72 protein-coding genes, 1 rRNA gene and 2 other annotated features (1 of these 75 running past the window's edge) are annotated in these 56,069 nt (G+C 38.0%); of the genes, 71 read left to right on the top strand and 2 right to left on the bottom strand.

Annotated elements, in window-relative coordinates; all coding sequences use genetic code 11:
• The 68 genes from radA to PY093_RS12665 all read left to right on the top strand — a co-directional run.
• Window positions 1-944, top strand: partial view of a DNA repair protein RadA gene (gene radA / locus PY093_RS13000; protein WP_275646301.1) — the 3' portion only. Its footprint begins 427 nt before the window's first position; only the last 944 of its 1,371 coding nucleotides appear in the window; the start codon falls outside the window, past its left edge; the stop codon is at window positions 942-944.
• A gap of 3 nt (window positions 945-947) precedes the next feature.
• Window positions 948-2,024 (top strand): DNA integrity scanning diadenylate cyclase DisA, encoded by a 1,077-nt coding sequence (gene disA / locus PY093_RS12995; protein ID WP_275646300.1) that lies wholly within the window; start codon window positions 948-950, stop codon window positions 2,022-2,024.
• Between the two features lie 204 nt (window positions 2,025-2,228).
• Window positions 2,229-3,323 (top strand): PIN/TRAM domain-containing protein, encoded by a 1,095-nt coding sequence (locus tag PY093_RS12990; RefSeq protein WP_275646299.1) that lies wholly within the window; start codon window positions 2,229-2,231, stop codon window positions 3,321-3,323.
• Between the two features lie 57 nt (window positions 3,324-3,380).
• Window positions 3,381-4,070, top strand: a complete 690-nt coding sequence (gene ispD, locus PY093_RS12985) for a 2-C-methyl-D-erythritol 4-phosphate cytidylyltransferase (protein WP_275646298.1) — start codon at window positions 3,381-3,383, stop codon at window positions 4,068-4,070.
• A gap of 26 nt (window positions 4,071-4,096) precedes the next feature.
• Window positions 4,097-4,573 (top strand): 2-C-methyl-D-erythritol 2,4-cyclodiphosphate synthase, encoded by a 477-nt coding sequence (gene ispF / locus PY093_RS12980; protein WP_275646297.1) that lies wholly within the window; start codon window positions 4,097-4,099, stop codon window positions 4,571-4,573.
• Between the two features lie 90 nt (window positions 4,574-4,663).
• Window positions 4,664-6,121 (top strand): glutamate--tRNA ligase, encoded by a 1,458-nt coding sequence (gene gltX / locus PY093_RS12975; RefSeq protein ID WP_275646296.1) that lies wholly within the window; start codon window positions 4,664-4,666, stop codon window positions 6,119-6,121.
• Between the two features lie 49 nt (window positions 6,122-6,170).
• Window positions 6,171-6,399 (top strand) — a binding site (T-box leader).
• Between the two features lie 328 nt (window positions 6,400-6,727).
• Window positions 6,728-7,375, top strand: a complete 648-nt coding sequence (gene epsC / locus PY093_RS12970) for a serine O-acetyltransferase EpsC (protein ID WP_275646295.1) — start codon at window positions 6,728-6,730, stop codon at window positions 7,373-7,375.
• A 2-nt stretch (window positions 7,376-7,377) separates the two neighbouring features.
• Window positions 7,378-8,775, top strand: coding sequence for a cysteine--tRNA ligase (gene cysS, locus PY093_RS12965; protein WP_275646294.1), 1,398 nt, complete (start codon window positions 7,378-7,380; stop codon window positions 8,773-8,775).
• A gap of 6 nt (window positions 8,776-8,781) precedes the next feature.
• Window positions 8,782-9,183 carry a Mini-ribonuclease 3 gene (locus PY093_RS12960; protein WP_275646293.1) on the top strand — a complete coding sequence of 134 codons (402 nt, stop codon included), beginning with the start codon at window positions 8,782-8,784 and terminating at the stop codon, window positions 9,181-9,183.
• 17 nt (window positions 9,184-9,200) lie between these two features.
• Window positions 9,201-9,944, top strand: coding sequence for a 23S rRNA (guanosine(2251)-2'-O)-methyltransferase RlmB (rlmB, locus tag PY093_RS12955; RefSeq protein WP_275646292.1), 744 nt, complete (start codon window positions 9,201-9,203; stop codon window positions 9,942-9,944).
• 5 nt (window positions 9,945-9,949) lie between these two features.
• Complete coding sequence (locus tag PY093_RS12950; RefSeq protein WP_275646291.1) at window positions 9,950-10,459, top strand: NYN domain-containing protein; 510 nt, start codon at window positions 9,950-9,952, stop codon at window positions 10,457-10,459.
• A 163-nt stretch (window positions 10,460-10,622) separates the two neighbouring features.
• The gene (gene sigH / locus PY093_RS12945) at window positions 10,623-11,273 is read left to right on the top strand and encodes an RNA polymerase sporulation sigma factor SigH (protein ID WP_275646290.1); all 651 of its coding nucleotides are present in this window, start codon (window positions 10,623-10,625) and stop codon (window positions 11,271-11,273) included.
• 245 nt (window positions 11,274-11,518) lie between these two features.
• A complete protein-coding gene (rpmG, locus tag PY093_RS12940) occupies window positions 11,519-11,668 on the top strand; it encodes a 50S ribosomal protein L33 (protein WP_275646289.1) in 150 nt (49 codons plus the stop codon).
• Between the two features lie 43 nt (window positions 11,669-11,711).
• Entirely contained in the window at window positions 11,712-11,894 is a 183-nt protein-coding gene (gene secE, locus PY093_RS12935) for a preprotein translocase subunit SecE (protein WP_275646288.1), read from the top strand.
• Window positions 11,895-12,009: 115 nt separating this feature from the next.
• A complete protein-coding gene (gene nusG / locus PY093_RS12930) occupies window positions 12,010-12,543 on the top strand; it encodes a transcription termination/antitermination protein NusG (RefSeq protein WP_275646287.1) in 534 nt (177 codons plus the stop codon).
• A 171-nt stretch (window positions 12,544-12,714) separates the two neighbouring features.
• Window positions 12,715-13,140, top strand: a complete 426-nt coding sequence (rplK, locus tag PY093_RS12925) for a 50S ribosomal protein L11 (protein ID WP_275646286.1) — start codon at window positions 12,715-12,717, stop codon at window positions 13,138-13,140.
• Between the two features lie 190 nt (window positions 13,141-13,330).
• Complete coding sequence (gene rplA / locus PY093_RS12920) at window positions 13,331-14,032, top strand: 50S ribosomal protein L1 (RefSeq protein WP_275646285.1); 702 nt, start codon at window positions 13,331-13,333, stop codon at window positions 14,030-14,032.
• 49 nt (window positions 14,033-14,081) lie between these two features.
• Window positions 14,082-14,236, top strand: a sequence feature (ribosomal protein L10 leader region).
• Between the two features lie 50 nt (window positions 14,237-14,286).
• Window positions 14,287-14,787, top strand: coding sequence for a 50S ribosomal protein L10 (gene rplJ / locus PY093_RS12915; protein WP_275646284.1), 501 nt, complete (start codon window positions 14,287-14,289; stop codon window positions 14,785-14,787).
• A gap of 63 nt (window positions 14,788-14,850) precedes the next feature.
• A complete protein-coding gene (rplL, locus tag PY093_RS12910) occupies window positions 14,851-15,213 on the top strand; it encodes a 50S ribosomal protein L7/L12 (protein ID WP_275646283.1) in 363 nt (120 codons plus the stop codon).
• 148 nt (window positions 15,214-15,361) lie between these two features.
• Window positions 15,362-15,967: a class I SAM-dependent methyltransferase gene (locus PY093_RS12905; protein WP_275646282.1), complete on the top strand. Its 606-nt coding sequence runs from the start codon at window positions 15,362-15,364 to the stop codon at window positions 15,965-15,967.
• 430 nt (window positions 15,968-16,397) lie between these two features.
• Window positions 16,398-19,970, top strand: coding sequence for a DNA-directed RNA polymerase subunit beta (gene rpoB / locus PY093_RS12900; RefSeq protein ID WP_275646281.1), 3,573 nt, complete (start codon window positions 16,398-16,400; stop codon window positions 19,968-19,970).
• A gap of 62 nt (window positions 19,971-20,032) precedes the next feature.
• A complete protein-coding gene (gene rpoC / locus PY093_RS12895) occupies window positions 20,033-23,632 on the top strand; it encodes a DNA-directed RNA polymerase subunit beta' (protein WP_275646280.1) in 3,600 nt (1,199 codons plus the stop codon).
• 160 nt (window positions 23,633-23,792) lie between these two features.
• The gene (locus PY093_RS12890; RefSeq protein WP_275646279.1) at window positions 23,793-24,041 is read left to right on the top strand and encodes a 50S ribosomal protein L7ae-like protein; all 249 of its coding nucleotides are present in this window, start codon (window positions 23,793-23,795) and stop codon (window positions 24,039-24,041) included.
• Window positions 24,042-24,151: 110 nt separating this feature from the next.
• Window positions 24,152-24,574, top strand: a complete 423-nt coding sequence (gene rpsL, locus PY093_RS12885) for a 30S ribosomal protein S12 (RefSeq protein WP_275646278.1) — start codon at window positions 24,152-24,154, stop codon at window positions 24,572-24,574.
• A 38-nt stretch (window positions 24,575-24,612) separates the two neighbouring features.
• The gene (gene rpsG / locus PY093_RS12880; protein WP_275646277.1) at window positions 24,613-25,083 is read left to right on the top strand and encodes a 30S ribosomal protein S7; all 471 of its coding nucleotides are present in this window, start codon (window positions 24,613-24,615) and stop codon (window positions 25,081-25,083) included.
• 90 nt (window positions 25,084-25,173) lie between these two features.
• Window positions 25,174-27,252: an elongation factor G gene (fusA, locus tag PY093_RS12875; protein WP_275646276.1), complete on the top strand. Its 2,079-nt coding sequence runs from the start codon at window positions 25,174-25,176 to the stop codon at window positions 27,250-27,252.
• Between the two features lie 129 nt (window positions 27,253-27,381).
• On the top strand, window positions 27,382-28,572 hold the full coding sequence (gene tuf, locus PY093_RS12870) for an elongation factor Tu (protein WP_275646275.1): 1,191 nt from the start codon (window positions 27,382-27,384) through the stop codon (window positions 28,570-28,572).
• Window positions 28,573-28,952: 380 nt separating this feature from the next.
• A complete protein-coding gene (locus PY093_RS12865; RefSeq protein WP_275646274.1) occupies window positions 28,953-29,399 on the top strand; it encodes a hypothetical protein in 447 nt (148 codons plus the stop codon).
• A 375-nt stretch (window positions 29,400-29,774) separates the two neighbouring features.
• Window positions 29,775-30,083 (top strand): 30S ribosomal protein S10, encoded by a 309-nt coding sequence (rpsJ, locus tag PY093_RS12860; RefSeq protein ID WP_275646273.1) that lies wholly within the window; start codon window positions 29,775-29,777, stop codon window positions 30,081-30,083.
• 31 nt (window positions 30,084-30,114) lie between these two features.
• The gene (gene rplC / locus PY093_RS12855; RefSeq protein WP_275646272.1) at window positions 30,115-30,744 is read left to right on the top strand and encodes a 50S ribosomal protein L3; all 630 of its coding nucleotides are present in this window, start codon (window positions 30,115-30,117) and stop codon (window positions 30,742-30,744) included.
• Window positions 30,745-30,770: 26 nt separating this feature from the next.
• A complete protein-coding gene (rplD, locus tag PY093_RS12850) occupies window positions 30,771-31,394 on the top strand; it encodes a 50S ribosomal protein L4 (RefSeq protein ID WP_275646271.1) in 624 nt (207 codons plus the stop codon).
• Window positions 31,394-31,681, top strand: a complete 288-nt coding sequence (rplW, locus tag PY093_RS12845; RefSeq protein ID WP_275646270.1) for a 50S ribosomal protein L23 — start codon at window positions 31,394-31,396, stop codon at window positions 31,679-31,681. Before rplD ends, rplW begins: the two co-directional genes overlap by 1 nt.
• 27 nt (window positions 31,682-31,708) lie before the next feature.
• Entirely contained in the window at window positions 31,709-32,539 is an 831-nt protein-coding gene (rplB, locus tag PY093_RS12840; protein ID WP_275646269.1) for a 50S ribosomal protein L2, read from the top strand.
• Window positions 32,540-32,596: 57 nt separating this feature from the next.
• Window positions 32,597-32,875, top strand: coding sequence for a 30S ribosomal protein S19 (gene rpsS, locus PY093_RS12835; protein ID WP_275646268.1), 279 nt, complete (start codon window positions 32,597-32,599; stop codon window positions 32,873-32,875).
• Window positions 32,876-32,892: 17 nt separating this feature from the next.
• On the top strand, window positions 32,893-33,234 hold the full coding sequence (gene rplV / locus PY093_RS12830; RefSeq protein ID WP_275646267.1) for a 50S ribosomal protein L22: 342 nt from the start codon (window positions 32,893-32,895) through the stop codon (window positions 33,232-33,234).
• 3 nt (window positions 33,235-33,237) lie between these two features.
• On the top strand, window positions 33,238-33,894 hold the full coding sequence (gene rpsC, locus PY093_RS12825) for a 30S ribosomal protein S3 (protein WP_275646266.1): 657 nt from the start codon (window positions 33,238-33,240) through the stop codon (window positions 33,892-33,894).
• Between the two features lie 2 nt (window positions 33,895-33,896).
• Window positions 33,897-34,328, top strand: a complete 432-nt coding sequence (gene rplP, locus PY093_RS12820; protein ID WP_275646265.1) for a 50S ribosomal protein L16 — start codon at window positions 33,897-33,899, stop codon at window positions 34,326-34,328.
• Window positions 34,321-34,527 carry a 50S ribosomal protein L29 gene (rpmC, locus tag PY093_RS12815; RefSeq protein ID WP_275646264.1) on the top strand — a complete coding sequence of 69 codons (207 nt, stop codon included), beginning with the start codon at window positions 34,321-34,323 and terminating at the stop codon, window positions 34,525-34,527. Before rplP ends, rpmC begins: the two co-directional genes overlap by 8 nt.
• A gap of 22 nt (window positions 34,528-34,549) precedes the next feature.
• Window positions 34,550-34,813, top strand: a complete 264-nt coding sequence (gene rpsQ, locus PY093_RS12810) for a 30S ribosomal protein S17 (protein WP_275646263.1) — start codon at window positions 34,550-34,552, stop codon at window positions 34,811-34,813.
• A gap of 42 nt (window positions 34,814-34,855) precedes the next feature.
• On the top strand, window positions 34,856-35,224 hold the full coding sequence (gene rplN / locus PY093_RS12805) for a 50S ribosomal protein L14 (protein ID WP_058000134.1): 369 nt from the start codon (window positions 34,856-34,858) through the stop codon (window positions 35,222-35,224).
• A 39-nt stretch (window positions 35,225-35,263) separates the two neighbouring features.
• Window positions 35,264-35,575, top strand: coding sequence for a 50S ribosomal protein L24 (gene rplX, locus PY093_RS12800; RefSeq protein ID WP_275646262.1), 312 nt, complete (start codon window positions 35,264-35,266; stop codon window positions 35,573-35,575).
• A 21-nt stretch (window positions 35,576-35,596) separates the two neighbouring features.
• Window positions 35,597-36,136: a 50S ribosomal protein L5 gene (gene rplE / locus PY093_RS12795; protein ID WP_275646261.1), complete on the top strand. Its 540-nt coding sequence runs from the start codon at window positions 35,597-35,599 to the stop codon at window positions 36,134-36,136.
• A 13-nt stretch (window positions 36,137-36,149) separates the two neighbouring features.
• The gene (gene rpsN, locus PY093_RS12790; RefSeq protein ID WP_026673509.1) at window positions 36,150-36,335 is read left to right on the top strand and encodes a 30S ribosomal protein S14; all 186 of its coding nucleotides are present in this window, start codon (window positions 36,150-36,152) and stop codon (window positions 36,333-36,335) included.
• Between the two features lie 31 nt (window positions 36,336-36,366).
• Entirely contained in the window at window positions 36,367-36,765 is a 399-nt protein-coding gene (gene rpsH / locus PY093_RS12785) for a 30S ribosomal protein S8 (protein ID WP_275646260.1), read from the top strand.
• 30 nt (window positions 36,766-36,795) lie between these two features.
• Entirely contained in the window at window positions 36,796-37,332 is a 537-nt protein-coding gene (gene rplF, locus PY093_RS12780) for a 50S ribosomal protein L6 (RefSeq protein WP_275646259.1), read from the top strand.
• A 32-nt stretch (window positions 37,333-37,364) separates the two neighbouring features.
• Complete coding sequence (gene rplR / locus PY093_RS12775) at window positions 37,365-37,727, top strand: 50S ribosomal protein L18 (protein WP_275646258.1); 363 nt, start codon at window positions 37,365-37,367, stop codon at window positions 37,725-37,727.
• Between the two features lie 21 nt (window positions 37,728-37,748).
• Window positions 37,749-38,249 carry a 30S ribosomal protein S5 gene (gene rpsE, locus PY093_RS12770; RefSeq protein WP_275646257.1) on the top strand — a complete coding sequence of 167 codons (501 nt, stop codon included), beginning with the start codon at window positions 37,749-37,751 and terminating at the stop codon, window positions 38,247-38,249.
• 14 nt (window positions 38,250-38,263) lie between these two features.
• Complete coding sequence (gene rpmD, locus PY093_RS12765) at window positions 38,264-38,446, top strand: 50S ribosomal protein L30 (protein WP_275646256.1); 183 nt, start codon at window positions 38,264-38,266, stop codon at window positions 38,444-38,446.
• A gap of 30 nt (window positions 38,447-38,476) precedes the next feature.
• Window positions 38,477-38,917, top strand: a complete 441-nt coding sequence (rplO, locus tag PY093_RS12760; RefSeq protein WP_275646255.1) for a 50S ribosomal protein L15 — start codon at window positions 38,477-38,479, stop codon at window positions 38,915-38,917.
• Window positions 38,917-40,209, top strand: coding sequence for a preprotein translocase subunit SecY (gene secY / locus PY093_RS12755; RefSeq protein WP_275646254.1), 1,293 nt, complete (start codon window positions 38,917-38,919; stop codon window positions 40,207-40,209). The genes rplO and secY overlap by 1 nt, the downstream gene beginning before the upstream one ends.
• A gap of 59 nt (window positions 40,210-40,268) precedes the next feature.
• Entirely contained in the window at window positions 40,269-40,922 is a 654-nt protein-coding gene (locus tag PY093_RS12750; RefSeq protein ID WP_275646253.1) for an adenylate kinase, read from the top strand.
• Window positions 40,919-41,665 carry a type I methionyl aminopeptidase gene (map, locus tag PY093_RS12745; RefSeq protein WP_275646252.1) on the top strand — a complete coding sequence of 249 codons (747 nt, stop codon included), beginning with the start codon at window positions 40,919-40,921 and terminating at the stop codon, window positions 41,663-41,665. Before PY093_RS12750 ends, map begins: the two co-directional genes overlap by 4 nt.
• A 16-nt stretch (window positions 41,666-41,681) precedes the next feature.
• The gene (locus tag PY093_RS12740) at window positions 41,682-42,002 is read left to right on the top strand and encodes a KOW domain-containing RNA-binding protein (RefSeq protein WP_275646251.1); all 321 of its coding nucleotides are present in this window, start codon (window positions 41,682-41,684) and stop codon (window positions 42,000-42,002) included.
• Window positions 41,995-42,213, top strand: coding sequence for a translation initiation factor IF-1 (gene infA, locus PY093_RS12735; RefSeq protein WP_010285101.1), 219 nt, complete (start codon window positions 41,995-41,997; stop codon window positions 42,211-42,213). Before PY093_RS12740 ends, infA begins: the two co-directional genes overlap by 8 nt.
• 32 nt (window positions 42,214-42,245) lie before the next feature.
• Window positions 42,246-42,359 (top strand): 50S ribosomal protein L36, encoded by a 114-nt coding sequence (gene rpmJ, locus PY093_RS12730; protein ID WP_003156543.1) that lies wholly within the window; start codon window positions 42,246-42,248, stop codon window positions 42,357-42,359.
• A gap of 23 nt (window positions 42,360-42,382) precedes the next feature.
• Complete coding sequence (gene rpsM / locus PY093_RS12725) at window positions 42,383-42,748, top strand: 30S ribosomal protein S13 (protein ID WP_275646250.1); 366 nt, start codon at window positions 42,383-42,385, stop codon at window positions 42,746-42,748.
• A gap of 19 nt (window positions 42,749-42,767) precedes the next feature.
• Window positions 42,768-43,157: a 30S ribosomal protein S11 gene (gene rpsK / locus PY093_RS12720; protein WP_275646249.1), complete on the top strand. Its 390-nt coding sequence runs from the start codon at window positions 42,768-42,770 to the stop codon at window positions 43,155-43,157.
• A 184-nt stretch (window positions 43,158-43,341) separates the two neighbouring features.
• Window positions 43,342-44,286: a DNA-directed RNA polymerase subunit alpha gene (locus PY093_RS12715; RefSeq protein ID WP_275646248.1), complete on the top strand. Its 945-nt coding sequence runs from the start codon at window positions 43,342-43,344 to the stop codon at window positions 44,284-44,286.
• Between the two features lie 75 nt (window positions 44,287-44,361).
• The gene (rplQ, locus tag PY093_RS12710) at window positions 44,362-44,724 is read left to right on the top strand and encodes a 50S ribosomal protein L17 (RefSeq protein ID WP_275646247.1); all 363 of its coding nucleotides are present in this window, start codon (window positions 44,362-44,364) and stop codon (window positions 44,722-44,724) included.
• Between the two features lie 261 nt (window positions 44,725-44,985).
• Complete coding sequence (locus PY093_RS12705; RefSeq protein ID WP_275646307.1) at window positions 44,986-45,822, top strand: energy-coupling factor ABC transporter ATP-binding protein; 837 nt, start codon at window positions 44,986-44,988, stop codon at window positions 45,820-45,822.
• A complete protein-coding gene (locus tag PY093_RS12700) occupies window positions 45,798-46,661 on the top strand; it encodes an energy-coupling factor ABC transporter ATP-binding protein (protein WP_275646246.1) in 864 nt (287 codons plus the stop codon). The genes PY093_RS12705 and PY093_RS12700 overlap by 25 nt, the downstream gene beginning before the upstream one ends.
• Window positions 46,662-46,663: 2 nt before the next feature.
• Entirely contained in the window at window positions 46,664-47,458 is a 795-nt protein-coding gene (locus tag PY093_RS12695) for an energy-coupling factor transporter transmembrane component T family protein (protein ID WP_275646245.1), read from the top strand.
• Window positions 47,459-47,470: 12 nt separating this feature from the next.
• Window positions 47,471-48,214: a tRNA pseudouridine(38-40) synthase TruA gene (truA, locus tag PY093_RS12690; RefSeq protein WP_275646244.1), complete on the top strand. Its 744-nt coding sequence runs from the start codon at window positions 47,471-47,473 to the stop codon at window positions 48,212-48,214.
• A gap of 137 nt (window positions 48,215-48,351) precedes the next feature.
• Window positions 48,352-48,789, top strand: coding sequence for a 50S ribosomal protein L13 (gene rplM, locus PY093_RS12685; RefSeq protein WP_275646243.1), 438 nt, complete (start codon window positions 48,352-48,354; stop codon window positions 48,787-48,789).
• Between the two features lie 20 nt (window positions 48,790-48,809).
• Complete coding sequence (gene rpsI, locus PY093_RS12680) at window positions 48,810-49,202, top strand: 30S ribosomal protein S9 (protein WP_275646242.1); 393 nt, start codon at window positions 48,810-48,812, stop codon at window positions 49,200-49,202.
• Window positions 49,203-49,627: 425 nt separating this feature from the next.
• A complete protein-coding gene (locus PY093_RS12675; protein WP_275646241.1) occupies window positions 49,628-50,068 on the top strand; it encodes a YbaK family protein in 441 nt (146 codons plus the stop codon).
• A 65-nt stretch (window positions 50,069-50,133) separates the two neighbouring features.
• Complete coding sequence (cwlD, locus tag PY093_RS12670; protein ID WP_275646240.1) at window positions 50,134-50,847, top strand: N-acetylmuramoyl-L-alanine amidase CwlD; 714 nt, start codon at window positions 50,134-50,136, stop codon at window positions 50,845-50,847.
• Window positions 50,848-51,216: 369 nt separating this feature from the next.
• The gene (locus PY093_RS12665; protein WP_275646239.1) at window positions 51,217-52,266 is read left to right on the top strand and encodes an Mrp/NBP35 family ATP-binding protein; all 1,050 of its coding nucleotides are present in this window, start codon (window positions 51,217-51,219) and stop codon (window positions 52,264-52,266) included.
• A 347-nt stretch (window positions 52,267-52,613) separates the two neighbouring features.
• Here the strand turns inward: PY093_RS12665 and gerD are convergent, their stop codons facing one another.
• Window positions 52,614-53,204: a spore germination lipoprotein GerD gene (gerD, locus tag PY093_RS12660; RefSeq protein WP_275646238.1), complete on the bottom strand. Its 591-nt coding sequence runs from the start codon at window positions 53,202-53,204 to the stop codon at window positions 52,614-52,616.
• A 150-nt stretch (window positions 53,205-53,354) separates the two neighbouring features.
• Between gerD and PY093_RS12655 the strand changes: the two genes are divergently transcribed.
• A complete protein-coding gene (locus tag PY093_RS12655; RefSeq protein WP_275646237.1) occupies window positions 53,355-53,963 on the top strand; it encodes a KinB-signaling pathway activation protein in 609 nt (202 codons plus the stop codon).
• A 168-nt stretch (window positions 53,964-54,131) separates the two neighbouring features.
• Here the strand turns inward: PY093_RS12655 and pdaB are convergent, their stop codons facing one another.
• Entirely contained in the window at window positions 54,132-54,896 is a 765-nt protein-coding gene (pdaB, locus tag PY093_RS12650; protein WP_275646236.1) for a polysaccharide deacetylase family sporulation protein PdaB, read from the bottom strand.
• A gap of 150 nt (window positions 54,897-55,046) precedes the next feature.
• Here pdaB and PY093_RS12645 point away from each other — a divergent pair, with 150 nt between their 5' ends.
• Together PY093_RS12645 and PY093_RS12640 are read left to right on the top strand one after the other, a co-directional pair.
• A complete protein-coding gene (locus tag PY093_RS12645) occupies window positions 55,047-55,277 on the top strand; it encodes a hypothetical protein (protein ID WP_275646235.1) in 231 nt (76 codons plus the stop codon).
• Between the two features lie 394 nt (window positions 55,278-55,671).
• A 16S ribosomal RNA gene (locus PY093_RS12640) occupies window positions 55,672-56,069 on the top strand; the annotation flags it as partial.

Here is a 56,069-nt window from a genome sequence, read left to right as displayed (position 1 = left end):
CAGACCAATTATATGTTCTGGCAGAAACTGATCTAGAGTATATCTCACAATCCATTCATGAAATGAACCCAAGCTTTGTAGTGATTGATTCCATTCAGACAATTTATAATTCTGAGATAACTTCTGCGCCAGGAAGTGTGTCACAGGTTAGAGAATGTACAGCTGAATTAATGAGAATAGCAAAAACAAATGGTATTGCAATATTTATTGTTGGTCATGTAACAAAAGAAGGAAATATTGCAGGGCCAAGGCTTTTAGAACATATGGTAGATACCGTCTTATATTTTGAAGGTGAGCGACATCATTCTTACCGTATCTTAAGGGCAGTCAAAAACCGCTTTGGTTCAACAAATGAAATGGGGATTTTTGAGATGAAGGAATCCGGGTTAGAAGAAGTTGCAAATCCTTCAGAGATCTTCTTGGAAGAGAGATCAAAAGGGGCTGCTGGGTCTACTGTAGTTGCCTCCATGGAAGGAACACGCCCTGTCCTTGTTGAAATTCAAGCATTAATTTCACCAACTAGTTTTGGTAACCCTAGACGTATGGCGACAGGTGTCGATCATAATCGTGTATCGTTACTAATGGCAGTATTGGAAAAACGTGTTGGTCTTTTACTTCAAAATCAAGATGCATATCTCAAGGTAGCGGGTGGGATAAAACTCGATGAGCCTGCCATTGATTTAGCTGTTGCTATTAGTATTGCATCAAGTTTTAGAGATCAGGCACCAAAACCAACAGATGTAGTAATCGGTGAAGTAGGATTAACAGGAGAAGTAAGACGGGTTTCAAGGATTGAACAACGTGTTCAAGAAGCTGCTAAACTAGGTTTTGAACGCGTTATTATCCCAGAGCGAAACATAGGAGGCTGGACGTTCCCTAAAGGGGTAGAGGTCATTGGTGTAGCAAATGTAAGGCAAGCCCTACAATATACATTAGGGGGATAATGAATGAATGGACAACAACACAAACGAGAGAATACTTTGAATCAAATCCTTAAGTTTATTGCACCGGGAACACCTATTCGGGAAGGTATTGAGAATGTACTCCGTGCAAAGACAGGTGGACTAATTGTTGTTGGCTTTAATGAATATGTAAAAGAGTTGGTTGATGGTGGTTTTCAAATAAATAGCCATTTCACCCCTGCTTATTTATATGAATTAGCAAAAATGGATGGAGCTATTATCTTAAATGATTCTGGTAGTAAAATTTTATTTGCCAATGCGCAGCTAATTCCAAGCTCTAAAACCCTTTCTTCAGAGACTGGAATGAGACATCGAACGGCAGAGAGAGTTGCAAGGCAAACTAGTTGTCTAGTAATTGCTATTTCTCAAAGACGAAACGTCATTACGTTATACCAAGGTGAATTTCGTTATGCTTTAAAGGATATAGGAGTAATTTTAACCAAGGCTAATCAAGCAATTCAAACATTGGAGAAGTACAAGTCGGTTTTAGATCAAGCCCTTACAAACTTAGGAGCGCTAGAGTTTGAAGAGCTTGTTACTCACTCAGAAGTACTACAAGTACTACATCGCATCGAGATGGTGCTACGCATAAAAAGTGAAATACTTTGCTATATCAATGAATTAGGAACAGAAGGACGACTCCTCCGGTTACAAATGACAGAGCTCCTTGTCAATGTTGAAAAAGAAGCAGCGTTAGTTATAAAAGATTATATGAAAATTAAAGGCAGTGAACCATATGAATTATTAGAGCAGTTACAAGCGTTATCAAATCGTGAGTTATTAGATGATACAGTACTATTAAAGCTCCTTGGTTTCCATATATCAACAAACACTGATGAAGTAATACCGACTAGAGGTTATCGAATATTAAGTAAAATACCGAGATTACCACCACTTGTTATTGAAAATTTAATATCTACCTTTGAAAATATGAAACAAATCATGAACTCATCCGTAGAACAGTTAGTCGAGGTTGAGGGAATTGGAGAAGTACGAGCCAGAAAAATAAAAGAAGGCTTAAAGCGAATTCAGGATCAACTACTAATTGATAGGCAAATTTAAATTTGATTAATCAGTACATCTATGATAAAATGAAATTTTTTTCTAGAAAATTGACACTTATTTATTAAGATGATACGATTTTATTGATATGGGTTGAGGGACTATTTTACACTACCGTATCATTCTTTTTACATTTTAAAAAATCTATTTATTGAGGGTTTCAATTATTATAAAGTGTTAATAATGATAAGAGGAGGTGAAGGAATGTTAAAACGTATTGTACAGCTATTTTTTCTTATTATCGGTGGAATGCTAGGTATTTTCTTTATTCCCGAGCTATTTAAGCTGTTAAATGTCGGTAATGTTCCATATTTAGATAAACCATATACGCTCGCCATTTTAGGTGCTATTATCTTATTTATTACTACTTTTTGGTTAGTCGATTACATTGTGGGACTAATTCGCTGGCTTGAAGAAGCACTGGTAAAAGCACCTGTAACAGATGTATTATTCGGTAGTCTTGGTTTAATTTTTGGTTTGATCGTTGCTTTTCTTATTGTTATTCCATTGAAGTCGATCCAGTTTACAGTCGTAAATACAGTCGTTCCAATCTTTGTTACATTATTGCTAGGGTATCTTGGGTTTCAGGTGGGATTTAAAAAGAGAGATGAGCTCGTTAGTGTTTTTTCAATCTCGAATCGAATGGGTAAGAAAAAGGGCGCAGAAGAGGAAGAAAATGAAAATATCGCCAAAAAGTTAAAAATTCTAGATACTAGCGTAATTATAGATGGCAGGGTAGCGGACATTTGTCAAACTGGTTTCTTAGAAGGGATTATCGTTATTCCACGATTTGTATTAGAGGAGTTACAGCATATTGCTGATTCTTCGGATGTACTGAAGCGAAATCGTGGGAGAAGAGGTCTTGACATATTAAATCGTATTCAAAAGGAACTTTCTATTAAGGTAGAAATATATGAAGGGGACTTTGACGATATTTCGGAAGTTGATAGCAAGCTAGTAAAACTTGCCAAGTTAACGGCAGGTGTCGTAGTGACAAATGATTTTAACTTAAACAAGGTTTGTGAGTTGCAAAGTGTTGCCGTCTTAAATATAAATGATTTAGCTAATGCTGTGAAGCCTGTTGTTCTTCCAGGTGAAGAGCTAAATGTGCAGGTGATAAAGGATGGAAAAGAATATAATCAAGGTGTTGCCTATCTTGATGACGGAACAATGATTGTTGTTGAAGAAGGTAGAGATTACATCGGGAAAAAGATTGATGTTCTCGTAACAAGTGTACTGCAGACATCAGCGGGAAGAATGATTTTTGCCAAACCAAAGTTGCTTGAAAAAGCATTATAAAGGTATCATGCTTTCCTTTTTCCAAGTGTATTTGAAGAAGATAGGGGAACCAAAGTGATGAAGTATCAAGTGGTAGTGCTTGCCGCAGGACAAGGTAAAAGAATGCAGGCGGGAAAAAACAAACAATTTATAGAGTTAGAAGACATACCTGTTATTATTCGTACGTTAATGGTTTTTGAACATGATGAGTTCTGTGCTGGAATTACATTAGTTATTAATCAAAAAGAACTAGCAATAGTTGAACAACTGCTTTTTAAATATGCTATTAAAAAGGTCACCTCCATTGTTTTTGGTGGTCAAGAACGTCAACAAAGTGTATACAATGGTATACAGGTGTTGAAGGATGCAGAAATCGTATTAGTTCATGATGGTGCAAGGCCATTTGTTAAAAATAAGTTAATAAAAAATTTAGTTGCTGCAGCTAGCAAATCAGGAGCTGCCATTGCTGCAGTTCCTGTAAAAGATACCATAAAAAAAGCCACTAGTTCCTTAACAGTTGTAGAAACGGTTGAACGATCTAGCTTGTGGTCTGTACAAACCCCACAAGCTTTTCGTGTTTCATTGTTGCTAAAAGCACATGATAAGGCTATTGTAGAAAATTATTTAGGTACGGATGATGCTAGTTTAGTTGAAAGGCTAGGGCTTTGCGTGGTTATTGTAGAGGGAGATTATCAGAATATAAAGCTGACAACACCAGAAGATTTACTTTTTGCACAAGCAATATTAAAAAGTTGGACTAACTACTAAGCGTGTTGGTAGAAAGAGGTAATATTATGATTCGGATTGGACAGGGTTTTGACGTTCATCAGTTGGTCGAGGGAAGACCATTAATAATAGGCGGAATTGAGATACCGTACGAACGGGGGCTTTTAGGTCACTCTGATGCTGATGTATTATTACATACTGTTGCTGATGCCTGTTTAGGTGCAATTGCAGCTGGGGATATCGGTAAACATTTTCCTGATACAGATCCTACTTTCAAAGATGCTAATTCGGCTGCTCTACTCGGGCATGTATGGGATTTGGTGAAAAAGGAAGGCTATGTATTAGGAAATATCGATTGTACAATTATTGCACAAATGCCCAAAATGGCACCTTATATTACTCAAATAAGAAAACGAATTGCTGGCCTGCTTGAAGCTGACGTTTCACAGGTAAATGTTAAGGCGACTACAACAGAAAAGCTTGGCTTTACCGGAAGAGGTGAAGGTATAGCAGCACAAGTTGTTGTGCTAATACAAAAAAGCTAATTACTATTTCGAATATCTAGTGTAAAATAATAATGATTTTCCGAATGATATTATCTTAATAAAAGATGGAACCGTAACGGAGGAATACATATGTCTAATGAAGTGAGGGTGCGTTATGCACCAAGTCCGACTGGGCACTTACATATAGGGAATGCCAGAACAGCTCTATTTAACTATTTATTTGCACGCAATCAAAATGGTAAATTTATTATCCGTATAGAGGATACTGATAAAAAAAGAAACATTGAAGGTGGAGAAGAAAGTCAATTAAAATACTTACGATGGTTAGGAATTGACTGGGATGAAAGTACAGATGTCGGTGGAGATTATGGACCATATCGTCAATCAGAACGTATTGATATTTATGCAAAGTACTACCAAGAGCTTTTAGAACAAGGCTTAGCCTATAAATGCTATTGTTCAGAAGAAGAGATTGAGCGAGAGCGCGAAGAGCAAATTGCTAGAGGAGAAATGCCGCGTTATTCTGGAAAACATCGGAATTTAACGAAAGAGGAACAAGTTGCTTATGAAAAAGAGGGTAGACTACCGAGTATACGTTTTCGTGTCCCAGAAAGTAAGATATATGCTTTTAACGATATGGTTAAAGGTGAAATTTCTTTTGAATCAGATGGAATTGGAGATTTTGTAATCGTCAAAAAAGATGGAACTCCAACATACAACTTTGCTGTAGCAGTTGATGATTACTTAATGAAAATTTCACATGTTCTTCGCGGGGAAGACCATATTTCGAATACACCTAAACAAATGATGATTTTTGAGGCGTTAGGTTGGGAATATCCAATTTTCGGCCATATGACATTAATTGTAAATGAAAATCGCAAAAAGCTTAGTAAACGCGATGAATCAATTATTCAATTTATTGAACAATATGAAGAACTTGGCTTTTTACCAGAAGCTTTATTTAACTTCATCGGCTTATTAGGATGGTCACCTGGTGGAGAAGAAGAAATATTTTCAAAGGAACAGTTCATTGAGATTTTTGATGCAACTCGCCTCTCAAAGTCACAAGCCTTATTCGATACACAAAAGTTAACTTGGATGAATAATCAATACTTGAAAACAATAGAGGTGGATAAGCTTACCCAATTGTCTTTGCCACACTTAATTAAAGCGGGTCGTTTACGTTCTGATATGAATCCAGATCAATTACAATGGGCTAAAGAGCTTATCGCTTTATTCCAGGAGAAAATGAGTTATGGAGAACAAATTGTTGAACTTACAGAGATCTTTTTTACTCCTGACGTTGAATTTGAAGAGGATGCAAAAGCTATATTGCAGGAAGAACAAGTTCCTAGTGTGTTAGCTGCATTTTTGGAAGAGATCAAAACATTAGATGCATTTGGTGCACAAGAGATAAAAGTTGCGATGAAAACAGTACAAAAATCAACAGGGTTCAAAGGAAAACAACTCTTCATGCCAATCCGTGTAGCTACAACGGGACAGACACACGGCCCGGATCTACCAACAGCGATCCATTTATTAGGGAAAGATAAAATAATATCTCGACTAGAGAAACTAATTAGTTAACAATTTAATTGATATGTAATATAGTAAGATTAATTGTAAATTTTAATATGAAAAAGTGTTGATGAGGAGAGTAGGAAAACATTTTCATTTTAGAGAGAACCATCATTGGCTGTAAATGGTTCATGAAATGTCTTCTGAAATGCACCTTAGAATCTCTTATAGAAACAAATAATTGATTATTTGAAGTAGATAAGAGCGGCTCCACCGTTATATGGCAAAGTTGAGGCATTTTATTTGGCCTAAACAGAGTGGAACCGCGCCAAAAAAGCGTCTCTGTGTATTAGTACACAGGGACGCTTTTTTATTGTTTAGGAAATTATAAAATTGTAAGGTTGTGTATAACTTCGAGTCTTTGTCTATCTACGTCCTGCTCCAGGCGCCATCGGCTCTATGGTATAAGCCAATCCCTTCCCAAAGGCAAAAAACGCCTTTTAGTCAGGGCTCGTCTTATGCTTGTCGCCGATAAGCGGGCGCGCCTTGCGCTTTTCTTGTGTCTTTAATAATTCCTAAGGCAAGTTAAAATAAAACTAAGGTTACACTATTGTTATTATTTTAAATCAAATATGGCTTATATGTTCAATATATTAAGAAAACGGAGGGGAGAAGATGTTTAAAACTTTAAAAGAAGATATTGGTATCGTCTTTGAACAAGACCCTGCAGCGAGAACCTATCTTGAGGTAATCTTAACCTATTCTGGTTTACATGCCATTTGGGCTCATAGGTTAGCGCATGCATTATACAAGAGAAAACTTTTTTTTCTAGCACGTCTAACTTCACAAATAAGTAGATTTTTTACTGGAATAGAGATACACCCGGGAGCGAAGATTGGCAAACGCTTTTTTATAGATCATGGTATGGGTGTGGTGATCGGAGAAACCTGTGAAATCGGTGATAATGTTACGGTGTTTCAAGGTGTAACCCTTGGTGGAACAGGGAAAGAAAAGGGAAAAAGACATCCGACAATTATGGATAATGCTCTTATTGCAACAGGAGCAAAAGTACTTGGGTCAATTACGATTGGAGAGAATTCAAAAATAGGAGCGGGTTCAGTTGTATTACATGATGTTCCACCGAATTCAACGGTAGTGGGTATTCCAGGTAAGGTCGTTATCAAAAACGGAATGAAGATAAAGCAAGACTTCAATCATAGAGATTTGCCTGACCCTATCGCAGACCGATTTAAGGTACTTGAAGACAGAATAGTCGAGTTACAAACAGAACTAGAGGAATATTACAAAAGAAAGGATTCGTGAATATGACAATACAAATTTATAATACTCTAACTAGACAAAAAGAAGTTTTTAAACCTCTTGAAGAAAACAAGGTGAAAATGTACGTATGTGGGCCGACTGTTTATAACTATATTCATATCGGCAATGCAAGACCGGCAATAGTATTTGATACCGTTCGAAATTATTTCGAGTTTCGTGGTTTTGAAGTAAACTTTGTATCTAATTTTACAGATGTAGATGATAAGTTGATTAAAGCTGCTAATGAACTTGGTGTGAATGTACCAACAGTTGCCCAGCGTTTTATAGATGCATATTTTGAAGATGTCACAGAATTGGGCTGCAAAAGAGCAGATGTGCATCCAAGAGTGACTGAAAGTATTGAGATCATTATAGAATTTATCGAGGCTTTAATTGAAAAGGGATATGCATACGAGTCTCAAGGTGATGTGTATTATAAAACTAGATCATTTAAAGAGTATGGTAAACTGTCCCATCAGTCCATAGATGATCTCCGTTCAGGAGCCCGAATTGAAGTGGGTGACAAAAAACAAGATGCACTTGACTTCGTGCTTTGGAAAGCGGCAAAAGAGGGGGAAATCTATTGGGAGAGCCCATGGGGTAAAGGTAGACCTGGATGGCATATAGAGTGCTCTGCCATGGCAAGAAAATATTTGGGCGATACAATTGATATTCATGCTGGTGGTCAAGACTTAGCATTTCCACACCATGAAAATGAAATCGCTCAATCTGAGGCATTTACTGGTCAAACATTCGCGAACTACTGGATGCACAATGGTTACATTAATATTGATAACGAAAAGATGTCTAAATCACTTGGAAATTATGTATTAGTGCATGATATTATCAAGAAACATGATCCGCAACTAATCAGGTTCTTCATGTTATCGGTTCATTATCGTCATCCTATTAATTACAGTGATGAACTTCTGAATAATACAAAGAACGGTCTAGAAAGACTACGTACTACCTATACTAATCTAAAGCATCGCTTAGAAAGTAGCAGTAATTTAACGAACAACAATGAAGAATGGTTAGAAAGAATATCAGGTTATAGAGAGGATTTTACCCGCGCAATGGATGATGACTTTAATACGGCAAATGCTATATCAGTATTATTTGAATTATCTAAGCAAGCTAATTATTATTTGCAAGAGAAAAATACGGCTGTGCAAGTAATCAAGGAATTTTTAAATGAATTTGACAAACTTTTTGGAGTGTTGGGTATATCTACCAAGGATAATCAACTCCTTGACGAAGAAATTGAGAAGCTAATAGAAAAGCGAATTCAAGCACGTAAAGATCGTAATTTTGCCTTAGCTGATGAAATCCGTGATGCTTTAAAAGCAAAAAATATTATTCTTGAAGATACTCCTCAAGGTATTAGATGGAAAAGAGGATAAACCGAAATGTTTTCAGAGCATAATGTCGATGTGATTCAAATCAATAGTTTAGCATTAGCATATATGGGTGATGCTGTGTACGAAACATATGTCAGGCATCACCTCCTAACACTTGGGTCGGTAAAACCTAACCAACTTCATAATAAAGCAAAAAATTATGTGTCTGCTAAAGCACAGGCTAAGGTTTTACATAGGCTCAAAGAGCAACATTTTTTTTCGGAGGAAGAGAGGGCTGTCATTCGTCGGGGAAGGAATGCTAAATCAGGTACTATTCCAAAGAATACGGACGTCCAGACTTATAGATATAGCACAGCATTTGAAGCTTTGATTGGTTTTCATTATTTAAAAAATAATCAACAACGTTTAGCTGAAATTATTTCAACATCATTTTCAATAGTTGGGCAATAAGAAAGGAGGAATAAGTAGTGTCGAGTGAATTTATTATTGGTAAAAATCCAGTATTAGAGGCATTGAAAAGCGAGAGAGACATTAATAAAATTTGGATAGCTGAAGGGTCTCAGAAAGGACAAATGAGTCAAGTTATCGGACTGGCCAGAGAAAAGGGGATCTTAGTACAATTCGTTCCGAAGAAAAAAATTGATCAAATGGTTGAAGGAATTCACCAAGGTGTCATTGCTTCAATTGCAGCATACAAATATGCTCAATTAGATGATTTATTTGCTAGTGCTAAAGCAAGAGGAGAAGAGCCATTCTTTCTTCTGCTTGATGAATTAGAAGACCCGCACAACTTAGGATCAATTATGAGAACAGCAGATGCGGTAGGTGCACATGGTATCATCATTCCTAAAAGAAGAGCCGTTGGCTTAACGGCCACCGTAGCAAAAGCATCCACGGGGGCAATTGAACATATTCCAGTCGTTCGTATTACGAATATGGCACAGACGATTGATGTATTAAAAGAACGTGGAGTCTGGATTGTAGGTACGGACGCAAAAGGAAAAGATGATTATCGCGATATGGATGGTAGTATGCCAATTGGTTTAGTAATTGGCAGTGAAGGAAAAGGTATTGGTAGGTTAATTAGAGATAAGTGTGATTTTTTAATAAGACTGCCTATGAGCGGAAACGTAACATCCTTGAATGCTTCAGTGGCTGCTAGTCTTCTAATGTATGAGGTTTATCGCAAGCGAAATCCTCTAAGAGGATAATTAGGATGGATATCCTTCTAGTTGATGGATATAACATTATCGGTGCATGGCCCGAGTTGAGGGATTTAAAAGCAAAGGAGTTATCTTTAGCTCGTGCTGCATTAATCGAAAAAATGGCAGAGTATCAAGCATATACAGGATATAGGGTTATAGTTATATTTGATGCACATCTCGTACAAGGTATTGAGAAAAAAAAGAAAAAACACAAGGTAGAAGTAATATTTACCAAGGGCAACGAAACTGCAGATGAACGGATTGAAAAAATGGCAAAGCAGCTAAACGATATAAAAACTCAAATACATGTAGCAACCTCAGATTTTACTGAACAATGGGCTATATTTGGACAAGGTGCCCTCAGAAAATCAGCTCGTGAGCTATTAAATGAGATGGTAGCGATAGAAAAAGGAATCGAACAAAGTGTAAAAAAAACAATGGAAAAAAAGCCGTCATCAAAGATCCCGCTTTCAAATGAAGTTGCAGAAATGTTTGAAAAATGGAGAAGAGGACAACAATGACCGGTTGACGCTTTTGAAAAACGTCCTGTATAATATTTCTATCTAGCGATTATTTAAAAATTCACAAATTAATTTAAACTGCAATCTAATTTAGTATATTCAATTTGGGCTTTTTAAAAAAACGTAAGAATAGGACACTATTAGTTCGTTCGGGGGGATCGGTGTGAGTTCAAGCTTCAATGTCAAAGACAACAGTAAATTCGAACTACTCGATGATGAAGAGGTCGTAGAATTAGTCCATATAGGACAAAGTGAAGCACTTGACTACTTAATTAATAAGTATCGAAATTTTGTGCGTGCAAAGGCAAGATCCTACTTTTTAATTGGTGCCGATCGGGAAGATATTGTACAAGAAGGTATGATAGGCTTATACAAGGCTATTCGCGACTTTAAAGAGGACAAGCTATCATCTTTTAAAGCATTTGCAGAACTATGCATTACAAGGCAAATTATTACCGCTATTAAAACAGCCACTAGACAAAAGCATATCCCACTTAACTCCTATGTTTCACTGGATAAGCCAATCTATGATGATGAATCCGATCGTACGTTAATGGATGTTATTTCTGGTGCGAAGGTATTAGATCCGGAACAACTGATAATAAACCAGGAAAAGTTAGACGACATTGAAGTAAAAATGGCTGAACTTTTAAGTGACCTAGAACGAAAGGTGTTAGCGCTCTATCTAGACGGAAGGTCATATCAAGAAATATCCGAAGACCTTAACAGACATGTTAAGTCAATAGATAATGCCTTGCAGCGTGTAAAGCGTAAGCTTGAGAGGTATCTTGAGTTAAGAGAGCTAACGTTTTAGTTTGTAATTAAAAATATATCACTTGCTCCGAGAACCCTTCGCTTTTCTAGCTATTGACACAGAAAACAAGCCTATGATAAAGTTTTAAAGACATGTTTATAATTACTTATAAGAAAGTTGAATTTAGTTTTGGTGTCGGGCTCCAGGCGCTGTGCTTTTCTTATAAAATCAGTTACTACTAGCGAGTCTTAATGATTTTTCATGAAATAGAACAACTGCATGGTCTTCGAACTGGAGGTGCTGCTATGCGGAAAAAAGTAATATTAGCATGTGTTGTGTGTGGTAGTCGCAATTATTCAACGATGAAGAATAGTAAGGACGTAGCGGAACGCCTTGAAATAAATAAATTCTGTAAAACTTGCAACGCTCATAAAACACACCGCGAAACGAAATAAAAGTGTCGTGAGGGTTGTCTCAAAATTGTTGGAGGTTACATGAATGAAACGATTAACAAAGTTTTTTCGTGATGTAGTCCGCGAAATGAAAAAAGTTAGCTGGCCAAAACAAAAAGAGTTAATACGCTATACGGTTATCGTGTTATCAACAGTATTTTTTGTTTCGGTGTTTTTTGCAGTAATTGATTTGGGAATTTCAGAAATTATTCGCTTTGTGATTGAATAAGGTTTATAATCTCATGGTATAATGATGGATAATACAGGAAGTCCTTAAAGCCCGTTTTCGGGTTTTTTTAATTGAATCTTTTTTTAGGGGAGGGAAGGACAATACGTCCTATCAAATGGAAAAAAGCTGGTATGTTGTACATACGTATTCTGGTTATGAGAACAAAGTAAAGGCAAACCTAGAAAAACGTGTAGAAACAATGGGAATGCAAGATAAGATTTTTCGTGTAGTAGTTCCTGAAGAGGAAGAGACGGAAATTAAGAATGGTAAGAAAAAGGTTACGAAAAGAAAGGTTTTCCCAGGGTATGTGGTAGTTGAAATTATTATGACAGACGATTCATGGTATGTTGTTCGTAATACTCCTGGTGTAACTGGATTTGTAGGTTCGGCTGGGTCAGGTTCGAAACCAACCCCTCTTTTACCTGATGAAGTAACAAGTATCCTTAAACATATGGGAATGGATCAGAAGGTAGTGGAAGTTGACTTCGAACTTAAAGAGACAGTTAAAGTGAAAGAAGGTCCATTTGCAAACTTTACAGGTGCAGTTGAGGATATTGATATGGATAAGCAAAAAGTTAAAGTTCATGTTAATATGTTTGGTCGTGAAACTCCGGTAGAACTGGATTTCTCTCAAGTTGAAAAATTATAAGCATAAAAAACTTGATATTGTTATAGGAAAGTGGTATCATTTCATAGGTCAGTATGTCTCAACTTATGAGACTAACTATAACTAATTCTTTATATTCACATAAAGAATAACAGATGAGTGGGAGGGTTATTACCCTATTACCACATCACGGACTTTAAGGAGGTGTGTCTCGTGGCTAAAAAAGTAATTAAGATCGTTAAATTACAAATTCCCGCGGCAAAAGCTAACCCAGCACCACCAGTTGGACCGGCACTAGGTCAAGCAGGTGTTAATATCATGGGATTCTGTAAAGAGTTTAACGCTCGTACAGCTGAACAAGCTGGTTTGATCATTCCTGTTGAAATTACGGTATTTGAAGACCGTTCATTTACATTTATTACGAAAACTCCACCTGCAGCAGTTCTACTTAAGAAAGCAGCTGGTATCGAGTCTGGTTCTGGTGAACCAAACCGTAATAAAGTGGCAACAGTTAAGCGTGACAAAGTACGCGAGATTGCAGAAACTAAGATGCCAGATTTAAATGCGGCAAACGTAGAATCTGCAATGCGTATGGTTGAAGGTACTGCACGTAGCATGGGTATCGTTATCGAAGATTAATTAAGTCTGCGTGTTTTGTTTGTTAGGGGGCTACCCTCTGACTGTAAAACCAGCAACTAGGCTTACCAACCTAAAATGGTTGGTTATAGCTGATCTTTATTTAGGGGTTGCGGATATGGTTTATCCAGTTCGCAACCTTTATTCGTGGGAGGTTCCATTCCGCTAAAACCACATTCGAGGAGGATTTATAATGGCAAAAAGAGGTAAAAAGTACGTAGAAGCTGCTAAATTAGTAGATCGTACACAAGCTTATTCAGTTGCAGAAGCAATTGAATTAATTAAGAAAACAAACACAACTAAATTTGATGCATCTGTTGAAGTTGCATTCCGTTTAGGTGTTGATCCTAAAAAAGCTGACCAACAAATTCGTGGTGCAGTAGTACTTCCAAATGGTACTGGTAAAACACAACGTGTATTAGTTTTTGCAAAAGGTGAAAAAGCGAAAGAAGCAGAAGCTGCTGGTGCAGACTATGTTGGCGATGCAGACTTCATCACTAAAATCACACAAGGTTGGTTTGACTTTGATGTTATCGTTGCAACTCCTGACATGATGGGTGAAGTAGGTAAATTAGGTCGCGTATTAGGACCAAAAGGATTAATGCCAAACCCTAAAACAGGTACTGTTACATTTGACGTAGACAGAGCAGTTAAAGAAATCAAAGCTGGTAAAGTTGAATACCGTGTAGACAAATCTTCTAACATTCATGTTCCGATTGGTAAAGTTTCTTTCGACAACGAAAAACTTGTTGAAAACTTTACAACAATCTATGAAACAATGTTAAAGGTTAAACCAGCTGCTGCAAAAGGTACGTACATGAAAAATGTAGCTGTTTCTTCTACAATGGGACCTGGAATCAAGGTTGATCCATCAACTTTTGTCGCTACTAAATAATGGATATTGACTTTTAATAAGTCATTTACTATAATAGATTTTGTTCGAAAAAAGAATTTCATTTGAACCGTAGACAGTAGGTGCTTAACATAAAGTAAGCTTAATTTCCTACCGAGGTGTAGTGATTTAATAACGAGGGATCGTTTGCGAATTTTGCTATGTCAACCTCCATGTCTCTCGGCGTGGAGGTTTTATAATACTATTACACCCGAGCGGTATCATTTGTGAGATAAAAATCTACAGGAGGTGTAAGGATGAGTAATGCAGTTGAACAAAAGAAACAAATCGTAACTGAAATTGCTGACAAATTCCGCGCAAGTAAATCAACTATCGTTGTTGACTACCGTGGACTTAGTGTTGGTGAAGTAACTGAACTTCGTAAACAACTTCGTGACGCTGGGATCGATTTTAAAGTATACAAAAACACTTTAACTCGCCGTGCTGCAGAGGCTGCTGAATTAGCTGGTCTTAATGATGCGTTAACTGGACCAAATGCTATCGCATTTAGTAATGAAGATGTTGTTGCTCCTGCTAAAATACTTAATGACTTTGCTAAAAAGCATGAAGCATTAGAGATCAAAGCTGGTGTAATTGAGGGTAACCTTGCTACTCTTGAAGAAGTTAAAGCTCTTGCGGAACTTCCATCACGTGAAGGATTACTTTCTATGTTGCTTAGTGTGCTACAAGCGCCTATACGCAATTTCGCACTTGTTACAAAAGCTGTTGCAGAACAAAAAGAAGAACAAGGTGCGTAAGTTTAACACACAATTATCTATTCGACTTTCCATAATAGGATAAAAAACAAGGAGGATTTTAAAATGACTACAGAACAAATCATTGAAGCGGTTAAAAATATGACTGTTTTAGAACTTAACGACTTAGTAAAAGCAATTGAAGAAGAATTCGGTGTTACTGCTGCTGCACCAGTTGCAATGGGAGCTGTTGCTGGTGGCGAAGCTGCTGCTGAGCAAACTGAATTTGATGTTGTACTAGCTAGCGCTGGTGACCAAAAAATTAAGGTTATCAAAGTTGTTCGTGAAATCACTGGTCTTGGCTTAAAAGAAGCTAAGGAAGTAGTTGACAACGCTCCAAAGGCTGTTAAAGAAGGCGTTTCTAAAGAAGATGCTGAAGAAATCAAAGCTAAGCTTGAAGAAGTTGGAGCTAACGTAGAAGTTAAGTAATCATTTACATTCATCAATAGAAAAGCTCGCTTGATATCAGGCGAGTTTTTTTTGCCTAATCAAGTATATGAAAAATGCTTGCACCTGCCTATATTGTGAACAATATATTGTAACTAAATGTTCCTATATTTCGAGGAGGTACATATTATTGAGTGACCACTACTATTCAAGTAATCCATCAGCAACTAGTAAACCTCAAAATATTAGCTTTACATTAAAGGGTAATGAACTTCGGTTCAAAAGTGATAGTGGAGTTTTCTCTAAAAATGAGGTTGATTTTGGATCACGTTTGTTAATTGAAACATTCCAGTTTCCTGCTATTGAAGGTGATTTGTTAGATATAGGCTGTGGTTATGGACCAATTGGACTTGCTTTGGCTAAATGTGCCCAAACAAGAAATGTGGATATGATTGATGTGAACGAACGAGCTCTTGAGCTAGCAAAAGAAAATGCTATAGTTAACAGCATCGATAATGTGTCGATATTTAAGAGTGATCTGTTTGAGTCGGTTCGTGAAAAACGGTATGCAGCAATTCTATCTAATCCACCAATTAGAGCAGGTAAAAAGGTAGTTCACCACATTTTAGAGGAAAGCTGCCGTTTTCTAGAGGCAAAAGGTGAGCTTTGGATTGTTATTCAAAAAAAGCAAGGTGCACCATCTGCGATTGCAAAATTACAATCCTTATTTGATGAAACGGAAATAGTCAAGAAGGATAAAGGCTACTATATTATTAAAGCTTTTAATAATGAATAAAAGCTGGCACGAGACATAAAAGGATGAATATTTCAGATGGGATATATATATCTATGAACACCCTATAACTGAAAAAGATTTTATTGTCAATAGAAATGGCGAAAAATAGTTGACGGTTAATTTTACCTATGTTAACATTATAAAATGCCAATATATATTTTTTTCTATGCAACTAAATTTATTTTTTATGTATAAAAATAGTGGCTATGGAAAGACTAATAAAATCAATAGTTCGTTTATGGAAATATGGTTTTCTTGTACAATCAGAAAATATAAATTTCTGATGTTTAAAAGAAAAATACAGGTCATTTAATGTTGTTTTACCTGTTTTTTTCTAAATGAGAAACCATTTTCTTTTTGTCTATTGTGTGTGCGAGTTTAGACAAACAATAATAGCAAGTTATAACGCTTGATTTGAGGGGTGAATCAGTTGACAGGTCAACTAGTTCAGTATGGACGACACCGCAGGCGAAGAAGTTATGCGCGTATTAGTGAAGTTTTAGAATTGCCAAATCTCATTGAAATACAAACCTCTTCATATCAATGGTTTCTTGATGAGGGTCTAAGAGAAATGTTTCAGGATATTTCTCCGATTGAAGATTTTACTGGTAACTTATCGCTAGAATTTATCGATTATAGTTTAGGGGACCCTAAATATTCTGTCGAGGAAACTAAAGAGCGAGATGTTACATACTCTGCACCATTACGTGTTAAGGTGCGTCTGATTAATAAGGAAACCGGTGAAGTAAAGGATCAGGACGTATTTATGGGTGATTTCCCACTTATGACAGAAACAGGTACGTTTGTTATCAATGGTGCTGAACGTGTTATTGTTTCTCAGTTAGTTCGATCACCAAGTGTTTATTATAGTGGTAAGGTTGACAAAAATGGAAAAAGAGGCTTTACGGCAACAGTAATTCCAAACCGTGGTGCTTGGTTAGAATACGAAACAGATGCGAAGGATGTTGTATACGTTCGTATTGATCGTACTCGGAAATTACCGGTTACGGTTCTTTTGCGTGCATTAGGGTTTGGGTCTGATCAAGAAATCATCGATCTGTTTGGTGAAAATGAATATCTCCGTAATACTCTAGACAAGGATAATACTGAGAGTACCGAAAAAGCGTTGTTAGAAATTTATGAGCGCTTGCGCCCGGGTGAACCACCTACTGTTGACAATGCTAAAAGCTTACTAGAATCTCGTTTCTTTGATCCGAAACGGTATGATCTAGCAAATGTAGGTCGCTACAAAATGAACAAAAAATTACACATTAAAAATCGCTTGTTCAATCAACGACTAGCCGAAACACTAGTTGATAGTGAAACGGGAGAAATCATTGCAGAAAAAGGTACTCTGCTAGACAGAAGAACCCTTGATCGCATTATCCCGAGTCTTGTAGCTGGCATTGGTTTCAAGTCCGTTCAGCCTAACGGTGGAGTAATAGACGATGAAGTTACAATTCAATCTATTAAAATAATTGCTCCTAGTGATCCAGATGGAGAACAAGTTATTAATGTCATTGGGAACACTGTAATAGATGAATCAATTAAAAATATTACACAGGCTGATATACTATCAACTATTAGTTATTTCTTTAATTTACTTCATCAAGTTGGCGATACTGATGATATCGATCATCTTGGAAACCGTCGCTTACGATCTGTCGGTGAATTACTGCAGAATCAATTCCGAATCGGGCTTTCCCGTATGGAACGGGTAGTTCGCGAGAGAATGTCAATTCAAGATACAAATACAATTACACCACAACAATTAATTAATATTCGCCCTGTTATTGCGTCTATTAAAGAGTTTTTCGGTAGTTCTCAATTATCACAGTTTATGGACCAAACAAATCCTTTAGCAGAATTAACACATAAAAGAAGATTGTCTGCATTAGGACCTGGTGGATTAACTCGTGAGCGTGCAGGATTCGAAGTTCGTGACGTTCACTACTCTCACTATGGACGTATGTGTCCAATTGAGACTCCAGAAGGACCAAACATTGGTTTGATCAACTCTTTATCATCATTCGCAAAGGTAAATAGATTCGGTTTTATTGAAACGCCATATCGACGAGTAGATCCAGAGACTGGTAAAGTAACAAACCGCATTGATTATCTAACTGCTGATGAAGAAGATTTGTACGTAGTTGCACAAGCAAACGCTAGATTGTCAGATGATGGATCATTTATAGATGAAGATATTGTTGCACGTTTCCGTGGTGAAAACACAGTTATACACCGCGACCGTATCGATTATATGGATGTATCACCTAAACAGGTAGTCTCTGCTGCTACAGCGTGTATTCCTTTCTTAGAAAACGATGACTCTAACCGTGCATTAATGGGAGCGAACATGCAACGTCAGGCTGTTCCGTTAATGAAACCAGAGGCACCAATCGTTGGTACGGGTATGGAGTATGTTTCTGGTAAAGACTCTGGAGCTGCAGTTATTTGTAAGTATCCCGGTGTAGTTGAAAGAGTTGAAGCTAAACAAGTTTGGGTACGCCGCTATGATGAAGTAGATGGCCAAAAGGTAAAAGGTAATCTAGATAAATATAGAATGTTAAAGTTCATTCGCTCAAATCAAGGTACGTGTTATAATCAGCGTCCAATTGTTTCAGTAGGCGACGAGGTTGTTAGAGGAGAAATTCTTGCCGACGGACCATCAATGGAACAAGGTGAACTTGCCTTAGGAAGAAACGTTCTTGTAGGGTTCATGACATGGGATGGTTATAACTATGAAGATGCGATTATCATGAGTGAACGTTTAGTAAAAGACGATGTGTACACATCTATCCATATTGAAGAATATGAATCAGAGTCGCGTGACACTAAACTAGGACCAGAAGAAATTACTCGAGATATTCCAAACGTCGGTGAAGATGCTCTACGTAATCTTGATGAACGAGGAATTATTCGAACAGGTGCAGAGGTTAAAGATGGAGATCTATTAGTTGGTAAAGTAACTCCGAAAGGGGTGACAGAACTCACTGCAGAGGAACGTCTTCTTCATGCGATTTTCGGAGAAAAGGCTCGGGAAGTTCGTGATACCTCTCTCCGTGTACCGCACGGTGGTGGAGGTATTGTCCTGGATGTTAAAGTGTTTAACCGTGAAGATGGAGATGAACTTCCACCAGGTGTAAACCAACTTGTACGTGTCTATATTGTTCAAAAGCGTAAGATCTCAGAAGGAGATAAGATGGCGGGTCGCCACGGTAACAAAGGGGTTATTTCTCGTATTCTTCCAGAAGAAGATATGCCTTTCTTACCAGATGGTACACCGATTGATATCATGTTAAATCCACTAGGAGTTCCTTCACGTATGAACATTGGTCAGGTGCTTGAACTTCATCTTGGTATGGCAGCGCGCAAACTTGGCATTCACGTTGCTTCTCCTGTATTTGATGGAGCCCGTGAAGAAGATGTATGGGAAACTTTACAAGAAGCAGGTATGTCACGTGATGCGAAAACCGTTCTGTATGATGGAAGAACAGGTGAACCATTTGATAATCGTGTATCTGTAGGTGTAATGTACATGATCAAACTGGCTCACATGGTAGACGACAAACTGCACGCACGATCGACAGGACCTTATTCATTAGTTACGCAACAGCCTCTTGGTGGTAAAGCACAATTTGGTGGACAACGTTTTGGAGAGATGGAGGTTTGGGCACTTGAAGCATACGGTGCGGCTTATACTCTACAAGAAATTTTAACAGTGAAATCAGATGATGTAGTTGGTCGTGTGAAAACATATGAAGCAATTGTTAAAGGCGAGAATGTACCAGAACCAGGAGTTCCAGAATCATTCAAAGTTCTAATTAAAGAACTTCAAAGCTTAGGGATGGATGTAAAAATGCTTTCTAGTGACGAACAAGAAATCGAAATGCGAGATACAGAGGATGACGAAGATCCATCTAAAAGTGAAAATATATCACTAGATTATGATCAGCCAAATAGCGATATAAATGTTGTAAGAGATGCAGTTACAAAGGAATAATTCGGGTAATATAAACCAAGCAATTAGGGTAAAACCTGGAGATTATAAGGGAGGTAGGCCCCTTGCTAGATGTCAATAATTTTGAGTATATGAAAATCGGACTCGCTTCACCTGATAAGATTCGTTCTTGGTCGTTTGGTGAAGTAAAGAAGCCTGAAACAATTAATTATCGTACATTAAAACCTGAAAAAGACGGTTTGTTCTGTGAACGTATTTTTGGTCCTACAAAGGACTGGGAGTGCCATTGCGGCAAATACAAACGCGTTCGTTACAAAGGTGTAGTATGTGATCGATGTGGAGTAGAAGTAACGCGTGCGAAGGTACGTCGTGAACGTATGGGGCATATTGAATTAGCTGCCCCTGTGTCACACATCTGGTACTTCAAAGGTATTCCTAGCCGAATGGGGCTTGTCCTAGATATGTCCCCGCGCGCTTTGGAAGAAATAATTTATTTTGCTTCCTATGTAGTTACAGAAACAGGAGACACTCCACTCGAGAAAAAGCAATTGTTATCAGAAAAGGAATTCCGTGCTTATCGTGAAAAGTACGGGAACACATTCCAAGCATCAATGGGTGCAGAAGCAATTAAAAAATTACTATCAGATATTGAGCTTGTAAAAGAAGTTAATTTCATAAAAGAGGAATTAAAAACTGCACAAGGTCAACGTCGTACGCGTTCAATAAAACGCTTAGAAGTATTAGAAGCATTCAGAAATTCTGGTAATGAACCATCTTGGATGATTTTAGATGTACTTCCAGTAATCCCACCAGAATTACGCCCAATGGTTCAATTAGATGGGGGACGCTTTGCAACATCTGACTTAAATGATTTATATCGTCGAGTAATTAATCGTAATAACCGTTTAAAACGTCTATTAGATCTTGGAGCACCAAGCATCATTGTTCAAAATGAGAAACGTATGCTTCAAGAAGCGGTAGATGCCTTAATCGATAATGGTCGTCGAGGTCGTCCGGTAACTGGTCCTGGTAACCGTCCATTAAAATCGTTGTCTCATATGTTAAAAGGGAAGCAGGGTCGTTTCCGTCAAAACCTTCTTGGTAAACGTGTAGACTATTCTGGTCGTTCGGTTATTGTTGTAGGACCTAACCTGAAAATGTACCAGTGCGGTTTACCTAAGGAAATGGCACTTGAACTTTTCAAGCCTTTCGTCATGAAAGAGTTAGTTGAGAAGGGTCTTGCTCATAATATAAAAAGTGCAAAACGAAAAATAGAACGAGTACAACCAGAAGTATGGGATGTATTAGAATCAGTTATTAAAGAACATCCAGTTCTACTTAACCGTGCACCAACACTTCACAGACTAGGTATTCAAGCTTTTGAACCAACCCTTGTTGAAGGTCGTGCAATTCGATTACACCCACTTGTTTGTACTGCATATAACGCTGACTTTGATGGTGACCAAATGGCGGTTCACGTACCATTATCAGCAGAAGCACAAGCAGAGGCGCGTATTTTAATGTTAGCGGCTCAAAACATCTTGAATCCTAAAGATGGTAAACCAGTTGTTACTCCTTCACAGGATATGGTTTTAGGTAATTACTACTTAACGCTTGAACGTAAAGGTGCAATTGGAGAAGGAATGATATTTAAAGATACAAATGAAGCTGTAATCGCTTATCAAAGTGGTTATGTTCATCTTCATACAAGAGTTGCTGTTCATGCTGGGTCGTTGGATAACGAAACGTTTACAGATGAACAAAACAATCAGTTATTAATAACAACTGTAGGTAAGTTAATATTTAACGAGATCTTACCAAAGACATTCCCGTTTATTAACGAACCAACAAAACGAAATCTTGAGGAAAAGACACCTGAGAAATACTTTGTTTCTAAAGGTGCTGACGTTAGAGAGGCAATTGAAAACCAAGAGGTTATTGATCCTTTCAAGAAGAAAATACTGGGTAATGTCATTGCAGAAGTGTTCAAGCGTTTTAAAATCACCGAGACTTCAAAAATGTTGGACAGAATGAAGAATCTTGGATTTAAATATTCAACAAAAGCTGGTATTACAGTAGGTGTTTCTGACATTGTAGTTCTAGCTGAAAAAGAGACAATTCTTACTGAAGCACAAGCAAAAGTTGATAATGTATTAAAGCAATTCCGTCGCGGATTAATTACTGATGAAGAACGCTACGACAGAGTTATTTCAATCTGGAGTGCTGCTAAAGACGTTATCCAAGGAAAATTAATGGATACGCTTGACAGAACAAATCCAATCTTTATGATGAGTGATTCAGGTGCACGTGGTAACGCATCTAACTTTACGCAACTTGCTGGAATGCGTGGACTTATGGCCAACCCGGCTGGACGTATAATCGAACTACCAATCAAATCAAGTTTCCGTGAAGGTTTAACGGTATTGGAGTACTTTATCTCTACCCATGGTGCTCGTAAAGGCCTTGCAGATACTGCCTTAAAAACAGCTGACTCAGGGTACTTAACAAGACGTCTAGTAGATGTTGCACAAGACGTTATTGTTAGAGATGATGATTGTGGCACTGACAGAGGACTTCATATCAGAGCCCTCAAGGATGGTACTGAAGTAATTGAACCACTTGATGAACGACTAATCGGTCGTTATGCAAGAAAGGCAATTAAACACCCTGAAACGAATGAAGTAATTGTCAAAGAAAACGATCTAATTACTGAAGACTTAGCAACTACAATAGTAGATGCAGGTATTGAAGATGTATGGATCCGATCTGCATTTACATGTAACACAAGACACGGTGTTTGTAAGAAATGTTATGGTCGTAACCTTGCAACTGGCTCAGAAGTTGAGGTTGGTGAGGCAGTTGGTATCATCGCTGCACAATCAATCGGAGAACCAGGTACACAGTTAACGATGCGTACATTCCATACAGGTGGGGTTGCTGGGGACGATATAACTCAAGGTTTACCTCGTATTCAAGAGTTATTTGAAGCTCGTAATCCAAAAGGTCAAGCCGTTATTTCAGAAATTGATGGTGTCGTTTCTGCTATTAATGAAATACGTGACAAACAACAAGAAATTGTTATTCAAGGTCAAGTTGAATCACGTTCTTTCACTGCTCCATATAGCGCACGTTTAAAAGTTACAGAGGGTCAAGAGATTGCGCGAGGTCAAGAATTAACAGAAGGTTCAATTGATCCAAAGGAACTTCTAAAAGTAAAAGATATGACATCAGTGCAGGAATACTTACTGCGTGAGGTTCAAAAAGTATACCGAATGCAAGGGGTAGAAATTGGAGATAAACACGTAGAGGTAATGGTAAGACAAATGCTACGTAAAGTTAGAGTGATGGATGCAGGTGATACAGAAGTGTTACCAGGCTCACTGCTTGACGTACATCAATTTACTGATGCTAATGCGAAAGTACTACTTGCTGGAGGAAATCCTGCAACAGGTCGCCCAGTGCTTCTTGGTATTACAAAAGCATCTCTTGAAACGGATTCCTTCTTATCTGCAGCATCATTCCAAGAAACAACAAGAGTACTTACTGATGCAGCAATAAAAGGAAAACGCGATGAATTACTGGGATTGAAGGAAAATGTAATTATTGGTAAGTTAGTTCCTGCGGGTACAGGTATGAACCGTTATCGTAGAGCTGAACCAGTACTTCAACCAAAGGATTCAGAAGAGACAGTAACAGTAGAGTAGTTCTAACTAAACATTGTAAGATTAGATGTTAACATAACACTAACACACTATTTTCGTCTAAATGAATAGAAAATGTATGAGAGTGGTTGACATCTATCTTTTACAATGTTATTATATCCAAGGTGCTTCTAATAACCTGATACTTTGGAGGATATGAAAAATGTCTTATGAAAAAGTATTACAGGCAACTAAGATTATCATAGGTACTAAGCAGACAGTGAAAGCTTTACAAACCACAACTGTACTAGAAGTTGTCGTAGCAGAAGATGCTGATCGGCGTGTTATAAATAGTGTATTACAAACAGCTGAGCAACAACATGTAACAGTTACAAAAGTGGATTCTATGAAAAAGCTTGGAAAAGCATGTGGAATAGAAGTAGGAGCTGCAGCTGTAGCAATTATCAGTTAAAAACTGTTTTTGTGGAAAACAACAAGTATTCTACAAAAACTTTGTTTTTGTCAAAAGATGATCCACCTGGATGTGTGGACTTAAAAAGTGATGAAGGGAGGAAAACAACTATGCCTACAATTAATCAACTAGTGCGCAAGGGTCGCGAATCTAAGATTCAAAAATCTGACTCTCCAGCATTAAATAAAGGATATAACAGCTTCAAAAAAGCTCAAACCAACTTGTCTTCTCCACAAAAACGTGGTGTATGTACTCGTGTTGGTACGATGACTCCGAAGAAGCCAAACTCAGCACTTCGTAAGTATGCTCGTGTACGTTTAACTAACGGAATAGAAGTTACAGCTTACATCCCAGGAATCGGGCACAACCTACAAGAACACAGTGTAGTGTTAATTCGTGGAGGACGTGTTAAAGATTTACCAGGGGTACGTTATCACATTGTACGTGGAGCATTAGACACTGCTGGAGTTAACAACCGTATGCAAGGTCGTTCTAAGTACGGTACTAAGAGACCAAAAGCAGCAAAAAAATAATAAAAAATACTAAATTATAATCGAAAGGAGGAAATCATATGCCTCGTAAAGGACCTGTTGCAAAGAGAGATGTATTACCAGATCCGATTTACAATTCAAAGCTTGTTTCTCGTTTAATCAATAAAATGATGGTTGATGGGAAAAGAGGAAAGTCACAAGCAATTTTATATAACGCATTTGATTTAGTACAACAACGTTCTGGTAAAGACGCTATTGAAGTGTTTGAACAAGCGTTAAAAAATATTATGCCGGTATTAGAAGTAAAAGCACGCCGTGTAGGTGGCTCTAACTATCAAGTGCCAGTAGAGGTTCGCCCAGATCGTAGAACTACTCTTGGTCTTCGTTGGTTAGTTAACTATTCTCGTCTTCGTGGAGAAAAAACGATGGAAGAGCGTTTAGCTAACGAAATCTTAGATGCTGCTAATAATAGTGGTGCGTCTGTTAAGAAACGTGAAGATACACATAAAATGGCTGAAGCAAATAAAGCATTTGCTCACTACCGTTGGTAGAAAAAAGACAAGCTCTGTTAAAATGAGATATTTTTTAACAGAGCATTTTCTAAAAAAAATTATACTTAACCTAGGAAGGAGAAAGACCCAATGGCAAGAGAGTTCTCCTTAGACAAAACTCGTAATATTGGTATCATGGCACATATTGATGCTGGTAAAACTACGACAACTGAGCGTGTGCTTTATTACACAGGTCGTATCCACAAAATTGGTGAAACTCATGAAGGAGCTTCACAAATGGACTGGATGGAGCAGGAGCAAGAACGTGGTATCACGATCACATCTGCTGCAACAACAGCTTCTTGGAAGGGTCACCGTGTAAACATCATCGATACACCAGGTCACGTAGACTTCACAGTTGAAGTTGAACGTTCACTTCGTGTACTTGATGGAGCAGTAGCTGTTCTTGATGCACAATCAGGAGTTGAACCTCAAACTGAAACAGTTTGGCGTCAAGCTACAACTTATGGTGTACCACGTGTTGTTTTTGTTAATAAAATGGACAAAATTGGTGCAGACTTCTTATACTCTGTAGGAACTATCCATGACCGTTTACAAGCAAACGCACACCCTATTCAATTACCAATCGGTGCTGAAGATCAATTCGAAGGAATTATTGATTTAATAGAAATGAAAGCTACTTTCTACGGTAATGACTTAGGTACTGATATCGTTGATAAAGATATTCCTGAAGAGTACATGGAACAAGCAGAAGAGTACCGTGCTAAATTAGTAGAAGCGGTAGCTGAGCTTGATGAAGAGCTTATGATGAAGTATCTAGAGGGCGAAGAATTAAATAACGAAGAAATTAAAGCTGCAATCCGTAAGGGTACAGTAAACGTTGAATTCTATCCTGTTATCTGCGGATCTGCATTTAAGAACAAAGGTGTTCAAAAAATGCTTGATGCAGTTCTAGATTACCTACCAGCTCCAACAGATGTACCACCGATTACAGGTATACTTCCTGATACAGAAGAAGAAGTAACTCGTGAACCAAATGATGAAGGCCCTTTTTCAGCATTAGCATTCAAAGTTATGACTGACCCTTACGTTGGGAAATTAACTTTCTTCCGTGTATACTCAGGTTCACTTGAGTCTGGTTCTTATGTACAAAATTCAACAAAAGGTAAGCGTGAGCGTGTAGGTCGTATTCTTCAAATGCATGCGAACTCTCGTGAAGAAATCTCTAAAGTTTACTCAGGAGATATCGCTGCTGCTGTTGGTTTAAAGGATACTACTACTGGTGATACATTATGTGATGATAAGAATCAAGTTATTCTTGAGTCAATGAATTTCCCAGAGCCAGTTATTCAATTATCAGTGGAGCCAAAATCAAAAGCTGACCAAGATAAAATGGGTACTGCTTTACAGAAGTTATCTGAAGAAGATCCAACATTCCGTGCACATACTGACCCTGAAACTGGTCAAACAATCATCGCTGGTATGGGTGAGTTACACTTAGATATCATCGTTGATCGTATGAGACGTGAATTTAAAGTTGAAGCTAACGTTGGTGCTCCTCAGGTAGCATACCGTGAAACATTCCGTGGATCTGCTAAAGTTGAGGGTAAATTTGCTCGTCAATCAGGTGGACGTGGACAATTCGGTCACGTTTGGATTGAATTCGAACCTAACGAAGAAGGAAAAGGCTTTGAATTCGAAAACAAAATCGTTGGTGGGGTAGTACCTCGTGAGTACGTACCTGCAGTACAAGCTGGTCTTGAAGATTCAATGAAAAACGGTGTATTAGCTGGCTATCAATTAATTGATGTTAAAGCTGCACTTGTTGATGGATCTTACCATGATGTAGATTCAAGTGAAATGGCGTTTAAAATTGCTGCTTCAATGGCATTAAAAAATGCTGTTTCTAAATGTAACCCAGTCATTCTTGAACCTATGATGAGAGTTGAAGTAGTTATCCCTGACGAATATATGGGAGATATCATGGGTGGTATTACTGCTCGTCGTGGACGTGTAGAAGGTATGGAAGCTCGTGGTAATGCACAAGTTGTTCGTGCAATGGTTCCACTTTCTGAAATGTTTGGATACGCAACTTCACTACGTTCTAATACACAAGGCCGCGGAGTATTTACAATGCACTTTGACCACTATGAGGAAGTACCTAAGAGTATTTCTGAAGAAATTATTAAAAAAAATAAAGGTGAATAATTGATTTTCACCTACAGTTAAAGTATAACTACTTATGTAAGCTTAGAAAGTGGCATGATTACCTCTTTTCACTTTCTAGCATTTCATACTTTCTATTATAAATTAAAATCCTTAAGGAGGCTTTTCATAATGGGTAAAGAAAAATTTGACCGTTCAAAAGCACATGCTAATATTGGAACAATCGGACACGTTGACCATGGTAAAACAACTTTAACAGCTGCTATCACTTCAGTTCTTGCAAAAAGATCTGGTAAAGGTACTGCTATGGCTTATGACCAAATCGATGGTGCTCCAGAAGAGCGTGAGCGTGGAATCACAATTTCAACTGCACACGTTGAGTACGAAACTGACAACCGTCACTATGCACACGTTGACTGCCCAGGACATGCTGACTATGTTAAAAACATGATCACTGGTGCTGCTCAAATGGACGGCGGAATCCTAGTAGTATCTGCTGCTGATGGCCCAATGCCACAAACACGTGAGCACATCCTTCTTTCTCGTCAAGTAGGTGTTCCTCACCTAGTAGTATTCTTAAACAAATGTGACATGGTAGACGATGAAGAATTACTAGAGTTAGTTGAAATGGAAGTTCGTGACTTACTTTCTGACTATGATTTCCCTGGAGACGATGTTCCTGTAATTAAAGGTTCTGCTCTTAAAGCTCTTGAAGGAGAAACAGAGTGGGAAGATAAAGTTATCGAATTAATGGCAGCAGTTGATGAGTACATCCCAACTCCAACTCGTGACACTGACAAGCCTTTCATGATGCCGATTGAGGATGTATTCTCAATTACTGGTCGTGGAACTGTTGCTACAGGACGTGTTGAGCGTGGAAAAGTTAAAGTTGGTGAAGTTGTAGAAATCATCGGTTTAACAGAAGAGCCTAAAAACACTACTGTAACAGGTGTTGAAATGTTCCGTAAGCTTCTTGATTATGCTGAAGCTGGAGACAACATCGGAGCTCTACTTCGTGGAGTTTCTCGTGATGATATCCAACGTGGACAAGTACTTGCTAAGCCAGGTACTATCAAGCCACACACAAAGTTTAAAGCAGAAGTTTATGTACTATCTAAAGAAGAAGGTGGACGTCACACTCCATTCTTTACAAACTACCGTCCTCAGTTCTACTTTCGTACAACTGACGTAACTGGAATTTGTAACCTACCTGAAGGCGTAGAAATGGTTATGCCTGGTGACAACATCGAAATGACTGTTGAACTAATCGCTTCCGTTGCGATTGAAGAAGGTACAAAATTCTCAATCCGTGAAGGTGGACGTACTGTTGGAGCAGGCGTAGTAGCTACTATCCAAGAGTAATAATAAAAGAGAAAACAAGGAGCAAAAGTGCTCCTTGTTTTTTTTTTAAAGATAAGAAAGTATAAAAGTTTGTACCTAGTTTTAGTGTCTAGCTCCGGGCGCCATCGGAACTGAGGTCATATGCCAATCCGCCGGAAGGTAAAGAACAACCTTCCAGCCGACTTGACTTATGCTTGTCGCCGATAGGCGGGCGCCCTGTGCTTTTCTTATTTCAGAATTTATATGTTGACCCTTTATGTTATATAAACAGTATAATTGATCAACAATCATGGCATCGGTATCTAAGGTACATTGGTATATCGGATCTCAAAATGAAGCCGGGTTTCAAAAAAATATAAAACATTAAAAAAATACTAAACGGTAACTAGAAGAGCAATCTGATGCCCGAAATCGCACAAAAAGTAAAAACCGGTAACCAAAAGAGCAATCTGATGCCCGAAATCGCACAAAAAATAAAAAACGGTAACCAGAAGAGCAATCTGATGCCCGAAATCGCGCAAAAAATAAAAAACGGTAACCAGAAGAGCAATCTGATGCCCGAAATCGCACATAAAATAAAAAACGGTAATCAGAAGAGCAATCTGATGCCCGAAATCGCACAAAAAGTAAAAACCGGTAACCAAAAGAGCAATCTGATGCCCGAAATCGCACAAAAAATAAAAACCGGTAACCAAAAGAGTAATCTGATGCCCGAAATCGCACAAAAAATAAAAAACGGTAATCAGAAGAGCAATCTGATGCCCGAAATCGCACAAAAAATAAAAAACGGTAATCAAAAGAGCAATTTGATGGCCAAAGTTGCGCAAAAAATATTGGTAAAAGTTTAATGTAGGTATTTTAAATCATATGTCTTACAATAACATGTCGAATATGATACTTGTATTTTTGATCTAAATAACTTTAAAGTTTGAATCTAAAGTTAGATAATCGTTTTCCTTCCATTATATAACTTTCCTAATCATTAGTAGAAAACTTGTAAATGTGGTAATTGGTATGTATAATAAAAAAAGTGCGAAAAACATGAATAAAAAAATGTTTATCTTGCATTTATACATTGTTTTTTATATAATAGACAATGTTGGTCTTTGACTGCGATGATGTGGAAGGTTGCTGATACACCCGGCCGCTTTGCCATGGCGAGTGTAAGGAAATTTCCACGGAGAAAGTCTATTTCGAAAATAGGCGATAAAGGAGGGAAAATAATGGCAAAACAAAAGATTCGTATTCGTTTAAAAGCATATGATCACAGAATTTTAGATCAGTCTGCTGAAAAAATCGTAGACACAGCGAAACGTTCAGGTGCAGCAGTATCTGGTCCGATTCCGCTTCCAACTGAAAAATCTATCTATACGATTCTTCGTGCGGTACACAAATATAAAGATTCTCGTGAGCAATTCGAAATGCGTACACACAAACGTTTAATCGATATCGTTAACCCGACACCACAAACTGTTGACGCGTTAATGCGTTTAGATTTACCGTCAGGTGTAGACATTGAAATAAAACTTTAATAAAACGTTTATAAAATAGGAGGTGTAACTAATGACCAAAGGAATCTTAGGAAGAAAAATCGGTATGACGCAAATCTTTGTTGGAAACGGTGAACTTGTTCCAGTAACAGTTATCGAAGCTAATCCTAACGTTGTTCTTCAAAAGAAAACTGCTGAAAACGACGGCTATGAAGCTATCCAAGTTGGATTTGAAGACAAACGAGAAAAACTAGCAAACAAACCTGAAAAGGGTCATGTTGCAAAAGCTAATACAGCACCTAAGCGCTTCTTACGCGAAATTCGCGGAATTGAGGTTGCTGGTTACGAAGTAGGTCAAGAAGTAAATGTTAATATCTTCTCTGAAGGAGATATAGTGGATGTAACAGGTATATCAAAAGGTAAAGGTTTCCAGGGTGTAATTAAACGTCATGGACAATCACGCGGACCGATGGCTCACGGATCACGTTACCACCGTCGTCCCGGTTCAATGGGACCTGTTGCTCCAAACCGTGTATTCAAAAATAAGTTACTACCCGGTCGTATGGGCGGAGAGCGCATTACAGTTCAAAATTTACAAATTGTAAAAGTTGATACTGAGCGCAACCTACTTCTTATTAAAGGTAATGTACCTGGACCAAGAAAAGCGTTAATTACTGTTAAAAGCGCAGTTAAAGCGAAATAATCTCTTTAAGAAAGGAGGACATACAAATGCCTAAAATTGCATTGTATAACCAAAAAGGTTCAAATGTTGGAGAAATCGAATTAAATGAGTCGATTTTCGGTATTGAGCCAAATAATCAAGTATTATTTGATGCTGTTATTATGCAAAGAGCTTCCTTACGTCAAGGAACTCATAAAGTAAAAGTTCGTTCAGAAGTACGTGGCGGAGGACGCAAGCCTTGGAAACAAAAAGGTACAGGTCGCGCTCGTCAAGGTTCTATTCGTTCACCACAATGGCGTGGAGGCGGAATTGTATTTGGACCTACACCAAGAAGCTATAGCTTTAAATTACCAAAAAAAGTACGTCGTTTAGCAGTCAAATCCGCTTTATCTACTAAAGTATTAGAGAACAATCTATTAGTTTTAGATAACCTATCATTCGAAGCACCGAAGACTAAAGAAATGTCTGCGGTTTTAAAAGGACTATCAATCGAGCGCAAAGCATTAATCGTAACAGGTGATATAAATGAAACTGTTGCTTTATCTGCTCGTAATATTCCTGGAGTAACTGTTGTTACTGCTAATGGTATTAATGTTCTTGATGTGCTTAACCACGATAAGCTTATTATGACTAAAGCTGCGGTGGAAAAAGTAGAGGAGGTGCTTGCATAATGAAAGATCCTCGTGATATTATTAAGCGCCCCGTTATTACTGAACGTTCAACGGATTTAATGTCTGAAAAAAAATATACATTTGATGTTGATGTTAGAGCTAACAAAACGGAAGTCAAAGATGCTATCGAGCAAATCTTTGGAGTTGATGTAGAGAAAGTTAACATCATGAATTACAAAGGTAAATTCAAACGTATGGGACGTCACAGTGGTTACACTAACCGTCGTAGAAAAGCAATTGTTAAATTAACAAATGACAGCAAAGAAATCGAATTCTTTGAAGTATAAGTCTTTTAGTGAAGGAGGGAAATAGAGATGGCGATTAAAAAGTATAAACCAACCTCAAATGGTCGTCGTGGAATGACAGTTTCTGATTTTGCAGAAATTACAACTGACAGACCAGAAAAATCATTAGTTGCGCCTTTACACAGAAAAGGCGGTCGTAATAACCAAGGTAAATTAACTGTACGTCACCAAGGTGGCGGTCATAAGCGTCAATACCGTATTATCGATTTCAAACGCGATAAAGATGGTATACCAGGACGCGTTGCTACAATCGAATATGATCCAAATCGTTCGGCTAACATCGCACTTATCCATTATGCTGACGGTGAAAAACGTTACATCCTTGCTCCTAAAAACCTACAAGTTGGATTAGAAGTTATGGCAGGTCCGCAAGCGGATATTAAAGTTGGAAATGCACTTCCCCTTTCTAACATTCCTGTTGGTACAGTAATCCATAATGTAGAGTTGAAACCTGGGAAAGGCGGACAACTTGTTCGTTCTGCAGGAACTTCTGCACAAGTGCTTGGTAAGGAAGGTAAGTATGTACTTGTACGTTTGAACTCTGGTGAAGTACGTATGATTCTTGCTACTTGCCGCGCTTCAATCGGTCAAGTAGGTAACGAACAACACGAACTTATTAACATTGGTAAAGCAGGTCGTTCTCGTTGGTTAGGTAAACGCCCAACTGTACGTGGATCTGTAATGAACCCTAATGATCACCCACACGGTGGTGGAGAAGGTAAATCACCAATTGGACGTAAGTCACCAATGACTCCATGGGGTAAACCAACTCTTGGATTCAAAACTCGTAAGAAGAAAAATAAATCAGATAAGTTTATCGTACGTCGTCGTAAAAAATAACGGGGTTAAGCTACGGTTCAAGGGAACCGTAGAAAAATCGCGAAGGGAGGTTCACATATGGGTCGCAGCTTAAAAAAAGGACCTTTTGTTGATGATCACTTAATGAAAAAAGTAGAGAAATTGAATGTAACTGAAGGTAAACAAGTAGTAAAAACTTGGTCACGTCGTTCAACAATATTCCCTCAATTCATTGGTCACACAATTGCAGTTTATGATGGTCGCAAACACGTTCCTGTTTACGTTACTGAAGATATGGTTGGTCACAAATTAGGAGAATTTGCACCTACCCGTACGTATAAAGGACACGCAAATGACGATAAGAAAACAAGACGTTAATGAGAGGAGGCTTAAACATGCAAGCTAAAGCTGTCGCAAACACAGTTCGTATTGCTCCTCGTAAAGCTCGTTTAGTAGTAGATTTAATTCGAGGTAAGCAAGTAGGTGAAGCAGTTGCAATCCTACGACTAACACCAAAAGCTGCTTCTCCAATTGTAGAGAAAGTTCTTAACTCAGCAATTGCAAATGCAGAACATAACTATGAAATGGACGCTAATAACTTAGTGATTACAGATGCTTTTGTTAATGAAGGTCCAACATTGAAACGTTTCCGTCCACGTGCAATGGGACGTGCGTCTCAAATCAACAAACGTACGAGCCACATTACGATCGTGGTATCAGAAAAGAAGGAGGGATAATCAGTGGGTCAAAAAGTTAATCCTATAGGTCTGCGTATTGGTGTTATCCGTGATTGGGATTCAAAATGGTATGCAGGCAAAGATTATGCAGACTTATTACATGAAGACCTTAAAGTTCGTGAGTATATCGCTAAGCGTCTACATGATGCTTCAGTATCAAAAGTAGAAATCGAACGTGCGGCAAATCGTGTTAACGTGACTGTTCACACTGCAAAACCAGGTATGGTAATCGGTAAGGGTGGTACTGAAGTGGAAGCACTTCGTAAAGCGTTAAACCAATTAACTGGCAAACGTGTACACATCAACATCCTTGAAATTAAGAGAGCTGATATGGATGCAATTCTTGTTGCTGAAAATATTGCTCGCCAATTAGAAAACCGTATTTCATTCCGTCGTGCACAAAAACAAGCCATTCAACGTGCAATGCGCGCTGGTGCTAAAGGTATTAAAACAATGGTATCTGGACGTCTAGGCGGAGCGGATATCGCTCGTTCTGAACATTATAGTGAAGGAACAGTTCCTCTTCATACACTTCGTGCTGATATTGACTATGGCACTGCAGAAGCAGATACAACTTACGGTAAAATCGGTGTTAAAGTTTGGATTTATCGTGGAGAGGTCCTTCCTACGAAGAAGAAAACTGAGGAAGGAGGAAAATAATTATGTTAATGCCAAAACGCGTTAAGTATCGTAGAGAACACCGCGGGAAAATGCGTGGTCAAGCAAAAGGTGGTACCGAAGTACACTTTGGTGAGTATGGAATTCAAGCACTTGAAGCGTCTTGGATTACTAACCGTCAAATTGAGGCTGCTCGTATTGCAATGACTCGTTACATGAAACGTGGCGGTAAAGTATGGATTAAAATTTTCCCTTCTAAGCCGTTTACTGCAAAACCTCTTGAAGTACGTATGGGATCCGGTAAAGGTGCTCCAGAAGGTTGGGTAGCAGTTGTTAAACCTGGAAAAGTAATGTTCGAAATTTCAGGTGTTTCTGAAGAAGTAGCAAGAGAAGCACTTCGATTAGCATCTCATAAACTTCCAATCAGAACTAAGTTTGTAAAACGTGAAGAAATTGGTGGTGAATCAAATGAGTAATCCAAAAGAAATTCGTGACCTTACCACTGCTGAAATTGAACAAAAAGTAAAATCTTTAAAAGAAGAGCTTTTCAACTTACGCTTCCAGTTAGCTACTGGACAGCTTGAAAATACAGCTCGTATTCGTGAAGTACGTAAATCGATCGCTCGTATGAAAACTGTTATCCGTGAGAGAGAGATTGGCGTTAATAATCGATAACCAGAGAGGAGGGTTTGCTTAAATGAGTGAACGCAACCAACGCAAAGTCTACACTGGTCGTGTCGTGTCTGACAAAATGGATAAGACAGTCACAGTTCTTGTAGAAACCTATAAGAAGCATTCTCTTTACGGGAAACGCGTAAAGTATTCAAAAAAATTCAAAGCACATGATGAAAATAATGAAGCAAAAATTGGCGATATCGTGAAAATTATGGAGACTCGTCCATTATCCGCAACTAAACGCTTCCGTCTACTTGAAGTTGTGGAAAAAGCGGTTATTATCTAATAAATGTTCGGATAGATTACAAATCCGAAGGGAGGTTTCATAATGATTCAACAAGAAACTCGTTTGAAAGTAGCTGACAACTCTGGAGCTCGTGAAGTTCTTACTATTAAAGTTCTAGGTGGATCAGGTCGTAAGACAGCAAACATTGGTGATGTTATCGTTTGTACAGTAAAACAAGCAACACCAGGGGGCGTTGTTAAAAAAGGTGATGTAGTTAAAGCAGTTATTGTTCGTACAAAACGTGGAGTTCGTCGTAATGATGGTACTTACATCCGTTTTGATGAGAATGCTTGCGTAATTATCCGTGATGACAAGAGTCCACGTGGAACACGTATCTTCGGACCTGTAGCACGTGAATTACGTGACAGTAACTTTATGAAAATTGTTTCATTAGCTCCGGAAGTACTATAAATCGAAAATTATAAAGGCCTTTTAAGGAGGTGCAGTTAGATGCATGTAAAAAAGGGTGACAAAGTACAAGTTATCTCTGGTAAAGACAAAGGGAAACAAGGTGTAATCCTTGAAGCTTTCCCAAAGAAAAGCCGTGTTCTTGTAGAAGGTGTGAATATTGTTAAAAAACATTCAAAACCTTCACAAGCAAACCCACAAGGTGGAATCATCAGTCAAGAAGCACCTATCCATGTATCAAATGTAATGCCATTAGACCCTAAAACAAGTACTCCTACAAGAGTGGGTTATAGTGTTGTCGAAGGTAAAAAGGTACGTGTAGCAAAAAAATCTGGTGAATTATTAGACAAATAGTAAAAGAAAGGAGGTACTGAAATGAACCGCCTAAAAGAAAAATTACAAAAAGAAATTACACCTGCTTTAATGAGCAAGTTTAACTATAGTTCAGTTATGGAAGTTCCAAAACTTGAAAAGATCGTTATCAACATGGGTGTTGGTGATGCAGTAGCAAACTCAAAATCATTAGACAATGCAGTTGAAGAATTAGCTACAATAACTGGTCAAAAGCCTGTTGTAACTAAAGCAAAGAAATCGATCGCTGGTTTCCGTCTACGTGAAGGTATGCCTATCGGTGCAAAAGTTACGCTTCGTGGTGAGCGCATGTATGAATTCTTAGACAAACTAATTTCAGTTTCTCTTCCACGTGTTCGTGACTTCCGTGGTATTTCAAAGAAATCATTCGATGGCCGTGGAAACTACACTTTAGGTGTTAAAGAACAATTAATCTTCCCTGAGATTGATTACGATAAAGTAACTAAAGTACGCGGTATGGATATCGTTATTGTAACTACTGCTAAAACAGATGAAGAAGCTCGTGAGTTATTAACTGGGTTCGGAATGCCGTTCCAAAAGTAAAGGAGGCGATATCGTGGCTAAGAAATCGATGATTGCGAAACAAAAACGCGTTCAGAAATTTAAAGTACAAGAGTACACTCGATGTGAGCGTTGCGGACGTCCTCATTCTGTAATACGCAAATTCAAACTTTGCCGTATTTGTTTCCGTGAACTAGCTTATAAGGGTCAAATTCCTGGTGTTAAAAAAGCAAGTTGGTAAAACCCTATAATGGGAAGGAGGTAAAATTACTATGGTTATGACAGATCCTATTGCAGACATGCTTACTCGCATCCGTAATGCGAACATGGTACGTCACGAAAAATTAGAAATCCCAGCTTCAAAAATCAAGAGAGATATTGCTGAAATTTTAAAGCGTGAAGGTTTCGTTCGTGATGTTGAATACGTAGAAGATAATAAGCAAGGAATCATCCGTATTTTCTTAAAATATGGTGCTAACAACGAACGTGTTATCACAGGTCTAAAACGTATTAGTAAGCCTGGTCTACGCGTATATGCTAAAGCTGATGAGGTTCCTCGTGTATTAAACGGTTTAGGAATCGCAATTATTTCTACTTCACAAGGTGTTTTCACTGACAAAGAAGCTCGTCAAAAACAAGCTGGTGGAGAAGTATTAGGTTACGTTTGGTAATAAGCTTTTTAAAGAATGGAGGTGTAATAGATGTCACGTGTTGGTAAAAAAATATTAGAAATTCCAACTGGTGTTACTGTTACAAACAATGATAACACTGTTACTGTAAAAGGACCGAAAGGCGAACTTACTCGTACTTTCCACTCTGAAATTACAATTAATATAGAAGAGAACGTAGTTACCGTTACTCGTCCTACTGATAATAAAGAGCACCGTGCGCTTCATGGTACGACTCGAAGTATTCTTGGAAACATGGTTGAAGGTGTAGCAAAAGGTTACGAAAGAGGTCTTGAATTAGTAGGTGTCGGTTATCGTGCTTCTAAATCTGGTAACAAACTTGTTCTTAACGTTGGTTACTCACATCCAGTTGAAATCGTTCCTGAGGCTGGAGTTGAAGTAGAAGTACCAGCTAACACTAAGATCATTGTTAAAGGAATCGACAAAGAACGTGTTGGTGCATTAGCTGCTAATATTCGTGATGTAAGACCACCTGAGCCTTATAAAGGAAAAGGTATCCGTTACGAAGGTGAAAAAGTTCGTCGTAAAGAAGGTAAGACTGCGAAGTAATGCAGGATAGATAAAAGAAAGGAGTGACGTAGATGATTACGAAACCTGATAAAAATATAGTTCGTAAGAAAAGACATGCTCGTGTTCGTTCAAAATTATCAGGAACTGCTACACGCCCTCGTTTAAATGTGTATCGTTCAAATCAACACTTTTATGCTCAAGTAATCGATGATACAAATTCAGTTACGATTGCTAGTGCTTCAACTATAGAAAAAGATCTTAACCTAGACTCTACATCAAATTTAGCCGCTGCTGTTAAAGTTGGAGAGCTAGTTGCTAAGCGTGCTCAAGAAAAAGGTATTAAATCAGTTGTATTTGACCGCGGAGGATACCTTTATCACGGACGTATTAAAGCATTAGCAGATGCAGCACGTGAGGCTGGTCTAGAATTTTAATCAAAGAAGGAGGGATATAGTATGCGTCGCGTAGATCCAAATAAATTAGAGCTTGAAGAGCGTGTAGTTACAGTCAACCGCGTTGCGAAGGTAGTTAAAGGTGGACGTCGTTTCCGTTTTGCTGCATTAGTAGTAGTTGGCGACAAAAACGGACATGTAGGTTTTGGAACTGGTAAAGCACAAGAGGTTCCAGAAGCAATCCGTAAAGCTATTGAAGATGCTAAGAAGAATTTGATTACTGTACCTATGGTTGGAACTACAATTCCTCACCAAGTAATCGGACAATTTGGTGCTGGTAACATTCTACTTAAGCCTGCTTCTGAAGGTACAGGTGTTATCGCTGGTGGACCAGTTCGTGCTGTACTCGAATTAGCTGGTGTAAGTGATATCTTATCTAAATCATTAGGTTCAAACACACCAATCAATATGGTTCGTGCTACACTTTCTGGACTTAAGGAATTGAAGCGTGCTGAAGATGTAGCTAAGTTACGTGGTAAATCAGTAGAAGAACTGTTAGGATAAGGAGGGAACTTAAAATGGCAAACAAATTAGTAATTACCCTCACTCGTAGTGTAATAGGTCGTCCTGAAGATCAACGTGTAACTGTTCGCACACTAGGCTTAAATAAAATGCATCAAACTGTAGTTCACGATGACAATGCTGCGATTCGCGGTATGATTAATAAAGTTTCTCATCTAGTTACAGTTAAGGAACAATAATTGAATCTTCACAAATAAGGAGGTGCCCAAATGAAACTTCATGAATTAAAACCAGCAGAAGGTTCTCGTAAAACACGTAACCGTGTAGGTCGTGGTACAGGTTCTGGTAACGGGAAAACGGCTGGAAGAGGTCATAAAGGTCAAAATGCTCGTTCTGGTGGTGGTGTTCGTCCAGGATTTGAGGGTGGTCAAACACCTTTATTCCAACGTCTACCTAAACGTGGTTTCACTAACATTAACCGCAAGGACTTTGCAGTTGTTAACCTAGAGACCCTTAATCGTTTTGAAGACGGTACTGAAGTTACACCAGAACTTTTACTTGAAACTGGTGTAATTAGTAAACTAAATGCTGGCGTGAAAGTTCTTGCTAAAGGAACTCTTGAAAAGAAACTTAATGTGAGAGCTCATAAATTTTCCTCTGCCGCAAAAGAAGCTATTGAAGCTGCAGGCGGTCAAACTGAGGTGATTTAATGTTTCAGACAATCTCCAATTTTATGCGCGTGGGTGATATAAGAAACAAAATCATATTCACCCTTCTAATGTTAGTTATATTTAGAATTGGTACGTTCATACCAGTACCTAGTGTTAATGCTGATGTTTTGAAAATGAGCGATGAATTGAATGTGTTTGGTATTCTGAACACATTTGGTGGAGGCGCATTATATAACTTCTCTATTCTTGCAATGGGAATTATGCCATACATTACAGCATCCATCATTGTACAATTATTACAAATGGATGTTGTGCCAAAGTTTACAGAATGGTCAAAGCAAGGTGAAGTTGGTCGACGTAAATTAGCTCAGTTTACACGCTATGGTACAATTGTGCTAGGATTTATCCAGGCACTTGGTATGTCTTACGGTTTCAATAATTTAGCTGGCGGACAATTAATAGAAAATCCCGGTATAGGAACCTATTTGCTTATTGCTACAGTATTAACTGCAGGAACTGCATTTTTAATGTGGTTAGGCGAACAGATTACTGCAAAAGGAGTAGGTAATGGTATTTCTATCATTATCTTTGCAGGGATTGTGGCTGCTATTCCTACTACAGTGAATCAAATTTATGCTCAGCAATTTGGAGATGCAGGGGATCAACTATTCCTTCGTATTGTTACTGTCATTTTACTTCTATTAGCTGTTATTGCTATCGTTGTTGGAGTAATCTTTATACAACAAGCATTACGTAAGATTCCGATTCAATATGCTAAGCGTGTAGTTGCGAATAGCCCAGTTGGTGGTCATTCAACTCACCTACCGCTTAAAGTAAATGCAGCAGGAGTTATTCCAGTAATCTTTGCAGTTTCATTTATCATAACTCCACCAACTATCGCTTCGTTCTTTGGCCAAAATGATGTTACATTATGGATTCAAAGAACATTCGATTATACACAACCGGTCGGAATGATAATTTATGTTGCACTAATTGTCGCTTTTACGTATTTCTATACATTTGTTCAGGTAAACCCAGAACAAATGGCAGAAAATCTAAAGAAGCAAGGTGGATATATTCCAGGCATTCGGCCAGGAAAGAACACACAGGAATATGTAACACGTATTCTTTATAGACTTACTTTTGTTGGTGCGATATTCTTATCAGCAATTTCAGTTCTTCCTGTATTCTTTATAAAGTTTGCTGATTTACCACCTTCTGCACAAATTGGTGGAACAAGTTTACTAATCGTTGTTGGTGTTGCGCTTGAAACGATGAAAGGGCTTGAAAGTCAGCTTGTAAAACGTCATTACAAAGGCTTTATTAAATAAATGGTACTGGGAATCTTAGTTCCCAGAACCTGAATATAAGAGACTGAGGGGGAACAATCATGAACTTAGTATTAATGGGGCTTCCTGGTGCTGGTAAAGGTACTCAAGCTGAACGAATTGTTGATAACTATTCAATCCCTCATATCTCAACAGGAGATATGTTCCGTGCTGCGATAAAAGATGGAACACAACTAGGATTGAAGGCTAAATCATTTATGGATCAAGGTAACTTAGTTCCAGATGAAGTTACGATTGGAATTGTTCGTGAACGATTAAGTAAAGATGATTGTGAAAAAGGCTTTTTACTTGATGGATTTCCACGTACTGTTGCACAAGCAGAAGCTCTTGAGGAAATACTTACTGACTTAGGTAAGTCAATTGACTATGTGATTAACATAGACGTTGATGAAAACATCCTGATGGAGCGCTTAACTGGACGCCGTATTTGTAAGAGTTGTGGTTCAACCTATCATTTAGTATTTAACCCACCTGCGAATGTTGGGGTTTGTGATAAGTGTGGAGGAGAATTATATCAACGCGCTGACGACAATGCAGAGACAGTGGGTAACAGACTCGAGGTTAATCTAGAACAATCTAAGCCACTTCTTGCTTTTTATGAAACTAAAGGGTATCTTCGTAATATAAATGGCAGGCAACATATAGATAATGTATTTGTTGACGTGCAAGCTCTTCTTGGAGATTTGAACAAATGATCATATGTAAGACTGCACGTGAGATTGAAATCATGCGTGAAGCTGGTAGAATCGTTGCTCTTACTCATCAAGAATTGCAAAAACATATTATAGCTGGAATATCGACAAAAGAATTAGATGCAATTGCTGAGAAGTTTATCCTTTTGCATCGTGCAATACCATCTTTTAAAGGGTATAATGGTTTTCGCGGAAGCATCTGCGCTTCTGTAAACGAAGAGCTAGTACACGGGATACCAGGTGATCGAGTGCTTTGCGATGGGGATATTATTAGTATTGATATCGGTGCTAAGTATAATGGATACCATGGTGATTCAGCATGGACATATGCAGTTGGTACTATATCAGAAGAAAATCAGAAACTCCTAGAGGTTACCGAAGAATCACTTTATAAAGGTTTAAATGAAGCAAAACCTGGTGAGCGACTTTCCAATATCTCTCATGCAATTCAAACATTTGCCGAAGCCCATAACTTTTCAATCGTACGTGAGTATGTTGGTCATGGTGTTGGGCAAAACTTGCATGAAGATCCACAAATTCCTCATTATGGTCCGCCAAATAAGGGGCCACGATTAAAGCCAGGAATGGTACTTGCAATTGAACCGATGGTGAATGCAGGTAGTCGATACGTGAAAACGTTAGCTGATAACTGGACTGTTGTAACAGTCGATGGTAAAAGGTGTGCTCATTTTGAACATACAATTGCTATTACTGATACAGGGTACGAGATCCTAACAAAAGCCTAAGTGAAGGTGATAAGTTTTGCGCGAATCTGATTTGAGTCCACGCATAGGTCAGTTTGTTTTGATTACGGGGGGCAGAGATGCTGGACAGTATACCGTAATTATTGAAATTCTCGATGAACGCTTCGTTTTACTAGCAGATGGGGATAAGCGGAAGTTCAATAATCCTAAGAAGAAAAACATTAATCATCTTGAATTTTTTAATTGCGTATCTCCGGAAGTTCAGAGCAGTATTAATGAAACTGGTCGTGTGACAAACGGTAAACTCGCGTTTTCGTTAATGAAGTTTGTCAATGAGCACGTTACTGATTTGAAGAAGGGAGAACAATTCGATGGCTAAAGACGATGTAATTGAAGTTGAAGGTACTGTTGCAGAGACATTACCTAACGCAATGTTTAAGGTTGAATTAGAAAATGGTCACACTGTATTAGCACATGTATCTGGTAAAATTCGTATGCACTTCATCCGCATTTTACCTGGCGACAAAGTTACGGTAGAATTATCACCATATGACTTAACACGCGGTAGAATTACGTACCGATTCAAATAAATGCACTCCGTACTATCGAGGAGGTTTGAAAAATGAAAGTGAGACCATCTGTTAAGCCTATCTGCGAAAAATGTAAAGTTATTCGTAGAAAAGGGAAAGTAATGGTTATTTGTGAAAACCCGAAACATAAACAAAAACAAGGCTAATATACAAGGAGGTGTACGTATAAATGGCACGTATTGCTGGTGTTGATATTCCACGTGAAAAACGTGTAGTAATATCTTTAACATATATCTATGGTATCGGAACAACTACAGCTCAAAAAGTACTTGCAGAGGCTGGTGTTTCTACAGATACACGCGTTCGTGATTTAACTGAAGAAGAATTAGGAAAAATCCGTGAAGTAATTGATCGTCTTAAAGTAGAAGGTGACCTTCGTCGTGAAATTTCACTTAACGTTAAGCGTCTAATCGAAATTGGTTCTTACCGTGGTCTTCGTCACCGTCGCGGATTACCTGTTCGTGGTCAAAATACAAAAAACAATGCTCGTACACGTAAAGGTCCACGCCGTACTGTAGCAAATAAGAAAAAATAGTAAAGGAGGGAATTAGACAATGGCACGTAAAACGAATACTCGTAAACGTCGTGTGAAAAAGAATATTGAAGCTGGTATAGCTCATATCCGTTCAACATTCAACAACACAATTGTTACAATTACTGATGTTCATGGAAATGCAATTGCGTGGTCTAGTGCTGGATCTTTAGGTTTCAAAGGATCTCGTAAATCTACACCTTTCGCTGCCCAAATGGCTGCTGAAACTGCTGCAAAAGCTTCTGTTGATCATGGTATGAAAACTCTTGAAGTTACTGTAAAAGGTCCTGGTGCTGGTCGTGAAGCTGCAATCCGTAGCCTTCAAGCAGCAGGGTTAGAAGTTACAGCAATTAAAGACGTAACTCCAGTTCCTCATAACGGATGCCGTCCACCAAAACGTCGCCGTGTTTAATTTTTCTGTATAGATTTTGTATCCATGTCTATAATGGGTTATGATAAAGTAATTTATAAGTTCTTACAGAATTATTAATCAGTTGTTGTGCACATTCGGGAACTTACTTATAGGGAATTTCGGTTAGATATATAGAAAAGATGAATCTAGCCGGGGTTTCGACGTTTTGAAGGAGGGTTTATAAATGATCGAAATTGAAAAACCAAAAATCGAAACGGTTGAAATCAGCGAAGATACCAAGTTTGGTAAATTCGTGGTCGAGCCACTCGAGCGTGGATATGGTACAACATTGGGTAACTCCTTGCGTCGTATCCTATTATCTTCTCTCCCTGGTGCCGCTGTAACTTCTATTCAAATAGATAGTGTACTGCATGAGTTCTCAACAATTGAAGGCGTCGTAGAAGATGTAACATCTATCATTTTAAATGTGAAAAAGCTGGCACTTAAAATCTATTCTGATGAAGAGAAGACGCTCGAAATTGATGTACAGGGTGAAGGATCAGTAACAGCAGCAGATATTACTCACGATAGTGACGTAGAAATTCTAAATCCTGACCTTCATATTGCTAACTTAGCAAAAGATGCACATTTTCGCGTGAGACTCACTGCTAGAAGAGGTCGTGGTTACAGCCCAGCTGTTGCTAATAAACGTGAAGATCAACCAATAGGTGTTATTCCTATTGATTCTATCTATACACCTGTATCACGTGTAACCTATCAAGTTGAAAATACACGTGTAGGACAAGTGTCGAACTTTGATAAGTTAACAATTGATGTATGGACTGACGGTAGTACTGGTCCAAAAGAAGCAGTTGCTCTTGGATCTAAAATCTTAACTGAGCATTTGAATATTTTTGTTGGACTAACTGATGAAGCCCAACACGCGGAAATTATGGTAGAAAAAGAAGAAGACCAAAAGGAAAAAGTTCTAGAAATGACAATTGAGGAACTTGATCTTTCAGTCCGTTCTTATAATTGCTTAAAGCGTGCAGGTATCAATACTGTTCAAGAACTTGCTCATAAGACAGAAGAAGATATGATGAAGGTTCGTAACCTTGGTCGAAAATCATTAGAAGAAGTTAAGGCTAAGCTTGAGGATTTAGGTTTAGGCTTACGTAAAGATGACTAGTTACGCATCTCGCTAACTAGGCATTTTCTTGTTTAATCTTCGGATTAATTGTTTCAACAAAGGAGGGAAATACTGATGTCATATGGTAAATTAGGACGTACAAGTTCACAACGTAAAGCATTACTACGTGATCTTACAACTGATTTAATTATCAATGAGCGTATTCAAACGACTGAAGCTCGTGCGAAGGAATTACGTTCAGTTGTTGAAAAAATGATTACTTTAGGTAAACGTGGTGACTTACATGCTCGTCGTCTAGCAGCTGCTTACATCCGTAATGAAGTTGCAAACGTTGAGTCTGGTCAAGATGCACTTCAAAAACTATTCAGTGATATTGCTACTCGCTATGAGGAGCGCCAAGGTGGATATACTCGTATTATGAAACTTGGACCTCGCCGTGGCGATGGTGCACCAATGGTTATTATTGAACTAGTTTAATTATTTACTTTTAAAAATTATAAGGGCGGGACAGTTTAAATAAACTTGTTCTATGCCCTTTTTTATTTGGCTATTAATCCTTCCTTCATAAAAGGAATATCAGTTTTTCATTTGAGGCCATATAGATGTAGTGACTTTTTCAACAACGTTTAGTAGAGTAGAGTGTAGAATTATTTGGTAGAACTTGTTGTTTTAACTTTTGGTTGTTTATGCGATCATAGTTTTTTTAAGTTAGAATAGAGAGGGTAGATTAGTATGGGGATGGAAAAAAGCATACTTGTAGTTGATCGTTTATCTTTTCAATACGACGATTCAGGCTATGCGTTAAAAGATGTATCATTTTCTATCACTAAAGGTGAATGGCTAGCAATCGTTGGTCATAACGGTTCAGGTAAATCAACATTGGCTAAGATTCTTAATGGCCTGTTGTTACCTCAAAGAGGAACTGTTTCTGTGGGTAGTACACTACTAACGGAAGACTCAATTTGGGAAATTAGAAAAAAAATTGGGATGGTTTTTCAAAATCCAGATAATCAATTTGTAGGGACCACCGTTAGAGATGACGTTGCATTTGGATTAGAAAATAATGGTGTTCCTCGAGAAGAGATGTTAATACGTATGGATAAAGCAATTAAAATGGTTAAAATGGAAACATTTATCGATAGTGAACCCCATAACCTTTCAGGTGGTCAAAAACAACGAGTGGCCATTGCAGGAGTACTTGCAGTTTTGCCTGAATTAATTATTTTAGATGAAGCGACATCTATGCTAGATCCCAAAGGGCGTGAGGAAGTACTTAAAATAGTACGCAAACTTAAAGAAGAGACAAATATGACTGTTATATCTATTACACATGACTTAGATGAGGCAGCAAAGGCTGATCGTATCATTGTAATGAAAAAAGGTGAGATTTATGCAGAGGGGACTCCAGAGGATATATTTACACTTGATCAAGAACTTGTTGCGATTGGTTTAGACATTCCGTTTTCAGTGAAGCTTAGTAAAGTATTAAGGGCAAATGGAATACCAATTACGAAATATCATTTAAATGAAGAGGATTTGGTGAATGAATTATGGACATTACGTTTAATAAATTAGAACATAAATACCAACCTCATTCACCCTTTGAACGCCTTGCCTTATATGATATTAATTCTGCCATTTCTTCAGGCTCTTACGTTGCAATAATCGGTCATACTGGGTCAGGTAAGTCTACAATTCTACAACATTTAAACGGGTTGTTAAAGCCTACTTCTGGATCTATTACGATAGGTACGCAAACGATAGACCCAACAAAGAAACCAAAAGATTTGAAACAGCTCCGAAAAAAGGTAGGCATCGTCTTTCAATTTCCCGAACATCAGTTATTTGAAGAAACAATAGAGAAGGATATATGTTTTGGACCAATGAACTTTGGGGTTTCAGAAAAAGATGCAAGAGAAAAAGCAAGAAAAGTAATTGAGATGGTTGGCCTTTCTGAAGAGTATTTACAGAAGTCTCCTTTTGATTTAAGTGGGGGGCAGATGAGAAGAGTTGCAATAGCGGGGGTATTAGCAATGGAACCAGAGGTGTTAGTGCTCGATGAACCGACTGCTGGATTAGACCCTAGAGGTAGAAGAGAAATCATGGATTTATTTTATAAGCTCCATCAGGATCAAAATATAACTACCATTCTAGTTACACATAGCATGGAGGATGCGGCATTATATGCTGATGATATTATTGTATTAAATAAAGGGACTATAATGATACAAGGCTCACCATTAGAGGTGTTTTCAGAAACTGAGAAACTTGTTAAAGTAGGCTTGGATGTTCCAGAGGTCGTTCGCTTTAAGGTATTACTAGAGCAGAAGTTTGGTACGACCCTTTCTTCTCCATGTATAAATCAAGAGGATCTTGTAAAAGCTGTCCAGACTTTAGTAAGAGGTGAAGCGTAGTAATGCAGAGCATGATAATAGGTAAATATGTTCCTGGCACTTCTCTTATTCATAGAATGGACCCCCGTGCCAAACTTTTAATGATTTTCTTCTATGTTTTTATTGTTTTTTTAGCAAACAATTTTATCACCTATGCATTTTTGGGAACGATAACATTTACAATTGTTTTTCTTACCGGTATTCATATCCGCTTTCTACTTGCAGGATTAAAACCAATACTATGGATTATTATTTTTACCTTTTTGTTGCAAATATTTATGACCAAAGGGGGAGATATTATAGTCTCGTTAGGCTGGTTAGATATTTATGAAGAGGGACTTAAGCAGGGGATATTTATCGCGCTACGGTTTTTATTCTTAATATTAATGACCACGTTATTAACACTGACGAGTACACCTATTGAAATAACGGATGGAATGGAAGCTTTATTATCACCATTTAAAAGAATAGGTCTTCCTGTACATGAATTAGCTTTAATGATGTCTATATCTTTACGATTCATTCCTACTCTAATGCAGGAGACAGAGAAGATAATAAAAGCTCAATCTGCCCGTGGAGCAGACTTTACAAGTGGTCCAATAAAAGATCGAGTAAAAGCAATCGTACCTCTATTAGTCCCTTTGTTTATTAGTTCCTTTAAGCGTGCTGAAGATTTAGCAACCGCAATGGAAGCTAGAGGCTATCGGGGTGGGGAAGGTAGAACGAAGTACCGCAAACTCGAATGGGGAATAATCGATACTGCAATACTATCCTTACTTTTTCTTACAGCCGTTTGTCTTTTTCTATTACGTGGATAATGGGGTAGATTTATGGAACGTTTAAAATGTATTATTTCTTATGATGGATCTGCTTTTTCAGGATACCAATTACAGCCAAATAAAAGGACTGTACAATTAGAAATTGAGAATACACTATCTAAGCTTCATAAGGGGAATATAATAAAGGTAGTTGCATCAGGAAGAACAGATGCAACTGTTCACGCTGTTGGACAAGTCATTCACTTTGATACATCATTAACAATTCCTGTTGATCGATGGAAGAAAGCTCTTAATTCACTATTACCAAAAGATATAGCTGTAGTTCATATTGAGAAAGTAAATGAGGCGTTTCACGCTCGATTTGATGTGCAATCGAAAGAGTATCGTTATAAGCTACTTACTTCAGCTGATCAGGATGTCTTTAAAAGGCATTATAGTTATCATTTCCCCTATCCTTTAGACCTAGATTTAATAGATGAAGCAATAATATATTTGTTAGGTGAGCATGACTTTACTAGCTTTTGCTCGGCGAAAACAGAAGTTAAGGATAAGGTTCGGACAATTTTTGAGATCGATTATTATAAAGAAGAGGATGAGCTGATCTTTCGATTTGTCGGCAATGGTTTCCTTTATAATATGGTGAGAATAATAGTTGGAACTCTTCTGGAAGTTGGGCAAAAAAAAACCATGCCTGTAGAGATAAAAAATATTTTAGCACAAAAGAACCGTGGATTTGCTGGGAAAACAGCCCCAGGTCATGGGCTTTATTTATGGAAAGTTCACTATGACAACTAATCCTGGTGTAACATCTTCTTGACATTATCTGTACAAAGTTATATCATATCCTATGGTATGTATTTTAACCCCACGATTAGCCCCGGAATTAATCGTGTTGAAATAAACCAAGTTTATTATAATTAGGAGGGAAACTAATGCGTACGACGTTTATGGCAAATGCCAATAATATAGAGCGTAAATGGTACGTTGTGGACGCTGAAGGTCAAACTTTAGGTCGTCTTGCAAGTGAAGTAGCAGCAATTTTACGTGGTAAAAACAAACCAACTTTCACACCAAATGTTGACACTGGTGATAATGTAATCATCATCAACGCTGAGAAAATTGAATTAACAGGAAAGAAATTAACAGACAAAATCTACTACCGTCACAGTCAATTCCCTGGTGGATTAAAGTCTAGAACAGCATTAGAAATGCGCACAAACTACCCTGAGAAAATGTTAGAGCTTGCTATCAAAGGTATGCTTCCAAAGAATTCTCTTGGTCGTCAAACGTTCAAAAAGCTACATGTTTATAGCGGTAGCGAACATCCACATACAGCACAACAACCTGAAGTTTACGAACTTCGCGGTTAATTAATAAGGAGGGTATTATATTGGCACAGGTACAATATTATGGCACTGGTCGTCGTAAGAGCTCTGTAGCACGTGTACGCTTAGTTCCTGGCGACGGACGCATTGTAATCAATAATCGTGATATCGCAGATTATATTCCATTTGAGGCATTAAGAGAAGTTGTTAAACAACCTCTTAATGCAACTGAAACAGTAGGTAACTATGATATTCTTGTAAGTGTTAAAGGTGGAGGCTATACTGGCCAAGCTGGAGCAATTCGTCATGGTATCTCACGTGCATTACTTTTAGTTGATCCTGAATACCGTGGAACACTAAAACGTGCAGGCCTATTAACTCGTGACGCACGTATGAAAGAACGTAAGAAGTACGGACTTAAAGGTGCACGTCGCGCGCCACAGTTCTCAAAACGTTAATTTTCGTTTATACAAAAAACCAGTCCTTTGGCTGGTTTTTTATTTGTTTAGGAATTTATAAAATTGTAAGGTTGTGTATAACTTCGTGTCTCTGTCTATCTACGTCTAGCTCCAGGCGCCATCGGACCTGAGGCCATAAGCCATTTCCTTTAAGAAGGAAAAAACCACCATCTTGAATAAACCGTCTTATGCTTGACTTGCACAGGATGTGCTGATGTCGATATTCGCCACAGGACGTGGCGGGTTTTAATCGACGCACAGATAAGCGGGCGCGCCTTGCGCTTTTCTTATTTGCTTGGATTTCGCTATAATCTATGCAAAATTACTCCTTATATTTACATTAGTTACTCAAAATTGCCATCTAAGTACACGTATATTCAGTAAGGGCAGTAAGAAACTAGTTAAAGAAGGGGGGATTACACGCTATGAATGTAATTACAACTTTTAAAGATAAACGTAGAGAAAAACAAATCACATATGAGAGAAAAATGTTACGGGAACTCTCGTTAGAGGTGTTAAAGAAAGGTGTAAATGAGCAATTTGGAAGTCTTTTTAGAAATGGCATGTTTGCACGTGCAATCGAGGATGGCTGTGTAGATATTGCCATCGAGGCGTATTTAGTAGGATCCAAATACGGTAAATTCGGCTACCATGGGGAATCCCTCGAGCAAGTTAAAAATAGATGCTATTTTGAAGAGAAGTATTTAACAGACACCTTATTTGATTTTTTGACGTATTGGGGACAAATTGGTGACAATGACTTTGTTAATGAATCATTATATTATACCTGTGAGCATTATGTTGATCAATGGTGGGTAGAGGGCTTTTATAAGAGCGAAAAAAGATATCGACTTAGACTACATTAAATTTAACATAAACTTTCTTCTTGTCCCATATAGTTAATAGAAGGGACTAGCAGGAGGGGGAAGAAGTGAAGAAAAAGTTAAAAATCGGAGGATTTATAACCGGATTTATATTATTATTTGTTTTATTTCAATATCAGTTTTTAGATAATGATTCATTAAACCCTTGGAATTTGCCGTTAACAGGGAAGATTATCGTTTTAGATCCAGGTCATGGTGGTCCAGATGGCGGTGCCGATAGTGGTGACCTGTTCGAAAAAGACATTTCATTAAAGATCACACTAAAAATCCGTGATTTCTTGCAGGAGCAAGGCGCACTAGTCATTATGACACGTGAAACGGACACAGACCTCGCAACAGAAAGTACTAGGGGCTATAGCCGGCGTAAGGTTGAGGATTTAAAAAAACGTGTAAATCTAATTAATGAATCTGATGCTGATTTATTTATAAGTATACATTTAAATGCAATACCTTCACCAAAGTGGAGTGGAGCCCAAACATTTTATTATCGCACATATAAAGAAAATGAAGACCTAGCAAAATATATTCAAGATGAGCTACGTACAAATTTAGAAAATACATCACGCAAGGCAAAAAGCATTAATAGCGTCTATCTTTTAAAAAATGCAAATAAACCGGGAGCGCTTGTCGAAGTTGGTTTCCTATCAAATGAAACTGAAAAACAATTATTAGTACAAGAGCATTACCAAGAAAAGGTGGCTGCATCCATATATAGGGGTATATTACGTTATGCTTCAAATGAAACAAATCCTCCAGACTAAGTGGAGGTTATTTTTTTGTATTATCAGAATTTATAAGTTGAGCCATTTTGTATTAAGATAAAGTATAAAATTTTGTACCTAGTATGTGTCTAGCTCCGGGTACCATAGGCTCTATCGTATAAGCCAATCCGGAAGGTTAAATAACAACCTTCCAAGCCAGCTCAGCTTACGCTTGACTTGCTCAGAGTGTGCTGATGTCGATGTTCGCAACAGGACGTCGCGGGTTTTAATCGACGGACCGATATGCGGTTACCCTGCGCTTTTCTTAGGAATTGCTCATAGCAAAAGGTATGAGCTTCATCACACTCTAGCTTTGGACTAATGTGATATACTATTGAAAACTAATTCATTTTATAGGTGGTGCATATAATGTTAACTGAACAAAGCGTAGTACAAGTACTACACAATTTAAAAGATCCATTTCTACATAAAACATTAGCAGAAACAAACGGTATTCAAGAAATAAAGATAAAAGAAGAGAAAAACCATGTGAGTGTAAAAATTGCACTAGCTAAAACAGGTACTGCTGAGCAAATGCAGTTACAAGGTGTTATTGTAGCTAAGTTGAAGGAAGCAGGGGCTGAATCAGTAGGACTACGATTTACCGATTTACCACAGGAAGAGCTAGCGAAGCATAAAAGTGATGCAGGGCAAGGCTCTAATTCATCGTTATCTCCAGGTAATGAACCTACCTTTATTGCAATCGCAAGTGGTAAGGGTGGAGTAGGAAAATCAACTGTATCTGTAAACCTAGCTGTATCATTAGCGCGATTGGGCAAGAAGGTTGGTTTGGTTGATGCAGATATTTATGGATTTAGTGTTCCGGATATGATGGGTATTACCAAACGTCCTGTAGTACGAGGAGAGAAGATTGTCCCGGTAGAGAGACTTGGCATTAAGGTTATCTCAATGGGCTTCTTTGTAGAAGATAATTCACCAGTCATTTGGCGTGGACCAATGCTTGGAAAGATGTTGAATAATTTCTTCAATGACGTTGAATGGGGCGAATTAGATTATATCCTCTTAGACCTTCCGCCAGGAACAGGGGATGTAGCACTTGATGTTCATACAATGCTTCCTTCTTGTAAAGAAATTATTGTTACAACACCACATCCTACTGCAGCATTCGTTGCTGCGAGAGCGGGTGCGATGGCCCTGCGTACAGACCACGAAATAATTGGTGTTATTGAGAATATGTCTTACTTTGAAAGTAAAGTTACCGGCGAAAAGGAATATGTATTCGGTAAGGGTGGGGGAGAGAAGCTAGCAGAGGAACTACACACAACTCTACTTGGACAGCTTCCTTTGCAGCAACCTGATTGGAACGAAGATGACTTTGCACCTTCTGTATACGATGTTGATCATCGTGTAGGAAAAGAATACTTGGATATTGCAAAAAAGATAGTAAGCTCACTATAAAATCAAAAACACCCAGTCAATGACTGGGTGTTTTTGAAAAGATAAGAAAGTGTACCTAGTTTTAGTGTCAAGCTCCGGGCGCCAGACTCTATGGCATAAGCCTGTCTAGCTCCAGCGCCTAGAAACGAGGGGAAACTTCAACTCCTCCTATAGAAGCAAAGAACGCTTCTTTCGGCGAAGTCTTCGAAGCACACGATGTGCAAGTGTCGACAATGCCACAGGACGTGGCGGGTTTTAATCGACGCTCCTATAGGCGGACGCCCTGCGCTTTTCTTAAAAGGTAAGAAAGTATAAAAGTTTGTACCTAGTTTTTAGTGTCTAGCTCCGGGCGCCCTGCGCTTTTCTTATTAACTTTCTTTTCCGCCGCCTTCTTCTTTCTTTTCGGCTTTTTCAGTTTGTATTTCTTCAGCGCCTTTAATAAGAAGTTCCTGCATCTTTGCTTTGAAAAGCGGACTTTCAAGTGTTTCGGTGATTACGGTTTGCATATGAGCTCTCATTTCTTGGCTACGAAGAACTTTATTCATTTCCTCTTCCATTTCAGGGTTTTTAAGAATTTCCATCATCATCTTTTGGTAATCGGGATCTTTCATTAGTTCTTTTATAATCTTTTCGTGTTCACTTTGCATACTCTTAGCAAAGCTTTCGACGAATTTTGGATCCTCAAAATTTTTCTGCCAAAACTCTGCTCCCTTATCTGATGTTAATGTCTCTTGAATTGATTTAGTTACAACAGCTTGATCCATTACTAATTTTTGCTGCATTTTGTCGTCAGTCAGAATTTCATCTATAGCCTTTTTTCCATCATCGGTTTTGAGTATATCTACAACCATCTTTTTTGTTTCTTCATAATCCAAGCGTTGATTTCCTTGTTCTCTAGGGGCACACCCAATAATTATTAGAAAGCAACTAAATATGAGGAGCGACATCCTTTTTTTCATATCTATAAGCTCCTTTCAAAAATCCCTTATCCTTAATATGAGATTTTACAATAAAATTATGCATTGAAACTTCGTGTATAACTGGCATTTTATTGCTTTGGTTGGTACAATCATTAAGTAAAATTTATCTTAAAGGTGGAGGATAACACTGTGAATAGTCGAAATTGGGTTCGATTGTTTATTTCTACACTCCTAGTCGGAGCGTTAAGTACTGCGATTGTCGGCTTCGCTGTGAAATGGGACGAGTATAGTGAACTTTTTGTAAGTTTTGATCTCATTGAGATACTCTCTATTTTACTATGGCTAATTGGTGTAGGATTTATTTTTAGTATAATTAGCCAAATGGGCTTTTTTGCTTATTTAACTGTACACCGTTTTGGATTAGGAATTTTTCGCAGTTTATGGAATCCAGTTCAGTTAGTGCTAATAGCATTTGTATTCTTTGATTTGGTCTATTTCCGTTATCAGGTCTTTGCAACTAAAGGAGAATCTTTAAATTCCTATATAGGTACAGCACTTTTACTATTACTTTTGTCCTTAGTTATTGCCTATTACAAAATGAAACAAACGAATAAACACGCATTTGTTCCGGCACTCTTTTTTATGTATGTAGTGACAACCATTGAGTGGTTTCCAGCGTTAAGAGTTAATGAAGAAAGCTGGTTATATCTAATGTTGCTACCACTATTAATTTGTAATGCATACCAACTCCTTATACTTCACAGGCTAAACACTGCTACAAATGCAAAAAAAGGTTGATCCTCGAGATCAGCCTTTTTTAAAAGATAAGAAAGTATAAAAGTTTGTACCTAGTTTTAGTGTCTAGCTCCGGGCTCCATCGACTCTATGGTATAAGCCAATCCGTCCGGAAGGTAAAGAACAACCTTCCAGCCGGCTTTTCTTATTCATTTAACTTCTTTGTTGTGACTACTTAATTTCTTCGCTTTTCGCATCAGCATTTGCGATGATGTCTGAGATAGATGAATTGGTATATCCTTTTTGTTTTAATGTTTTTATGATTGCAGGTAATGCCTGATTTGTTTGCTTTGCAGAATCAGATGCGTGAAGTAGTACTATGTCTCCACCCTTCAATTTAGTCGTAACGTTTTCGACGATTTTATTAACCCCGGGATTTGTCCAATCTTTTGAATCGATACTCCAATGAACAACAGTAAAGCCAAGCGAATTAGCTACTTTTAATACTCTTTTATCAAAGTTTCCTGTTGGTGGCCTAACTAGGTTAACCTTTTTCACCCCTAGAGTTTTAAAAACTTCCTGTGCTTGTAAGAGATCTTTTTTAATCTTTGTATCCTCGAGTTCAAGATAATTTTTCCATTGATAACCCATACTTCCAATTTCGTGACCATCCTCGATAATACGTTTTACGATATCAGGATGTCTCTCAGCCCATGAAGCTGATAAAAAAAATGTGGCATTTTTAATTCCTTCAGTTTTCAATTGATCAAGAATAGGCAGTGCCTTTGTATCACCCCAGCTAATATCGAAGGTAAGTGAAATTTTCTTGTCTGCCTGTTCTCCTTTATAAATTGCCTTTGGACCATCTGCGGTTGAGAACACTGGAAAAAGCAAGCCGTTTTCTATATATAAAATGCCTGCAGTGAAGAATGATGCAACCAGAATGATCATAGTTTGCTTAACCTTTTTACCATTTAAGATAAAGAAAAAATTCATAAAGCCCCCTCCTGAATACTTAACTGTCCTTGTCTACATAGTATGCTTGTCAATCTAATATATGAATGAATTGGCTTGTAGTAGATAAAAAAATCATAAAATTTATATTTATGGAAATAACTAGAATTAAATTAATGTTGAGGTGAAAATATGCTTGGATTATTGGTAAATTATAAAGAAATGAAAGAGATAGAATATGTATTGAAGCGTGAGATGGAGGAAATTCTCCATGATATTGAAGAACCAAGGATTGATCATATAGTAAAAAGAGCAATGGAAGAAAGGTATCAGATTTTATTTAACTTATTTAGAAAGATTGCATCACCAAGTGAATGCACCAAATATATTAGAGTAAAAAAAGTTAGGAGAAACGGTTCATAAATAGAAGTGAAAAGCTGTTCAGATTTTATGGACAGCTTTTCTTAGTAAGTGGAGTAGAATTATAATTACACTAACTCCATATGACAATATAAAATACATGAATAAAATTCAATTTGAAGTATTGACTTTTAAATTCTATCTTGATATAGTAATAAAAGTCGCTGTTACGTTTTTTTTAAACAGCAAAAACATTTAAAAAATGGTTGATTTAATTATAACGGCCATGTTATATTAATAAAGTCGCTTACAGGCGATATTGTAAAAAAGTTCTTTGAAAACTGAACACAACACAAACGTCAATGTTTGTTTTAAAAAACGAAGTAATGAACACCGATTAAGAACGTCACGTCCTGTGACAACATCGATGTCAGCACTTCCATGTGCTAGTTCAACTCTATTGGAGAGTTTGATCCTGGCTCAGGACGAACGCTGGCGGCGTGCCTAATACATGCAAGTCGAGCGGTTCTTAGAAAGCTTGCTTTCTAAGAATAGCGGCGGACGGGTGAGTAACACGTGGGCAACCTACCTATAAGACTGGGATAACTTCGGGAAACCGGAGCTAATACCGGATAATATAAGAGATTACATGGTCTTTTATTGAAAGATGGCTTCTTGCTATCACTTATAGATGGGCCCGCGGCGCATTAGCTAGTTGGTGAGGTAATGGCTCACCAAGGCGACGATGCGTAGCCGACCTGAGAGGGTGATCGGCCACACTGGGACTGAGACACGGCCCAGACTCCTACGGGAGGCAGCAGTAGGGAATCTTCCGCAATGGACGAAAGTCTGACG

Origin of the sequence: Cytobacillus sp. S13-E01 (genome assembly GCF_029193815.1) — a bacterium.
Lineage (GTDB): Bacteria > Bacillota > Bacilli > Bacillales > Bacillaceae_L > Bacillus_BV.
This window is presented reverse-complemented; position numbering and strand designations above follow the sequence as displayed.

Excerpts from the sequence above, each read along its gene's own strand:
- PY093_RS12715 (WP_275646248.1), top strand. The coding sequence starts at position 43,342 with ATGATCGAAATTGAAAAACCAAAAATCGAAACGGTTGAAATCAGCGAA.
- rpsH (WP_275646260.1), top strand. The coding sequence starts at position 36,367 with ATGGTTATGACAGATCCTATTGCAGACATGCTTACTCGCATCCGTAAT.
- ispF (WP_275646297.1), top strand. The coding sequence starts at position 4,097 with ATGATTCGGATTGGACAGGGTTTTGACGTTCATCAGTTGGTCGAGGGA.
- rpsJ (WP_275646273.1), top strand. The coding sequence starts at position 29,775 with ATGGCAAAACAAAAGATTCGTATTCGTTTAAAAGCATATGATCACAGA.
- rplP (WP_275646265.1), top strand. The coding sequence starts at position 33,897 with ATGTTAATGCCAAAACGCGTTAAGTATCGTAGAGAACACCGCGGGAAA.
- PY093_RS12645 (WP_275646235.1), top strand. The coding sequence starts at position 55,047 with ATGCTTGGATTATTGGTAAATTATAAAGAAATGAAAGAGATAGAATAT.
- rpmC (WP_275646264.1), top strand. The coding sequence starts at position 34,321 with ATGAGTAATCCAAAAGAAATTCGTGACCTTACCACTGCTGAAATTGAA.
- rpsE (WP_275646257.1), top strand. The coding sequence starts at position 37,749 with ATGCGTCGCGTAGATCCAAATAAATTAGAGCTTGAAGAGCGTGTAGTT.
- gltX (WP_275646296.1), top strand. The coding sequence starts at position 4,664 with ATGTCTAATGAAGTGAGGGTGCGTTATGCACCAAGTCCGACTGGGCAC.
- rpsK (WP_275646249.1), top strand. The coding sequence starts at position 42,768 with ATGGCACGTAAAACGAATACTCGTAAACGTCGTGTGAAAAAGAATATT.
- rplF (WP_275646259.1), top strand. The coding sequence starts at position 36,796 with ATGTCACGTGTTGGTAAAAAAATATTAGAAATTCCAACTGGTGTTACT.
- rplJ (WP_275646284.1), top strand. The coding sequence starts at position 14,287 with ATGAGTAATGCAGTTGAACAAAAGAAACAAATCGTAACTGAAATTGCT.
- rplN (WP_058000134.1), top strand. The coding sequence starts at position 34,856 with ATGATTCAACAAGAAACTCGTTTGAAAGTAGCTGACAACTCTGGAGCT.
- disA (WP_275646300.1), top strand. The coding sequence starts at position 948 with ATGAATGGACAACAACACAAACGAGAGAATACTTTGAATCAAATCCTT.
- PY093_RS12890 (WP_275646279.1), top strand. The coding sequence starts at position 23,793 with ATGTCTTATGAAAAAGTATTACAGGCAACTAAGATTATCATAGGTACT.
- rpsG (WP_275646277.1), top strand. The coding sequence starts at position 24,613 with ATGCCTCGTAAAGGACCTGTTGCAAAGAGAGATGTATTACCAGATCCG.
- rplR (WP_275646258.1), top strand. The coding sequence starts at position 37,365 with ATGATTACGAAACCTGATAAAAATATAGTTCGTAAGAAAAGACATGCT.
- rplX (WP_275646262.1), top strand. The coding sequence starts at position 35,264 with ATGCATGTAAAAAAGGGTGACAAAGTACAAGTTATCTCTGGTAAAGAC.
- PY093_RS12665 (WP_275646239.1), top strand. The coding sequence starts at position 51,217 with ATGTTAACTGAACAAAGCGTAGTACAAGTACTACACAATTTAAAAGAT.
- secY (WP_275646254.1), top strand. The coding sequence starts at position 38,917 with ATGTTTCAGACAATCTCCAATTTTATGCGCGTGGGTGATATAAGAAAC.
- rplQ (WP_275646247.1), top strand. The coding sequence starts at position 44,362 with ATGTCATATGGTAAATTAGGACGTACAAGTTCACAACGTAAAGCATTA.
- cysS (WP_275646294.1), top strand. The coding sequence starts at position 7,378 with ATGACAATACAAATTTATAATACTCTAACTAGACAAAAAGAAGTTTTT.
- rpmG (WP_275646289.1), top strand. The coding sequence starts at position 11,519 with ATGCGGAAAAAAGTAATATTAGCATGTGTTGTGTGTGGTAGTCGCAAT.
- nusG (WP_275646287.1), top strand. The coding sequence starts at position 12,010 with ATGGAAAAAAGCTGGTATGTTGTACATACGTATTCTGGTTATGAGAAC.
- fusA (WP_275646276.1), top strand. The coding sequence starts at position 25,174 with ATGGCAAGAGAGTTCTCCTTAGACAAAACTCGTAATATTGGTATCATG.
- rplA (WP_275646285.1), top strand. The coding sequence starts at position 13,331 with ATGGCAAAAAGAGGTAAAAAGTACGTAGAAGCTGCTAAATTAGTAGAT.
- PY093_RS12750 (WP_275646253.1), top strand. The coding sequence starts at position 40,269 with ATGAACTTAGTATTAATGGGGCTTCCTGGTGCTGGTAAAGGTACTCAA.
- rplC (WP_275646272.1), top strand. The coding sequence starts at position 30,115 with ATGACCAAAGGAATCTTAGGAAGAAAAATCGGTATGACGCAAATCTTT.
- rplB (WP_275646269.1), top strand. The coding sequence starts at position 31,709 with ATGGCGATTAAAAAGTATAAACCAACCTCAAATGGTCGTCGTGGAATG.
- ispD (WP_275646298.1), top strand. The coding sequence starts at position 3,381 with ATGAAGTATCAAGTGGTAGTGCTTGCCGCAGGACAAGGTAAAAGAATG.
- rplV (WP_275646267.1), top strand. The coding sequence starts at position 32,893 with ATGCAAGCTAAAGCTGTCGCAAACACAGTTCGTATTGCTCCTCGTAAA.
- rplE (WP_275646261.1), top strand. The coding sequence starts at position 35,597 with ATGAACCGCCTAAAAGAAAAATTACAAAAAGAAATTACACCTGCTTTA.
- secE (WP_275646288.1), top strand. The coding sequence starts at position 11,712 with ATGAAACGATTAACAAAGTTTTTTCGTGATGTAGTCCGCGAAATGAAA.
- PY093_RS12865 (WP_275646274.1), top strand. The coding sequence starts at position 28,953 with ATGCCCGAAATCGCACAAAAAGTAAAAACCGGTAACCAAAAGAGCAAT.
- rpsM (WP_275646250.1), top strand. The coding sequence starts at position 42,383 with ATGGCACGTATTGCTGGTGTTGATATTCCACGTGAAAAACGTGTAGTA.
- rpsS (WP_275646268.1), top strand. The coding sequence starts at position 32,597 with ATGGGTCGCAGCTTAAAAAAAGGACCTTTTGTTGATGATCACTTAATG.
- rplM (WP_275646243.1), top strand. The coding sequence starts at position 48,352 with ATGCGTACGACGTTTATGGCAAATGCCAATAATATAGAGCGTAAATGG.
- map (WP_275646252.1), top strand. The coding sequence starts at position 40,919 with ATGATCATATGTAAGACTGCACGTGAGATTGAAATCATGCGTGAAGCT.
- rpmJ (WP_003156543.1), top strand. The coding sequence starts at position 42,246 with ATGAAAGTGAGACCATCTGTTAAGCCTATCTGCGAAAAATGTAAAGTT.
- rplD (WP_275646271.1), top strand. The coding sequence starts at position 30,771 with ATGCCTAAAATTGCATTGTATAACCAAAAAGGTTCAAATGTTGGAGAA.
- PY093_RS12990 (WP_275646299.1), top strand. The coding sequence starts at position 2,229 with ATGTTAAAACGTATTGTACAGCTATTTTTTCTTATTATCGGTGGAATG.
- rpsQ (WP_275646263.1), top strand. The coding sequence starts at position 34,550 with ATGAGTGAACGCAACCAACGCAAAGTCTACACTGGTCGTGTCGTGTCT.
- tuf (WP_275646275.1), top strand. The coding sequence starts at position 27,382 with ATGGGTAAAGAAAAATTTGACCGTTCAAAAGCACATGCTAATATTGGA.
- rpmD (WP_275646256.1), top strand. The coding sequence starts at position 38,264 with ATGGCAAACAAATTAGTAATTACCCTCACTCGTAGTGTAATAGGTCGT.
- rplW (WP_275646270.1), top strand. The coding sequence starts at position 31,394 with ATGAAAGATCCTCGTGATATTATTAAGCGCCCCGTTATTACTGAACGT.
- pdaB (WP_275646236.1), bottom strand. The coding sequence starts at position 54,896 with ATGAATTTTTTCTTTATCTTAAATGGTAAAAAGGTTAAGCAAACTATG.
- PY093_RS12695 (WP_275646245.1), top strand. The coding sequence starts at position 46,664 with ATGCAGAGCATGATAATAGGTAAATATGTTCCTGGCACTTCTCTTATT.
- PY093_RS12700 (WP_275646246.1), top strand. The coding sequence starts at position 45,798 with ATGGACATTACGTTTAATAAATTAGAACATAAATACCAACCTCATTCA.
- truA (WP_275646244.1), top strand. The coding sequence starts at position 47,471 with ATGGAACGTTTAAAATGTATTATTTCTTATGATGGATCTGCTTTTTCA.
- rplL (WP_275646283.1), top strand. The coding sequence starts at position 14,851 with ATGACTACAGAACAAATCATTGAAGCGGTTAAAAATATGACTGTTTTA.
- PY093_RS12705 (WP_275646307.1), top strand. The coding sequence starts at position 44,986 with ATGGAAAAAAGCATACTTGTAGTTGATCGTTTATCTTTTCAATACGAC.
- PY093_RS12960 (WP_275646293.1), top strand. The coding sequence starts at position 8,782 with ATGTTTTCAGAGCATAATGTCGATGTGATTCAAATCAATAGTTTAGCA.
- rplO (WP_275646255.1), top strand. The coding sequence starts at position 38,477 with ATGAAACTTCATGAATTAAAACCAGCAGAAGGTTCTCGTAAAACACGT.
- rpsL (WP_275646278.1), top strand. The coding sequence starts at position 24,152 with ATGCCTACAATTAATCAACTAGTGCGCAAGGGTCGCGAATCTAAGATT.
- infA (WP_010285101.1), top strand. The coding sequence starts at position 41,995 with ATGGCTAAAGACGATGTAATTGAAGTTGAAGGTACTGTTGCAGAGACA.
- epsC (WP_275646295.1), top strand. The coding sequence starts at position 6,728 with ATGTTTAAAACTTTAAAAGAAGATATTGGTATCGTCTTTGAACAAGAC.
- gerD (WP_275646238.1), bottom strand. The coding sequence starts at position 53,204 with ATGAAAAAAAGGATGTCGCTCCTCATATTTAGTTGCTTTCTAATAATT.
- PY093_RS12950 (WP_275646291.1), top strand. The coding sequence starts at position 9,950 with ATGGATATCCTTCTAGTTGATGGATATAACATTATCGGTGCATGGCCC.
- PY093_RS12675 (WP_275646241.1), top strand. The coding sequence starts at position 49,628 with ATGAATGTAATTACAACTTTTAAAGATAAACGTAGAGAAAAACAAATC.